The organism is Hominimerdicola intestinalis (genome assembly GCF_054655215.1).
This window is the reverse complement of the sequence record NZ_BAAHNZ010000001.1, coordinates 169864-227534: the sequence shown is the minus strand read 5'-3', so window position 1 is coordinate 227534 and position 57671 is coordinate 169864. Positions and strand designations below refer to the sequence as shown.

56 protein-coding genes (2 of these 56 only partly in view) are annotated in these 57671 nt (G+C 43.6%); 11 read left to right on the top strand and 45 right to left on the bottom strand.

The window, feature by feature from the left end; translation table 11 throughout:
• Window positions 1-291, bottom strand: the 5' portion of a protein-coding gene (locus ACYQ0H_RS01125; protein ID WP_459810988.1) for a cell division protein ZapA. The gene continues 162 nt to the left of window position 1, outside the view; 291 of the gene's 453 nt are visible here — the first part of the coding sequence; the start codon lies at window positions 289-291; the stop codon falls past the left edge of the window.
• A gap of 258 nt (window positions 292-549) precedes the next feature.
• On the opposite strand from ACYQ0H_RS01125, the gene ACYQ0H_RS01120 reads away from it, so the two are divergent.
• Window positions 550-1848, top strand: coding sequence for a D-alanyl-D-alanine carboxypeptidase family protein (locus ACYQ0H_RS01120; RefSeq protein ID WP_459810987.1), 1299 nt, complete (start codon window positions 550-552; stop codon window positions 1846-1848).
• 74 nt (window positions 1849-1922) lie between these two features.
• Here ACYQ0H_RS01120 and ACYQ0H_RS01115 read toward each other — a convergent pair whose 3' ends face one another.
• Window positions 1923-2765 (bottom strand): amino acid ABC transporter substrate-binding protein, encoded by an 843-nt coding sequence (locus ACYQ0H_RS01115; protein WP_459810986.1) that lies wholly within the window; start codon window positions 2763-2765, stop codon window positions 1923-1925.
• Between the two features lie 274 nt (window positions 2766-3039).
• Between ACYQ0H_RS01115 and ACYQ0H_RS01110 the strand changes: the two genes are divergently transcribed.
• Together ACYQ0H_RS01110 and ACYQ0H_RS01105 are read left to right on the top strand one after the other, a co-directional pair.
• A complete protein-coding gene (locus tag ACYQ0H_RS01110) occupies window positions 3040-4011 on the top strand; it encodes a cobalamin biosynthesis protein CobD/CbiB (protein WP_459810985.1) in 972 nt (323 codons plus the stop codon).
• 17 nt (window positions 4012-4028) lie between these two features.
• On the top strand, window positions 4029-4550 hold the full coding sequence (locus ACYQ0H_RS01105) for a cob(I)yrinic acid a,c-diamide adenosyltransferase (RefSeq protein ID WP_459810984.1): 522 nt from the start codon (window positions 4029-4031) through the stop codon (window positions 4548-4550).
• Between the two features lie 55 nt (window positions 4551-4605).
• On the opposite strand, the gene ACYQ0H_RS01100 is transcribed toward ACYQ0H_RS01105, so the two are convergent.
• The 19 genes from ACYQ0H_RS01100 to ACYQ0H_RS01010 form a co-directional block, all read right to left on the bottom strand.
• Window positions 4606-4887 (bottom strand): hypothetical protein, encoded by a 282-nt coding sequence (locus tag ACYQ0H_RS01100; protein ID WP_459810983.1) that lies wholly within the window; start codon window positions 4885-4887, stop codon window positions 4606-4608.
• A gap of 210 nt (window positions 4888-5097) precedes the next feature.
• Complete coding sequence (locus ACYQ0H_RS01095) at window positions 5098-6699, bottom strand: DUF4340 domain-containing protein (protein ID WP_459810982.1); 1602 nt, start codon at window positions 6697-6699, stop codon at window positions 5098-5100.
• Window positions 6621-8303, bottom strand: coding sequence for a DUF7088 domain-containing protein (locus tag ACYQ0H_RS01090; protein WP_459810981.1), 1683 nt, complete (start codon window positions 8301-8303; stop codon window positions 6621-6623). Before ACYQ0H_RS01090 ends, ACYQ0H_RS01095 begins: the two co-directional genes overlap by 79 nt.
• 13 nt (window positions 8304-8316) lie before the next feature.
• Complete coding sequence (locus tag ACYQ0H_RS01085; RefSeq protein WP_459810980.1) at window positions 8317-9195, bottom strand: ABC transporter permease; 879 nt, start codon at window positions 9193-9195, stop codon at window positions 8317-8319.
• Window positions 9195-10169, bottom strand: coding sequence for an ATP-binding cassette domain-containing protein (locus tag ACYQ0H_RS01080; RefSeq protein ID WP_459810979.1), 975 nt, complete (start codon window positions 10167-10169; stop codon window positions 9195-9197). The genes ACYQ0H_RS01085 and ACYQ0H_RS01080 overlap by 1 nt, the downstream gene beginning before the upstream one ends.
• Window positions 10170-10253: 84 nt before the next feature.
• Complete coding sequence (gltX, locus tag ACYQ0H_RS01075) at window positions 10254-11714, bottom strand: glutamate--tRNA ligase (protein WP_459811224.1); 1461 nt, start codon at window positions 11712-11714, stop codon at window positions 10254-10256.
• Window positions 11715-11815: 101 nt separating this feature from the next.
• Entirely contained in the window at window positions 11816-12745 is a 930-nt protein-coding gene (gene ribF, locus ACYQ0H_RS01070; protein ID WP_459810978.1) for a riboflavin biosynthesis protein RibF, read from the bottom strand.
• Between the two features lie 32 nt (window positions 12746-12777).
• The gene (gene nudC / locus ACYQ0H_RS01065) at window positions 12778-13599 is read right to left on the bottom strand and encodes an NAD(+) diphosphatase (RefSeq protein ID WP_459810977.1); all 822 of its coding nucleotides are present in this window, start codon (window positions 13597-13599) and stop codon (window positions 12778-12780) included.
• Between the two features lie 13 nt (window positions 13600-13612).
• A complete protein-coding gene (truB, locus tag ACYQ0H_RS01060) occupies window positions 13613-14536 on the bottom strand; it encodes a tRNA pseudouridine(55) synthase TruB (RefSeq protein ID WP_459810976.1) in 924 nt (307 codons plus the stop codon).
• Between the two features lies 1 nt (window position 14537).
• Window positions 14538-15488 (bottom strand): DHH family phosphoesterase, encoded by a 951-nt coding sequence (locus ACYQ0H_RS01055; RefSeq protein ID WP_459810975.1) that lies wholly within the window; start codon window positions 15486-15488, stop codon window positions 14538-14540.
• A 48-nt stretch (window positions 15489-15536) separates the two neighbouring features.
• Window positions 15537-16010 (bottom strand): 30S ribosome-binding factor RbfA, encoded by a 474-nt coding sequence (rbfA, locus tag ACYQ0H_RS01050; protein WP_459810974.1) that lies wholly within the window; start codon window positions 16008-16010, stop codon window positions 15537-15539.
• 132 nt (window positions 16011-16142) lie between these two features.
• Window positions 16143-18659 carry a translation initiation factor IF-2 gene (infB, locus tag ACYQ0H_RS01045; protein ID WP_459811223.1) on the bottom strand — a complete coding sequence of 839 codons (2517 nt, stop codon included), beginning with the start codon at window positions 18657-18659 and terminating at the stop codon, window positions 16143-16145.
• A gap of 24 nt (window positions 18660-18683) precedes the next feature.
• On the bottom strand, window positions 18684-19019 hold the full coding sequence (locus ACYQ0H_RS01040) for a L7Ae/L30e/S12e/Gadd45 family ribosomal protein (protein ID WP_459810973.1): 336 nt from the start codon (window positions 19017-19019) through the stop codon (window positions 18684-18686).
• Complete coding sequence (gene rnpM / locus ACYQ0H_RS01035; protein ID WP_459810972.1) at window positions 19009-19278, bottom strand: RNase P modulator RnpM; 270 nt, start codon at window positions 19276-19278, stop codon at window positions 19009-19011. The genes ACYQ0H_RS01040 and rnpM overlap by 11 nt, the downstream gene beginning before the upstream one ends.
• A 3-nt stretch (window positions 19279-19281) precedes the next feature.
• Window positions 19282-20370: a transcription termination factor NusA gene (gene nusA, locus ACYQ0H_RS01030; protein ID WP_459810971.1), complete on the bottom strand. Its 1089-nt coding sequence runs from the start codon at window positions 20368-20370 to the stop codon at window positions 19282-19284.
• Window positions 20371-20445: 75 nt separating this feature from the next.
• Window positions 20446-20934 (bottom strand): ribosome maturation factor RimP, encoded by a 489-nt coding sequence (locus ACYQ0H_RS01025; RefSeq protein ID WP_459810970.1) that lies wholly within the window; start codon window positions 20932-20934, stop codon window positions 20446-20448.
• Window positions 20935-21131: 197 nt separating this feature from the next.
• Window positions 21132-21500 carry a hypothetical protein gene (locus ACYQ0H_RS01020; RefSeq protein WP_459810969.1) on the bottom strand — a complete coding sequence of 123 codons (369 nt, stop codon included), beginning with the start codon at window positions 21498-21500 and terminating at the stop codon, window positions 21132-21134.
• Window positions 21501-21523: 23 nt separating this feature from the next.
• Window positions 21524-22462: an LCP family glycopolymer transferase gene (locus ACYQ0H_RS01015; RefSeq protein ID WP_459810968.1), complete on the bottom strand. Its 939-nt coding sequence runs from the start codon at window positions 22460-22462 to the stop codon at window positions 21524-21526.
• A gap of 90 nt (window positions 22463-22552) precedes the next feature.
• Window positions 22553-23125, bottom strand: a complete 573-nt coding sequence (locus ACYQ0H_RS01010; protein WP_459810967.1) for an SLOG family protein — start codon at window positions 23123-23125, stop codon at window positions 22553-22555.
• A 201-nt stretch (window positions 23126-23326) separates the two neighbouring features.
• Between ACYQ0H_RS01010 and alr the strand changes: the two genes are divergently transcribed.
• On the top strand, window positions 23327-24490 hold the full coding sequence (gene alr / locus ACYQ0H_RS01005; RefSeq protein WP_459810966.1) for an alanine racemase: 1164 nt from the start codon (window positions 23327-23329) through the stop codon (window positions 24488-24490).
• An 84-nt stretch (window positions 24491-24574) separates the two neighbouring features.
• On the opposite strand, the gene ACYQ0H_RS01000 is transcribed toward alr, so the two are convergent.
• The 9 genes from ACYQ0H_RS01000 to serS form a co-directional block, all read right to left on the bottom strand.
• Window positions 24575-25414: a zinc ribbon domain-containing protein gene (locus ACYQ0H_RS01000; RefSeq protein ID WP_459810965.1), complete on the bottom strand. Its 840-nt coding sequence runs from the start codon at window positions 25412-25414 to the stop codon at window positions 24575-24577.
• 16 nt (window positions 25415-25430) lie between these two features.
• Entirely contained in the window at window positions 25431-25973 is a 543-nt protein-coding gene (locus tag ACYQ0H_RS00995) for a hypothetical protein (RefSeq protein WP_459810964.1), read from the bottom strand.
• Between the two features lie 89 nt (window positions 25974-26062).
• Window positions 26063-26815, bottom strand: coding sequence for a zinc-ribbon domain-containing protein (locus ACYQ0H_RS00990; protein ID WP_459810963.1), 753 nt, complete (start codon window positions 26813-26815; stop codon window positions 26063-26065).
• 167 nt (window positions 26816-26982) lie between these two features.
• Window positions 26983-27696: a 16S rRNA (guanine(527)-N(7))-methyltransferase RsmG gene (rsmG, locus tag ACYQ0H_RS00985; RefSeq protein WP_459810962.1), complete on the bottom strand. Its 714-nt coding sequence runs from the start codon at window positions 27694-27696 to the stop codon at window positions 26983-26985.
• Window positions 27697-27822: 126 nt separating this feature from the next.
• Complete coding sequence (gene mnmG, locus ACYQ0H_RS00980) at window positions 27823-29697, bottom strand: tRNA uridine-5-carboxymethylaminomethyl(34) synthesis enzyme MnmG (protein WP_459811222.1); 1875 nt, start codon at window positions 29695-29697, stop codon at window positions 27823-27825.
• Window positions 29698-29959: 262 nt separating this feature from the next.
• The gene (mnmE, locus tag ACYQ0H_RS00975; protein ID WP_459810961.1) at window positions 29960-31336 is read right to left on the bottom strand and encodes a tRNA uridine-5-carboxymethylaminomethyl(34) synthesis GTPase MnmE; all 1377 of its coding nucleotides are present in this window, start codon (window positions 31334-31336) and stop codon (window positions 29960-29962) included.
• 35 nt (window positions 31337-31371) lie between these two features.
• Window positions 31372-31530 (bottom strand): hypothetical protein, encoded by a 159-nt coding sequence (locus ACYQ0H_RS00970; protein ID WP_459810960.1) that lies wholly within the window; start codon window positions 31528-31530, stop codon window positions 31372-31374.
• Window positions 31514-32578, bottom strand: coding sequence for an alpha/beta hydrolase (locus ACYQ0H_RS00965; protein WP_459810959.1), 1065 nt, complete (start codon window positions 32576-32578; stop codon window positions 31514-31516). The genes ACYQ0H_RS00970 and ACYQ0H_RS00965 overlap by 17 nt, the downstream gene beginning before the upstream one ends.
• A 102-nt stretch (window positions 32579-32680) precedes the next feature.
• A complete protein-coding gene (gene serS, locus ACYQ0H_RS00960; RefSeq protein WP_459810958.1) occupies window positions 32681-33967 on the bottom strand; it encodes a serine--tRNA ligase in 1287 nt (428 codons plus the stop codon).
• Window positions 33968-34149: 182 nt separating this feature from the next.
• Between serS and ACYQ0H_RS00955 the strand changes: the two genes are divergently transcribed.
• Window positions 34150-35946, top strand: a complete 1797-nt coding sequence (locus ACYQ0H_RS00955; protein WP_459810957.1) for a hypothetical protein — start codon at window positions 34150-34152, stop codon at window positions 35944-35946.
• A gap of 186 nt (window positions 35947-36132) precedes the next feature.
• Here the strand turns inward: ACYQ0H_RS00955 and ACYQ0H_RS00950 are convergent, their stop codons facing one another.
• From ACYQ0H_RS00950 to ACYQ0H_RS00920, 7 genes are all read right to left on the bottom strand, one after another.
• Window positions 36133-36267, bottom strand: coding sequence for a hypothetical protein (locus ACYQ0H_RS00950; protein WP_459810956.1), 135 nt, complete (start codon window positions 36265-36267; stop codon window positions 36133-36135).
• A gap of 55 nt (window positions 36268-36322) precedes the next feature.
• Window positions 36323-36487 (bottom strand): hypothetical protein, encoded by a 165-nt coding sequence (locus tag ACYQ0H_RS00945; protein WP_459810955.1) that lies wholly within the window; start codon window positions 36485-36487, stop codon window positions 36323-36325.
• Between the two features lie 12 nt (window positions 36488-36499).
• Window positions 36500-37162, bottom strand: a complete 663-nt coding sequence (locus tag ACYQ0H_RS00940; protein ID WP_459810954.1) for a hypothetical protein — start codon at window positions 37160-37162, stop codon at window positions 36500-36502.
• A 539-nt stretch (window positions 37163-37701) separates the two neighbouring features.
• Window positions 37702-38634 (bottom strand): ParB/RepB/Spo0J family partition protein, encoded by a 933-nt coding sequence (locus ACYQ0H_RS00935; protein ID WP_459810953.1) that lies wholly within the window; start codon window positions 38632-38634, stop codon window positions 37702-37704.
• A 605-nt stretch (window positions 38635-39239) separates the two neighbouring features.
• On the bottom strand, window positions 39240-39806 hold the full coding sequence (mnmM, locus tag ACYQ0H_RS00930) for a tRNA 5-(aminomethyl)-2-thiouridylate-methyltransferase MnmM (protein WP_459810952.1): 567 nt from the start codon (window positions 39804-39806) through the stop codon (window positions 39240-39242).
• A gap of 105 nt (window positions 39807-39911) precedes the next feature.
• Window positions 39912-40397 (bottom strand): DUF3795 domain-containing protein, encoded by a 486-nt coding sequence (locus tag ACYQ0H_RS00925; protein WP_459810951.1) that lies wholly within the window; start codon window positions 40395-40397, stop codon window positions 39912-39914.
• Between the two features lie 129 nt (window positions 40398-40526).
• On the bottom strand, window positions 40527-41291 hold the full coding sequence (locus tag ACYQ0H_RS00920) for a ParA family protein (RefSeq protein WP_459810950.1): 765 nt from the start codon (window positions 41289-41291) through the stop codon (window positions 40527-40529).
• Window positions 41292-41638: 347 nt separating this feature from the next.
• Here ACYQ0H_RS00920 and ACYQ0H_RS00915 point away from each other — a divergent pair, with 347 nt between their 5' ends.
• From ACYQ0H_RS00915 to ACYQ0H_RS00900, 4 genes are all read left to right on the top strand, one after another.
• A complete protein-coding gene (locus ACYQ0H_RS00915) occupies window positions 41639-42397 on the top strand; it encodes a C39 family peptidase (protein WP_459810949.1) in 759 nt (252 codons plus the stop codon).
• Window positions 42398-42414: 17 nt separating this feature from the next.
• Entirely contained in the window at window positions 42415-43677 is a 1263-nt protein-coding gene (locus ACYQ0H_RS00910; protein WP_459810948.1) for a hypothetical protein, read from the top strand.
• 564 nt (window positions 43678-44241) lie between these two features.
• Window positions 44242-45099, top strand: coding sequence for a ParB/RepB/Spo0J family partition protein (locus ACYQ0H_RS00905; protein ID WP_459810947.1), 858 nt, complete (start codon window positions 44242-44244; stop codon window positions 45097-45099).
• Window positions 45100-45525: 426 nt separating this feature from the next.
• Complete coding sequence (locus ACYQ0H_RS00900) at window positions 45526-46704, top strand: glycoside hydrolase family 5 protein (RefSeq protein WP_459810946.1); 1179 nt, start codon at window positions 45526-45528, stop codon at window positions 46702-46704.
• Window positions 46705-46924: 220 nt separating this feature from the next.
• Here ACYQ0H_RS00900 and gyrA read toward each other — a convergent pair whose 3' ends face one another.
• From gyrA to dnaA, 8 genes are all read right to left on the bottom strand, one after another.
• Complete coding sequence (gene gyrA / locus ACYQ0H_RS00895) at window positions 46925-49465, bottom strand: DNA gyrase subunit A (protein WP_459810945.1); 2541 nt, start codon at window positions 49463-49465, stop codon at window positions 46925-46927.
• A 41-nt stretch (window positions 49466-49506) separates the two neighbouring features.
• The gene (locus tag ACYQ0H_RS00890; RefSeq protein ID WP_459810944.1) at window positions 49507-50130 is read right to left on the bottom strand and encodes a YcxB family protein; all 624 of its coding nucleotides are present in this window, start codon (window positions 50128-50130) and stop codon (window positions 49507-49509) included.
• A 28-nt stretch (window positions 50131-50158) separates the two neighbouring features.
• Window positions 50159-52120, bottom strand: coding sequence for a DNA topoisomerase (ATP-hydrolyzing) subunit B (gyrB, locus tag ACYQ0H_RS00885; RefSeq protein ID WP_459810943.1), 1962 nt, complete (start codon window positions 52118-52120; stop codon window positions 50159-50161).
• Window positions 52121-52195: 75 nt separating this feature from the next.
• On the bottom strand, window positions 52196-52468 hold the full coding sequence (gene remB, locus ACYQ0H_RS00880; protein WP_459810942.1) for an extracellular matrix regulator RemB: 273 nt from the start codon (window positions 52466-52468) through the stop codon (window positions 52196-52198).
• 25 nt (window positions 52469-52493) lie between these two features.
• Window positions 52494-53612 carry a DNA replication/repair protein RecF gene (gene recF, locus ACYQ0H_RS00875; protein WP_459810941.1) on the bottom strand — a complete coding sequence of 373 codons (1119 nt, stop codon included), beginning with the start codon at window positions 53610-53612 and terminating at the stop codon, window positions 52494-52496.
• Window positions 53612-53836 carry an RNA-binding S4 domain-containing protein gene (locus tag ACYQ0H_RS00870; RefSeq protein WP_459810940.1) on the bottom strand — a complete coding sequence of 75 codons (225 nt, stop codon included), beginning with the start codon at window positions 53834-53836 and terminating at the stop codon, window positions 53612-53614. Before ACYQ0H_RS00870 ends, recF begins: the two co-directional genes overlap by 1 nt.
• A 15-nt stretch (window positions 53837-53851) precedes the next feature.
• Complete coding sequence (gene dnaN, locus ACYQ0H_RS00865; RefSeq protein WP_459810939.1) at window positions 53852-54958, bottom strand: DNA polymerase III subunit beta; 1107 nt, start codon at window positions 54956-54958, stop codon at window positions 53852-53854.
• A gap of 474 nt (window positions 54959-55432) precedes the next feature.
• Window positions 55433-56785 (bottom strand): chromosomal replication initiator protein DnaA, encoded by a 1353-nt coding sequence (dnaA, locus tag ACYQ0H_RS00860; protein ID WP_459810938.1) that lies wholly within the window; start codon window positions 56783-56785, stop codon window positions 55433-55435.
• Between the two features lie 534 nt (window positions 56786-57319).
• Between dnaA and rpmH the strand changes: the two genes are divergently transcribed.
• Window positions 57320-57454, top strand: a complete 135-nt coding sequence (rpmH, locus tag ACYQ0H_RS00855; protein ID WP_459810937.1) for a 50S ribosomal protein L34 — start codon at window positions 57320-57322, stop codon at window positions 57452-57454.
• 172 nt (window positions 57455-57626) lie between these two features.
• Window positions 57627-57671, top strand: partial view of a ribonuclease P protein component gene (gene rnpA, locus ACYQ0H_RS00850; protein WP_459810936.1) — the 5' portion only. Its footprint extends 318 nt past the window's final position; only the first 45 of its 363 coding nucleotides appear in the window; it begins with the start codon at window positions 57627-57629; its stop codon lies beyond the right edge, outside the window.

Sequence of the window (57671 nt, the reverse complement as noted above, 5' to 3'; positions counted from 1 at the left end):
CTCCTTCTGAGCCTCGTCCGCCGCACTGCGCGCTTCTCCTGCGTCATCTACATAGTCCTTTATTTGAGAGCGGATATTCTCGATATTCTGTCTTGCCTTTACAAGCTCGTCGCAGAGATCAAGACAAACGAGTGCAGAAGCGTCCTGAAGCGACAGCGTAGGCTTTGCTTTTAAAAGCTCAGACATTTTCTTATTAAGCTCCGCCGCAAGCCTGTCAGTATACTCCTTTGTTTCATCAGTCAGAAGATGAAATTCTCTGCTGAAAATCTTTACGGTAATTTCATTTTTCATAGTGAAACCCGTTCCTTTCCGAAAAAATCAAGTTGGTATTATTAATTTTATTATACAACATTTTTCACCGTTTGAAAAGAGCTTTTAATAAAATTAACTCTTATTTCGGCATTTTTACCTTTTATACCGCAGCTTTTTATTCAATTCACCGATCCTATACTTATATTTCTTAATATTGCGGCGGGATATTGAAAAAAACCTCTCTTATGCTATAATTAAATTAAATAAATAAGCCGTTTATTCATCCTGAAAGGACAGGTGATTGTTATTATCCTGAAGTATATAATTTCGCTTTCAGCCTCGCTTATCGCCGCTGCTTCTGTCGGAACGCAGACTGTTTTCCCTGCGGCAGCTGCTGCGAACGGAGAAAACAGTTTGTATAAGAAAAGCTGTGCGGCAGTGTATTCAATTTCCGAAGCTGCCTCGGACTGTCTTTTGTCAGCTCTGAAAACAGCTGCTCCCAACGCCCCCGAGCTTATTTCCCTTAGCTCTTCTGACAGATCAGTAACTGTGAACTGGTCAAAGGTAAAAGGAGCAACAGGCTACCGCATTTACCGCTATGACTTTAAAACAGGCAGCTTTATCAGCCAAACGTCTGTAAAAAACAATAATACCTTTTCGTGGACCGACAAAAAGGTTTCCCCGGGAACAGCCTATAAGTACAAGGTAAAAAGCTATGTCAAGGCCGACGGAGTAAATTACTGGAGCGAATATTCAAATACGATATGTACTGCTGTAAAGCCGCAGAAGTTAAATATAACAAAAGCCAACCGCACCTACGATGCAGTAAGGCTATTCTGGAAGCCGGTGACCTGTAACGGATATCAGATCTATATGTACAGTCCCGACGCAAAAAAGTGGCAGCATATTACTACGGTAAAGGATCCGTCAGCTGACCAATGCCGCATTTCGGGACTGAAACGGGGAACTCAGTACAAATTCAGAATACGCGCCTATAAATGCGACGCTGACAGAAAGAATCACTTCGGGTCGTTCGGAAACAGCTTCAGCGTTACCACTAAGCCGGAGATCATAAAGAAAAACGGCGTTACATATGTGGAGGGAATACTTATCGCAAATAAGACCTATGCCCTTCCGTCAAAATATAATCCGAATATGAACAAAGCCGTTTTAAACGCTTTTTATAAAATGCAGCAAGCGGCATGGAAAGACGGAATAAACCTTTGGATATGCTCCGGCTTCCGTTCATATTCTTATCAGAAATATTTGTATTCAAGCTATGCTGCACGGGACGGAAAAGCCGCGGCAGACAGATATTCGGCAAGACCAGGGCACAGCGAGCATCAAACGGGACTGGCTATGGACGTAAACAACGCTAGCTCGTCTTTTGAGGGAACAAAGGAAGCAAAGTGGCTTGCCGCCAACTGCTCCGATTACGGCTTCATAATACGCTATCCTAAAAATAAGGAAAGCGTGACCGGCTATAAATACGAGCCTTGGCACATCCGTTACCTTGGCGTTAAAACCGCGAAGGCAGTAGAAAAAAGCGGAAAGTGTCTTGAGGAATATCTGGGCATAACTTCAAAATACAAATAATGATTTCCGATAAAAAAATAACGGGCGGATACAGACTGTACTGTATCCGCCCGATCTTTCAATGCGGGATCAAATTATCCTATAGTTGTAACATCGCTTCCGAACCACTTTGTTGAGATCTCGGCAAGCTTTCCGTCTGCTTTCATTTCCCTGAGTATCTCGTTTACCTTATCGCACAGAGCCTTATCGCCGAGCCTGAAGCCGATAGCGTAATCTTCCTCATAAAGCCCCTCGTCAAGGACCTTGAACGCTCTTCCGGAATTGATCTCATAATCCGCAACTACCGAATCGAGAAAAGCCGCGTCGCACATTCCAAGCTCAAGCTGGTTCAAAGCCTCAACGTTAGTGGCAAGCTCGGAAACGGTTATATCCGAAGCTATATCCGCTGCTGCCAGAGTTTCCTGAGCGGTAGAGCCGTTCTGAACAGTTACCGTTTTGCCCTTTAGGTCGTCAAGTGATGAAATATCGCTGTCTGAGTTAACAACAAACACCATCTTATTTTTCATATAAGGCTCTGACATCAGCATTACCTTCTGTCTTTCCTCACTTACCGAAAGACCGTTCCAGACACAGTCTATCGTTCCTGCGTCAAGGTCTACCTCCTTAGTATCCCAGTTTACGCCGTAGGTTTCAAGAGTAACCCCAAGACGGGAGCATACCTCCGCCGCAACGTCGATATCGAAGCCTACTACCTGATCGTTCTCATCTGTATAACCCATAGGCTTGAACGTAGCGTCAAGACCAAGGACAAGCTTCCCGTTGTCAAGAACCTTCTGAAGCGACTGATCGCTGCCATCGGCCGTGCTTGAACCGCCAGCCTTTGAAGCATTATCTGCCTGCGACGAGGAATCCGACGAACCGCAGCCAGCCAGCATAAGAACCGCGGCGCATACTGCCGATAAAATATACTTTTTCATTATTATACATCCTTTCCGTACTATTGCTTTAGCATAATAGTATAATATCACACTGTCTCTGAAATGTAAAGGGCAGGGATAAAACTTTGTTGTTTTGCTGTAAAAAACCCTGCGCAAGGCTTCCTTTTATCAATAAAACAACGAAAAACTCCCGCCGGCCCTGCCGCAGAATATAAAGAAAAATAAGAAAATGTGCAGGTTTTTACTTGAATAATAGCCGTGCCTGTGTTATAATTATTCTAATACAATTATATATCGGAAAGGATTTTTGCGCATGATATTAAATACCGTTGCCGCTATGAGCGCAGGCTTTGTGATCAACCTTATGTTCGGCGCTCCCAAGGGCTTTCTTGATCCTGAAAATTTTGTTTGCGCCTTTGCGTTGAGACTTGAAAAGACCCTGAGAAAATTTTACGAGGATACCCCCGAAGCTAAGCGTATGGCAGGCGCGGTGCTTATCTTTTTTGTCCTGCTGATCTTCGCCGGAATACCCCTTGCGCTGATGATCTTAGGTTACCTGTTCTTTCCGGTTATCGGACTGATCCTGGACTGCTTTTTCTGCTGGCTCGCATTTTCCGTAAGAGATACCAGGCTTGAACTAAGCAGGATATTCAGAGCGGTACGCTCAGGAAATTCCGAGCGCGCTCAGAAAAGCCTTGAAAAGCTTACCGGCACGGACTGCTCAGACCTTGACGGAGACCAGATAATCAAAAAAGCTGTGGAATGCGCCGCGGACTGTTCTGCGGATAACGGAGCAGGCACGCTGTTTTTCATTGCGCTGGGCGGAGGCTTCGGCGGAATGTTCTACCGCTGTCTTAGCGTTCTCAACAGGAAAATAGGAGTATTTACCGATGAATACATAGATTTCGGCAGACCGTCACGCAGTCTTTGGAGCATACTTAATTATATACCTTCTAAGATCTGCGGTCTGCTGCTGAAGCTTGACGTTAAATTCCTGAAGCTCGATCACGAAAACTGCCGACGTATTTATAAGCGCGACCGCAAAAAGCTGTCAAAACCGAATCTTGGAACTGCCCGCAGCATAATGGCGGGAGCGTTGGATATTCAGCTTATAAAAGAGGAATACTACAGCGGAAAAACTTTACGGAATCGTTTTATCGGAGAACAGCTCAAGCCCTGTCAGCCCAACGATATTTACTGGGCAAATCAGCTTATGTACGGAACGGTATTCGCAAGCTTCATACTGTTTGCTCTGATAAGAACGGCTTTCCTGCTTATTATTTAAAACAAGGCGGTTTAGTTATGGGACTTATTCATTGCTGCTGCGGCGACGGAAAAGGTAAAACTACCTCGGCATTGGGTCTTGCACTACGCTTTGCGGGAGTCGGAGGAAAGGTATATATAGTCCAGTTTCTGAAAGGTGCAGAAAGCGGCGAGCTGAATATTCTTGATCAGCTTGACGGCATAACGGTGCTGAGAAACGAGAGGGATCTTGGCTTTGTTTTTCAGATGACAGAGGAGCAGAAAGAGCAATGCAGAAAAATGCACAATGAAAATCTCAACAAGGCGCTTGCTTCGGTTCGTTCCGGGCAGTGCGGAATGCTTATTCTGGACGAGCTGACCTACGCTTACGACATGGATCTGATAGACAAAAAACTCATAGAGGAGCTTATTATACATAAGCCCGAGCCTCTTGAGCTTGTTGTAACAGGCAGAGATCCCGCTCCGCTGTTTACCGATAATGCTGATTATATAAGTGAAATAAAAGCGGTAAAGCACCCGTTCGATAAAGGAATTCCGGCAAGACGGGGAATTGAATATTGAACCTGATCATAAAAAAAGCAGTCCGATTCGTATTATGAACCGAACTGCATTTTTATTACGAAATTTTAAGCCACGCACACGCCATATCCAGCGCCTCGTATAGGCTGGACTTCTCTGCTTTTTTTACTATCTGCTCGTTAGGCGGAAGCGTTATGTCGGTAGCCATTTTCCTCAGCCTTACTTTATTGGCAACATCTATTTGTCCCTGCTTTTCAGTTCCGAGAATTTCAATCATGACAACATAGTCGTCATACATATTTCCGAAATAAATTGTATTTCCCTTTCTCACCAGCGGAACGCCCTTGTAGGTGAAAAACGCTTTTTTTGTTTCTGCCATTATATCTCCTCCTTACCAATGATGATTATATTTATTCTGTCTGTTATCACTGTCATTAAGCTTTGTCATTTCTGCGGCTTTACACCTGCTTCAAAGCTATTATAACATATTTTTTCTCTTTTGTGAAGAGCTTTTAAAATATTTTTTCCTATCTGCTGAAACCGCGGCGTTTATTATTATACTCCGGTACAACCGCATAATCTGTCAGAATCAGTAGGTGTCAATTACCTTTTCACCGTTTTTTACATTATCTATATTTTCAATGAACCTGTCTGTCCATTTGGTTTGTATCCTGAACGAAGGTCTGCCGTTAAGCACTACGACCGTGCGTCTTGAACTGTCGGTATAGAATTCCATAACGTCGTTGTAGCCGTCCTTACAGGATATTTCAATCGTAAGATAGCTTTCACCCTGCGGCTCGTCAAAATAGATCTCACTTGTCGGACAGGTCAGCAGGAACTTATAAAGATCCTGGAACAAGCTTACGTCAACGTCCTCTCCGTTCATCTTAACGGATTTTACAGTGCTTTCGCCGTCACTGTCAATGGCATATTTTATATCCTTATCCTTTGACTTGACCGTTACCTCGGAAACGTCCATAATATTGTTGGTAGTCATAAGAGATGTTACAACGTCCCCGGGAAGCACTGTTGTCCACGGAAGACTGGACGCAGAGATCTTCCATATACAGTCTATTCCGTCCGAACCGGTAAGATAGCAGTAATAGGCTTCTATCTCGTCGGTATCCTCGCCCTCGTCGTTGACCTTGTAAACTGCGTTTCCTATCTTCAGCTTATAATCATAGTCGTTGCCCTTAAAGCTTACCTCCGCAGCAGGCTTGTCGATTCCGTATTCCTTAAAGTCCTCTTCCCCGGGAAATATCTTTTCACAGGCTTCAGCTGAAAGTCCCCACATTCCATGAGTAATTCCAGACGATACCGAAACATTAAGATACGAAAAGATAGGCTCGGTCATAACCTGCGACGAAACCATATCGGTCTTATCGTACGGATCGTTTTCAAAAACCATATCGTAATCAAGATCTGACCTATGGATCGTAAGCGTTCCGTAATCAGGCATGTCGCTGTCGCTCGGCTTTTCAATAAGAGAAGTGTTTACAAAATTCTCCTTCGGTTCTATAAAATACGAAACCTTTGAATTGAGGATCATGTAGACATCGCTTTTCCCTTTTTCACAGATATAGCGGTAGCGTGCCTTTGTTGAAACGTCGCCTACCGAAAAGGTCCTTGATGTTCCGTCGGAAAACTCAACGGTAAATTCCCCGGAAGGCTTCTCAAAACCGTACTTGCTCAGGTCGGAGGCGTTTTCCTCTACGGTCTTATACGCTGTAAACTGAGCGACATTTTCAGCCATGCCCGACAGAAGAGTTGACGACTGATTTATACCGTTAAGCTCTTCTATACTCCATGCTGTCTTTCCCGAAGCCGGTCTGCTCATTGTAAAGCTTCCGTATTCGTTCTCTGCCGAAATACTCTTTATCTTATCCGAAGAGGAATCTATCAGAAGCACCGATGTATCCTCAGACTCCTCCTTTACTGTCTGCGAAGAGCTGTCCGCCTTTGTTGGATCTTCTGAGCCGGTCGCATTGAGAAACGCCAGCGTTCCTCCCAGGCAGGCGATTATAACTCCGCATACAATAATTCCTTGTACTTTTCCGTTCATATACGTTTCCGCTCTCCCGTAACAGAGCGTTTCTCCTTTCGCAGTTTTGCTTATCTGTTCTTTCTTCTGACCCAGATGATCAGTCCCGTAATAAGAACTGCCGCGGGAATGACAAGTATAAACGTCCATTTAAGCACGCTCTTCTGCTTGTCGGTAATATCGAACACATTTCCCTCAATAACCTTCGGCTCTATATAGATACCGTCCGTTTTATGAGTAATTCCGTTAAGCAGACTGATAATATACTCTCTGTTCTGGAACTGGGAATAGCTTAAATAAACATCGGAAAGTGCGTCCGCCGAACCGAATACGATAACGTTGCTGTAATTTGTTCCTCCGTCAGTAAGAAACAGCGCCTTTGAAGCAACAGCTGCATAAACCTGCTGTCCCTTTTCAAGAATTTCTCCGGATTCCATATCAATGGTATAACCGTTTACTGTAGATTTTATATATGCCTCTGTCGCTATCTGCCCCTCTTCGTCAAACAGCAGCTTTACAGGGCGTGAATAGTAATTGAGAATGACCGGCTCCGATGTTGTCATATCCTGATTGAAATTATCGGATATTTCATTTGTTACTGTCATCGCAGGGATCTGATAATAATAATCGCTGCTCGTTTCACAAATGACGCCTTCTCCTATCCCTATTCCGTACTCTTTAAGAAACTCGTCCAGATTAGGAGTTTTTCCCTGAGATGCCGAAGCAAGATACAGCAGCTCCTTTCCAAGCTCTCCTCCGTTGTCAAGGAACTTGTCTACCTTTTCTATTTCAGCGTCAAGATAATCAGTCTGAGGTGCGGGAATAACCGCTACCGTCGTTTCCTGAGGAATTTCCTCCTTGGTTATATCGACCGTTTTAACAGTATAGCCGTTAGCCTCAAGCAGCTTCTGAAAATACGCAAGCTTTGAGCTTTCGTTTCTTCCGGTAAGCATTGTTACCGTTACCGGATTCGGATCTGTAACCGTCATAAACGCCGATACAAACGCCTGATCTGCAGTAGAAGCCTCTACATATCCGCCGTAATAGCTCAGTACCGTAAGGTCGCCGTACTGCTCAGCCATAGCCTCAAGCGTTGTTCCGTATGTATTGCTCATTTGCTCAACAAATTCGTCCTTGAAGTCCACAAGATCCATAAGCGTTATCTTTCTCGTTCTCTTTACGTCTTCAGTCGGATTTGTTTCAACGATAATATCGAACTGAGAAACAGAATTAGCCTGATAATCTGCCATAATATCCGGATTGGAATCAATATCAACATATCTGTAGGTTATTCTGCTGTTGTACTGGGTATATTTTTTCATAACCTCAGCAGCCTGCTTTGTATAGGTGCTTAATCCGGTAAAAGCTTCTTCATCGGAAAATACCGTGATAAGCGTATCTACGTCTATATTCTTGACATACTCCTCCGACTCCTCAGAAATAGAGTATATTTTTTCGTCAGTTAAGTCTATTGTTATAGGATATCTGTCAAAAAGAACTGTTGCAACAATATTTACAAGAACTACCACCGCAACAAATACGATCGTCAGGATAGTTGACATAAGACCGTGCTTCAGCTTTTTACCCTCTGTCTTTTTGCTCAGCTTTTTATTCTTTTCACCGCCATTATCCTTCCAATCAATATCGCCAGGCTCTCCTTCAGCCGATATAACGTATTTAAGGAGATCTCCTACGGGAGCGGATACGGTTTCCTCAGAAAAGCTGTCGTTTTCAGGTATTTTCTTTTCACTCATACTGTATCCCTCCTTATGACCAGCGGCGTTTTTCAAGCACCCTGACCGAAAGGAACAGGAATACCGCAGCCGCACTTATGAAAAACAGAACATTGGACAAATCGAATAATCCGTATGTAAAGCCATAATATCTCTCCCAGAAGGAAAGCTTTGAAAATACCTCCGGAAGCCTGTCGCCGGCGTAGGTAAACAGACCTAACACAAGCATAATAATAAAAGATATTACTATCGTATTTGCCTTTCTGCCGGCTATAAAGTATATTACCGCACCTACAGCAGCTACGGCCAGAGCTACAACAGCGGCTCTTGCCCCGTTTGAAAGGCTAGACATCATATTTTCTATAAAGTCGACCGGTATAACGTCGCCTATAGTGGTAAACATATAGAGTCCGACCATAACGATAAAGCTTATTACCGCCGAAACTACCTGATTCTCCGTAAAAGACGAGCAGAACATTCCTACCGCTATAAAGGCGGCTCCAAGCAGCGTAAGTCCCGTTACATTGCCGATGATTACAGTCCAGTCGGGAGCGGCATAGGCAGAAACTACAACTGCGTAAACAACAGTGATCGCTACGCCCAGAATATATATCAGAAACGCCGCCAGAAATTTTCCGAAAACTATGCCCCAAAGACTTACCGGAGCGGTAAGCAGGCACTGATCTGTTTTATTCTTCTTTTCCTCCGAAAGAGTCCTCATTGTAAGTATAGGGATAAGAACGATAAGTATTATCATCATCTGACCGAATACTGCGTCAAGCTGCGTCGTTCCGTAATTAAGCGCCTGGCTTGAAAAGCTTACCGCTGAACAGGCATAAAACGCCGCAAGAAAAATATAGCCTATAGGCGAGGTAAAATACGAAAGCACCTCGCGTCTGAAAATAGCTCCCATTACTCCTCACCTCCGTTTGATCGTCCGCCGAGCGGAGCAACGCTTTCTCCCATAGTTAGCTTAAGGAATATATCCTCAAGTGAAAGCTCTGAGGATCTGAGCTCAAGTATGTACCAGTTTCTTTCAGCAATTCTTCTGAAAAGCTCGCGTCTTATATCAGCGCCCTCTATTGCTTCTATTCGGTAATCCCAAGCTCCTCCGGTATGCTCGGCGCCTATATCGCATGAAACTACTCCTTCAATACCCTTTATAAGCTTTAAAACCTCGTTCTTTGGACCTTCGATACGCGCCGACAGCTTATGATCCGCCGAAAGCTTTTTTGAAAGATTGTCCTCCGTATCGTCCGCAACGATCCTTCCCTCATTAATAACTATAATTTTATCGCAGACCGCCTGAACCTCCGACAGAATATGAGAGGAAAGTATGACCGTGTGATTCTTGCCGAGTTTCTTGATAAGAGAACGTATCTCTATGATCTGCTTCGGGTCAAGGCCTACCGTAGGCTCGTCCAGTATAAGAACATTCGGATTTCCCACAAGCGCCTGAGCAAGCCCTACTCTCTGCTTGTAACCTTTTGAAAGATTCTTTATTATCCTCTTATAAACGTGTTCTATTTTCACAAGGCTGCATATGTCTTTCAAATGAGAATTTCTCGGGAGCTTGCATTTTTTAAGATCGTATATAAAATTCAGATATTCCTTTACCGTCATATCCAGATACAGCGGCGGAAGCTCCGGAAGATAGCCGATCTTTGCCTTTGCCTTTATAGGATCTTCAAGAATATCTATTCCGTCTATAAGCGCCTTTCCCTCGGTACACGAAATATATCCGGTAAGAATATTCATAGTAGTTGACTTTCCGGCTCCGTTAGGCCCAAGGAATCCCAGTATCTCGCCGTCCTCCGCCTTGAAGGATATATTGTCGACCGCCTTTTTATCTCCGTAGTGCTTAGACAGGTTCTGCACCTCAATCATTAAATTTTCCTCCCTTTTAAGGATACTTTTCCGCAATAAGCCTATAATATTGTATCAGCGCTGTGTGACAGCACAGTGATAAAATCAGGAAAGCTTTTCGATACCCTTTTTAACTCTCGCTACAGAATCCGTCTTTCCGATAAGCGCACATATCTCTATTCCTCCGCCAGGAGTAAACGCCTTTCCGGAAACCGCTACTCTTAAAGGCCAGAGAATAATACCGTTTTTAACGCCCAATTCACCGATAAGCGCAAACAGCTTATCATGAAGCGTTTCCTCGTTCCAGTCCGCTTCATCTACAGCCTCCAGCACAGGCAGCACAGCCTTCAGCGATTCCAGAGAATTTTCCTCGTTTGTTTTCATCTTCTTGTGGCAGTAAAGAGCTGTGTCATATTCAGGCAGACTGTCAAGAAAATCTACCGTTTCTGGAATGTCTGTAAAGACCTCCGTTCTGTCCTGCAAAAGCGAGCAGATCCTTGAAATATCTATATCCTCACGCGTGACCGTCTGTCTGATATACGGAGCGGCATACTCCTCAAATTTCTCAGGGGTCAGCTTCTTTATATACTTGGCGTTGATAGCCTTTAATTTCAGCGGGTCGAAAATAGCAGGCGATTTGGAAAGCCCGTGAATATCGAACTCCTTTATAAGCTCTTCAAGAGAGAATATTTCCTCCTCTCCCTTAGGAGCCCAGCCCAGCAGAGCGATATAGTTTACAACAGCCTCTGTAAGATAGCCCTTTGCGATCAGATCTTCAAAGGAAGCGTCACCGTCGCGCTTTGAAAGCTTGTGCTGCTTGTCCTTCATAATATGCTCAACGTGAATATAAGTCGGAACTTCCCAGCCGAACGCCTTGTAAAGCAAATTATACTTAGGCGCAGACGCAAGATATTCGTTTCCTCTAACAACATGAGTTATACCCATAAGATGATCGTCTACAACATTGGCAAAGTTATAGGTCGGCATTCCGTCAGTTTTTATAAGGATCTGATCATCGAGAGTAGAGCAGGGAACGGTAATATCACCGTAAAGCTCGTCGTGAAAAGTAACCTCGCCGTCAAGCGGAACCTTCTGCCTTATTACATAAGGCGTTCCGGCGTCAAGCTTTTCCTTAACCTCTTCCTTGGAAAGATTGCGGCAGTGACGGTCGTACATAGGCATTATTCCGCTTGCCTCCTGTATCGCCTTTACCTCATCAAGACGCTCCTTGTCGCAGAAGCAGTAATAAGCCTCGCCCTTTTCAACCAGCTCCTCGGCGTATTTCTTGAACATTCCCATTCTCTCAGACTGAATATAAGGTCCTACGGGACCGCCTATATCCGGGCCCTCGTCCCAGTTAAGACCGCACTTTCTAAGCGTTGAATAAATTATCTCAGTTGCGCCCTCGACGTATCTTTCCCTGTCGGTATCCTCAATACGCAGAATAAAGTCGCCGCCGTTCTGCTTGGCTATAAGGTAAGTAAACAGCGCCGTTCTCAGATTTCCTATATGCATATAACCCGTCGGCGACGGTGCAAATCTGGTTCTTACTTTCTTCATTTTTATCTGTCCTTTCATTTTTATTTCAGTTATACAGCAGTAAACGTTAGTTTCCGTATACTGCCTAAGATATTCAACTAAACTGCCGGAGAAAGCTCTGTTATCGGTCAATCGTAGCCCTTATCCGAAAAATACTTTATTGTAAATTCCGTATTTCCTGCTATCTCAGCCTTTAATTCTTCAAAGGAATCAAAAAGCCTTTCGGGACGGACAAATTCGTACAATCTCAGCTCAAGCTCCCTGCCGTACAGATCTCCCTCATAGCCTATTATATAGGTTTCTGCAAGCGGCTCGGTTTCAATATGAACGCTGGGCTTTACTCCTATGTTTGTAACGCCGTTATACCACTTTCCGTCTATAAGCACTCTTGAGCAGTAAACTCCGAATCTGGGCAGAACAAGTCCCTTCGGTATCCTCTGGTTTATAGTAGGAAAGTTCCAGGTTCTTCCCCTCTCACAGCCATGCTCTACCGTAAGAGAATAGCCGTAGCGGTAGCCTAGCATTTCGTTGGCTTCGGCTATCTCTCCGCTCCGTATAAGCCGCCGTATTTCTGTAGAGCTTATAACTCCGCCGTTCTGCCGGAGCTGCTCCATTACCCTTACCTCTATGCCGTACCTTTTGCCTATACTGACCAGATCCGCAGCTTTTCCCGACGCCCCTCTTCCGAATGTATAATCCGTTCCGCATACTGCGTATACGCAGTTAAGTCTTGCCTTCAGCACGTCCCTTACAAAAGCCTCGGGCGGCATTGACTTGTACTCCTCAAATACGGGAGAATACAGATAATCCGCCCCAAGCTTTTCAAAATGCCTCCGCTTTTCCTCGTCGGTCAGCAGCATTTCAAGCCTGCCGTCATGACCCTTTGATGTTACGCTGTCAGTCTGAAAGGTAAATACCGCAGAACCGATACCCATTTGCACCGCTGTTTTTACGGCGTTTTCTATTATCATGCGGTGACCCTTGTGAACTCCGTCAAAAAGTCCCAGAGCGCAGGCAGTATCGTTGCTGCAAACGCTGTTTTGAGTAATGCAGATCAAACTATCCCTCCGCCTTTTTATTTCTTTTATTTTCAGACCATGCCGTTTCTGAAGGCCCACATCATTTCGTTAGTAAGGCTTACGCTGTTTTCCGCAGCGCATACGTCCTCCCTGCGGACCCATTTAGCCTCTGAAAGCTCTTCTTTATCCATTATTATCCTGCGTGAGCCTCTGACCTTTGCAAAAAATCCTATAAGCATATTCTGAGAAAAGCCCCACGGCTGGCTTCCGTAATATTTCAGCTCAGTTATTTCCAGTCCCGTTTCCTCCATTACCTCCCGCCTTGCCGCCTGCTCTGCGGTTTCGCCCATTTCCGCAAAGCCTGCTACAAGAGCGTATTTCCTGTAGCTTCCCCCTGCGTATTTGGTAAGGATTATTGAATCGGTACTGTCGTCAATAACTCCGACTATTACCGCCGGCGATATTTTGGGGAATATCTCGTTTCCGCACTGTAAGCATATCATACACCTTTTCTCAGGCTTATGAACTGTTTTTCCTCCGCATTTTCCGCAGAACCTGTTTTCCTCATGAAAGCAATGGTAATGATAGCCCGTTACCGCCGCATACTGACCGATACAAGGACTTAAGGTCTTTATACTGTTTATGTCCGCATATTGAAAACCCTCTGCCTCGGGAGCTTTGCACAGTGAAAGAAAAAACCTTTTCCCTCCCGCCCTGAAAGCATGAACCGCTCTGACCCGACCCGTAAGCTCACAGAAGCGGGGCAGACGAAGCTCTCCGTTACTGACGGAACAAAGAACAGTTCCCTTTCCGTAAGCTAAGACAATATCGTTATCATCTCTATCGGAATCGTCGTATTCAATACAAAGATCCTCAGCAATATCCTGAAACATTTATTCACCAGTCCTAGTAAAAATTCTTTACGCTTCTGAATTCGTTCCTTCGGCTGTCCGCTTTTCCCAGACCGAGAAATTCTCCGGCAAATCCGAAAACGCAGAATATCCTGCTATGCGCACTTTCCGTATCCTTGATACCTACTTGTTCTAGCCTGAGCTTTACGCCGTTTTTATAAAGCGCCGTGCTTTTCTCTCCAAGCCTAAGCTTTGCATACTCGCCCAGGAAACAGCTTTCGATCGGCTTTATAATACCGCCGAGCCTGTTTTCCTCCGCAGCCTGCTGAATTTCCTCCAACGAACGGCACTGCTCAAGCGAAAAGCCCGCGGCTTCAGTTCTTGTCAGCGATGTCATAACCCCGCCGCAGCCGAGATATTCTCCAATATCGTTTATAAGCGTTCTTATGTACGTTCCCCTGCTTACCGAAACGCACATTTTCCCTTCTCGTTTTTCAGAGTCATATTCTGTTATATCTATATTATCAATATGCCTGGGCTTTGCTTCACGCTCTATTGTCTTTCCCTGTCTTGCCAGTTCGTAAAGCTTTTTTCCGCCTACCTTTACCGCCGAGTACATAGGCGGAAGCTGCATAATATCTCCGATAAACTTGCTCTTTGCTGCCTCCAGCTGTTCAAGGCTCGCTCTTGCTCTGTTCTCGGAAAGTACCGTTCCCGTAATATCCTGAGTGTCGGTAGTGATACCCAGCCTAAAGCCTGCAAGGTAGACCTTTGCCGTCTCAGGAAGTATATCACACGCTTTTGTTGCCTTTCCCACAAACACGGGAAGAACTCCCTCCGCCATAGGATCCAGAGTTCCCGCATGCCCCAGCCGCTTTATTTTCAATATTCCCCGCAGCTTTGCAACAACGTCGAAGGAAGTCCAGCCGATCGGCTTATTTACGGGAATTACTCCGCACAATTCAGCGTCTTTTTCCATATCAGCAGCCCAGAACCTCTCTTACACCGTCGAGTACTCTTGCCTTTACCTGCTCAAGAGTTCCCTGTATCTCACAGCCGGCGGCGCGGATATGTCCCCCGCCGTTGAATCTTCTGCAAAAGGCAGAAGCGTCGATCTCCTCGGTAGTTCTGACAGAAAGCTTATAAACGTCCTCGTGACGCTGCTTTATAGTAATACCTATCTGAACGCCCTCCGTTGAAAGAGGAATAGAAGCCATACCCTCAAACTCCGCCGGCTCAACTCCGCAGGAATTCATCATTTCAGTTGTAAGCACGATTATTGCGCACCTGTCCTCGAAGAAATACTCCATTCCCTCTACCGCCTTCTGTTCAGCGACAAGCCTTCCCTTGCTTTTTACGTCGAACATTCTGCGGTTGATTATCGAAAAGTCAATATTATACTGCATAAGCTCCGCCGCCGCGATATGCGCTTCGGGAATGGTATTCTCATATTTGAAGCAGCCCGTATCGGTAGCGATCCCGGTATAAAGACACTTAGCGGCCTGATCGCTTATAGGTCTGCCGATAAATTTGAAAAGCCGGTAAAGAATAAGACAGGTAGCCGAAGCGTTTCCGTCAACAAAGCTTTCCCGCGCATAATGCTTATTGGAAATATGATGATCAATACAAATATCAATAGCGCCCTCCTCGGCAAATCCGGCAAGATGACTGCCTAAAAGCTGAGTGTCGGCAATATCCACGGCAATAACGCTCTGCGGCTCAAACTCCTGAACATAATAACCGTCGTAAAGGAAGTTATATCTTACAGGGAAATTCTCGCTGTTAAGAACGTTGGCCCTTTTCCCCATGTCACGCAGATAGCCGCACAGACCGAAGCCCGCCCCGAGCGTATCGCCGTCGGGACTCTTATGGGTCAAGATCAGATAGTTGTCATGGGTCTCAAGATATTCCTTCAGTCCGCCGAAATCCATAAAACAATTCTCCCTTTCGTAAAATTAAACCTTAAAAGTATTTTTGCCTTAAGGCAGCTCATTCCCGTTATTTTCCTCCGGTTCTTCTCCTATGATGTTTTTAAGCTTATCTGATATTCTCATTGAATATTCAGCCGAATCATCGGCAATAAATTTAAGCTCGGGACACTTTCTCAGCTTCAGTACGTTCGAGATCTCTCTCTTAAGAAAACCCGAAGCGCTTTCAAAGCCTTTAACTGCGTCCTTTGCCCTTTCTATTCCCTCAAGGCTGGAAATATAGACCCTGCAAAAAGATCCGTCGCCCGAAACGTCACACCTTACTACGGTAAGCATATCGCCTCCGCCTATTCTCGGATCCTTCAGATCCCTCATCTTGCCGGAAATTATCCTGCGTATATCCTCCGACATACGACCGGCTTTAAATCCTGCCATCTCTGTTTCTATGCACGCCTGCGCAAGCCTCAGCCGCTTCAGCGGACATATCCTCCTTCCAATGTTTTCATCTGCGATCCAACCTGACAAACAGGTCTGAAACCGCAGCTTCTTTTTATAATATATTTATTGCTGACGCCGCTGCTTCAGGCAAACGGCTTTGCAGCAGACAGACTAAGGCCCGCTGCTGTCAAAATCCTGCTGTAAATATGAGTATCGCTGTTACGGCTGATATTCCTCCATAAAGAACGCTTCAAAAATATCGCCTTCCTTAATATCCGAGAACTTTTCAAGGGTTATTCCGCATTCGTAGCCCTCTGCGACCTCCTTGACGTCGTCCTTGAATCTCTTGAGGGAGGACATCTTATCCTCGGCGATAACAATACCGTCACGAACTACTCTTATCTCATTGTTTCTTCCGACCTTGCCGCTGAGAACATAAGAACCTGCAACAATACCGACATTAGTGATCTTGTAAACCTGTCTTACCTCTACTCTTGCCGTTTCGACCTCTCTGAACTTAGGCGCAAGCATTCCCTTCATAGCCGTGGATATTTCCTCTATAGCGTCGTAAATTACTCTGTAAAGACGTATATCAACTCCGTCACGCTCCGCTGAATCCTTGGCAACCGGGTCGGGACGTACGTTGAAGCCGACAATAATGGCGTTTGAAGCGTTGGCGAGCATAACGTCGCTTTCCGAAACTGCTCCTACCGCTCCGTGAATTACCTTTACTCTTACCTCTTCGTTTGAAAGCTTTTCAAGCGACTGCTTTACAGCTTCCACCGAGCCCTGAACGTCTGCCTTTACTATAAGCGGCAGTTCCTTCATTTCGCCCTCCGAGATCTGTGCAAACAGATTGTCAAGAGTAACTTTCTGATATTGCTTGAATACCTCTTCCTTAGCCTCATGCTTTCTCTGCTCTACAAGCTCTCTCGCAAGCTTTTCGTCAGCCACGGCATTGAATATATCTCCTGCGCTGGGGACATCGCCCAGACCCGTTATCTCAACAGGCGTAGACGGACCGGCTTTTTCGATCTTTCTTCCCTTGTCGTTGGTCATTGTTCTTACTCTTCCGACTGCCGTTCCTGCAATTATAACGTCGCCGGAATTGAGCGTTCCTCCCTGAACCAGAACGGTAGCTGTCGGACCCTTGCCCTTGTCAAGCCTTGCTTCTATGACTGTACCCTTTGCAAGCTTATTCGGATTGGCTTTAAGTTCCCTTACCTCGGATACCAGCAGGATATTTTCAAGCAGCTCGTCAATACCCATTCCTGTTTTTGCCGAAACGGGAACCGCAATAACGTCGCCGCCCCATTCCTCGACTACAAGACCGTGCTCGGTAAGCTCCTGCTTTACCTTATCGGCGTTAGCGCCTTCCTTATCCATCTTGTTGATAGCTACAATGATCGAAACCCCCGCCGCCTTTGCGTGATTTATAGACTCTACCGTCTGCGGCATTATTCCGTCGTCTGCGGCTACAACGAGAATTGCAATATCGGTTATATTTGCTCCTCTGGCTCTCATCGAAGTAAACGCCTCGTGTCCCGGAGTATCCAGGAAGGTTATTTTCTTATCATTATAATATACCTGATAAGCGCCTATATGCTGAGTTATTCCTCCGGCTTCGCCCTCGGCAACGTTTGCGTTTCTTATCCTGTCAAGAATAGAGGTCTTACCGTGGTCAACGTGACCCATAACTACTACTACCGGACATCTTTCCTCAAGGCTTTCCTCAGGGTCCTCCTCGTCGGCAATAAGACGCTCCTCAATAGTAACGATGACCTCCTTCTCTACCTTAGCGCCAAGCTCCTCCGCTACAAGCGAAGCGGTATCAAAGTCTATGATCTCGTTTATAGACGCCATTACTCCCAGACCCATAAGCTTCTTTATAACCTCGGTAGCGGTCACCTTAAGCCTTGAAGCAAGCTCGGAAACTGCTATCTCTTCTGGAATAAGCACCTTCAGCTGCTGCTTTCTCGCTCTCTCAAGCTCCAGACGGCGCAGCTTTTCAGCCTCAGTTTCCCTCTTATGCGAATGCTGCTGCTTTTTATACTGCTGCGATTTCTGCGTAAGCTTCTGCTTCTTTGTGAAGTTATCCTTGTTCTTATTCTGCTTTGTATTAGCCAGCTTATCATATTTTTCGTTGTATTTGTCAAGCTCTACATAGCTTCCTCTTGTATCGACCATTCTTCCCTTTGAGAAGCTGTCCGACTTTTCGGAAACCGTATAGCCCTCGTCCTTTACAGCAGTTCCGCCGATTATCTGCTTTACGCCGTGCTCCTTCTTTTTGACAGTCTTAGGCTGCTCTTTCTTTGGAGCAGGTTTCTCCTGTTTCTGCTCAGGCTTGCTGAATTTTACCGCACTCTTCGGTGCTGCCGCCTTTTCAGCATCTGACGCCGTGCGCTCCGGCTTTGCAGGCTCCGGCTTCTTTTCCGGTTTTGCTTCCGGTCTTGTTTCAGCCTTTGCTTCAGGCTTCTTCTCAGCCTTTTGCACCGCCGGCTTTTTCTCTTTCTTTTTCTCAGAAACAGGCTTTACATTAGCTGCAAAATATTCGTTGAAGCTTTCCACCTGATTATTCTGCGTAAAATACTCCAGAACATACCCTACCTCCTGTGGAGTAAGAGAAGCGACGGTTTTCTTAGCTTCCCCCGTCAGCTTTTCAAGACATTCTGCAACCTCCGCATTTGTTAGCCCCAGATCCTTTGCAAGCTCGTTCAGTTTATACTTTTTATTCATATTCATAGGCAAAAAATACCCTCCTTAATTCTGGCTCTTATAATCGTTTTCGTTTAAAGGCACGATCTCCAGTCCCTTTGCGCAGGATTTGCAGAAGCCGCTGTCGGTTACCGCCATAACTCCCGCTCTTTTTCCCAGATCAGCCCATATTTCGTCCATGCTGAGTCCCAGCTCATACAGCTTAACACCGTATTTGGAGCAGACGAACTTAACCTCCTTCAGCGATTTAGGTGAAAGGTCGTTTGCTGTAAAAACTCCGAAAGCAGAGCCGTTTCGGCAGGAATCCTTTACCATATCCATACCCAGCTGAAGCTTTCCCGCTTTTCGGCACATTGTTAATAGTCCCATCTTACTGTTCATTTTCAAGCTCCGCCTCCATGCCGTCGAACAGCTCCTCGCTTATCCTGCAACCGAATGCCCTCTCAAAACGATGAGCGTTCCTTGCCTTTCTAAAGCATTCGACGTTTCTGCATATATAAGCTCCTCTTCCGGTCTTTTTTCCGGTAAGGTCAAGCGATATATCTCCGTCCTTTGACTTTACAAGTCTTATAAGCTCTTTTTTCGGCTTCATTTCATTGCAGCCAAGACACATTCTCATAGGGATCCTCTTGCTTTTCATGGCTTATTCCTCTATTGTAATATTTTCGTTTTCAGGCATTACTTCCTCTGCCGGGATCTCGGGAAGAATATCTATCTTATAGCCCGTAAGTCCTGCGGCAAGCTTAGCGTTCTGCCCCTTGTTTCCGATAGCCAAAGAAAGCTGATTGTTGGGAACGATAACCTTGCATTCCCTTACGCCCTCCTCCTCGGAGAGAATAACCTGCTTTACCTCTGCAGGTGCAAGAGCCTTGGCGATAAAGTCCGCCTGATCCTCGCTCCAAAGAATTACGTCTATCTTCTCGCCTTTCAGCTCGTTCACTATGGACGAGATCCTCGACTTCTTAGGTCCTATGCAGGCGCCTACTGCGTCAACGTTGGGGTCCTTGCTGCATACGGCTATCTTTGACCTTGCTCCCGCAACTCTGGAAATAGCCTTTACTTCTACCGTTCCGTCGGCTATCTCCGGAATTTCTCTTTCAAACAGCCTTTTTACAAGCTCCCTGTGAGTTCTTGAGATCTTTATCGAGGACTTTTTCTCTGGATTGGCAATGCCGACAACATAAACCTTTATAATATCTCCTGCCTTGAGGACCTCTCCCGGTATCTGCTCGTTTCTTACAAGATATACCTCGTTTTTGTCGATCGTAAGTACAGCGTTGAGCGTAGCCGGCTCTACCTTCTGAACGGTAGCCGAAACGCATTCGTAAACCTTATCCTTATACTGCTCTATAAGTCTTTCACGCTCAAAATCCTTGATCTCATGCTTTATCGACTGCTTTGCGTTCTGTGCTGCAACTCTTCCGAACTTTGCAGGATTGAGCAGTATCTCCGCAGTTCCTCCGACCCTTGCGTCCTTTGAAAGCGTAAGCGCTTCGTCAAGGCTTATCTCGTTGTCAGGATCGTACGGCTCTCCGTCTACAATTTCCTTCAGTATCTTCATCTCAAATTTGCTGGTTTCCGGGTCTATCTCGACCGCAATATTTTCGCAGTAAGGGTAATCCTTCTTAATAGCCTTCATTATACCCTGTCTTACGGTTTCAATAAGCGCCTCGGCGTCAATGTTGTTTTCCTTTTCAAGCAGACTGAGCGCCTCAAAAAAATCGTTGTTCATTTTTTCTATCAATCCTTCCGATAATTATTATTTTGCTTAAATCTATTTAAATGCGCAGAAGTGCGCTCATTGTTTTTAAAACAGATCAGCGTCGTCATAAAGCTTTACCGACGCACACTCTTTTATAATAAACTCCGCAGGCTCAAGAGCGTTTCCGTCATCGTCAGTAAGATGGCAGTATAGCTTTTCTTTATCGTATCCGTCAAGTCCTGCAATAAACTCCTTCATTCCGTCCCTGGGACGGATAAGCCGTATTTTAATTATATCCCCGATACAAGCCTCATAATGTTCGGGACGTTTCAGCTCCCTGCCCAGTCCCGGACTGCCTACCTCCAGCACATAGCTCTGAGCTATGGGGTCGGCTTCGTCAAGGATCTTATTGAAGGGTCTTGTGAACGCTTCGCAGTCGTCCATATCAACTCCGCCGTCCTTGTCTATAAATACCCTCAGGTACCAGGTCGCTCCCTCCTTTTCAAATCTTACGTCCCAGAGGAAAAGTCCAAGCTCTTCGCAGAGCGGAAGCGCAAGCTCCCTTACCTTCTCGGCGGTATTTTTCTTTTCCATATATACCTCCTCATTTTAAGCGGATATATCCGCACTTCGTCCTATACAAAATCAAAAGACCGGAAATTGATTTCCAGCCTTTCATTAAACGTATTACATATATTATACCACAGAAAATCGGCATTTGCAATACCCTAAAAGACTTTTATCAGCCACAAAATGAATTTGATATTAACACTTTGTAAAGCTTTTTTACGTCAAGTCTTTTCTGCCGGTTTTACAGCCTTATTTCGGTTCTTGCTTATTCCCTCCGCAAAATCAATGGGAACCGTAAAAAGTATCCCGGTATTCGGAAGCGAAAGATCTCCTACCGTATTATATACGACCTTTCTTGCAATTTCAAGCTGATCGTTCCTGATAACCGAAAGTATCGTTCTGTTATCCTCGTCGCCGCTGAACAGCGCCCTTATAGAAGCGCTGACAAACGAACTGTCCAGTTTTGACAGAGTCATCGCCAGACCCGACGACTCGATTATCGTAGCTCCTCCTATCCCTGCGGCTGAAAGTCCCTCGAGAAGATAGTCAAGAGCGTCGATCTTATTCAGAATTATTACCATCAGCTTCATTACAGCAGTCCCTTCATTAAAATTCAGTCCTTATCCGAGCTTTTTCCTTCTCCGTTCGGCTCGGTTTTACTATATGCGTCGGAAAGCTCAGCCTTAAAACTGTCAGACACCGTAAAATGCTTTTCGTCAGTCCATGTTCCCTCAGGCACAAGCTTTACTGCCGGTTCAAGGTTTTCGCTCAGCATCTCGGATATGTAGGATTTATGCAGCTTATGATCGTTCTTAGTTATATTAGTATCCGAATTTGACGTCATTATATCATATAAATTATCAATATTGTTTTTTGTGATGTTTTTCTGCTGGAACGCTCCGTTGACGAGCTGATAAAGAACTTCTCCGAGAAACTTCATGTTGCCGCCCCTGCCCTCGGAAAATACAGGATACTGGCATATAAGCCTTATCTCCCTGCCGGTAAGCGATACCGTCTGTCCGATGCGGTAGGATACATCGTTTGAATCGTTGTCCTTAGAAAGATAATAAAGGTCTTCCTCCGGCGTATATACGATACCTCCCAGAATATCGGCTGCGCTCTCAAATGAATCGTTGTCAAGAGATAGATAGTAATCGGCTGTAATTCCGAAGGTATCCTCAACAGCCTTTACAAGCCTTCTTATTCCTCCGTCGGCATAAACCTCCCTGAGAGTAGCTCCTCCGTCCGAAGCGCTTACCGTAAACGACGAGCAGGGCGTTACGATTATCTGCTTCTTTTCCGGCGAAACTCTTACTATAGAAACGTCTACAAGAACGTTTTTGCTGTTTACCCTTGCATACATAGTATTGTATGACTGAGGCGGAGCGATCGGCTCCTCCTCCTTGGGCTTGTTCCATGACTCAACCTTTTCGAGCAGAAGAGTTGCGAAAAACGCAAATACCGCAAGAAAAAGCAGCATTGTCGCAAAATAAACCAGAGCGACCGGTGCCTGGGATCTCTTTCTGTTTTTCTTCTTTGCTGTATCGGACATATAAATTAAACGCTCCTTACTGAATACTTATCATATGTATAAAAAAATACTTGAACATTTCACAATTTAGGTGTAAACTATTATAGTACGCTAAAGCTTTCTGACTGAATCTATATAGAATACCGGATTGCTGTCAAGGTCGATTATATTAAGCTCCAGTCCGGCGGCCTTTGCCATATTTATAGTTTGCAACGTTCCCGAGCCTCTCAGCTTGCGCTTGAAAACTCCTATGATCCTCGAGGAATTGTCTACCATAAACTGGTTTCTCAGTCTGTAGCAGTCCTTTCTGTAGCTGTCGCATACATAAACGATATTGTCGCAGCTTTCGATTATCATGCTGTAGATATATCGATCAAGGGGCTCTGAAAGCTCCCTCAGTCCCTGATTCTTATAGGGTAGAGCGCATATAAGCTTTATATCAAAGCCCTTTCTGTGGATAAGATTATGAACAATCTCGGCGCAGATAAGATCCGTTCCCTCCGCCATTCCGGAAATAAAGGTCTTATACCCGTCGTCAACTGCGTTTTCAACGGCAAGCTGAATATTGCTGATAAGACATTTCATGCCCTGCTTATCCCTGTCCCCGAAAAAAGGTAGATCCCGGCTTCTGTGACCGGTAAAGCAGCAGCAGGAGGCTTTTTCTATTCCGTAATTTTCAGTCATAAAAAAGACACACTCTTTCATGAAACGGCGGAGCGTATTCTCCTGCCGTCGGCTTAATCAAAATATATTATAACACAGAACGCGGCATTTTTCAATAGCATATGCCAAAAAAAGAATATAAATTTACGCGCAGAAATTTTACGAAACGGAGGCAGACCCGCTGTTCCCTGCTGCGCGGTATTTTTCAGCGGGCAGTTATAAATGGACTATCTTAAAAGAACCTGGGCGGAAATTCATCTCGACCGTCTTAAAAAAAACCTGATGAACTATAAACAGCGGCTCTGTCCCGATAACGAGCTTATGTGCGTCGTAAAGGCGTACTGCTACGGACACAGCGATGAGGCAGTCTGTCCCTTCCTGGAAAATAAGCTGAATGTAAAATGGTTTGCCGTTTCAAACGAGGTCGAAGCTCTGCGCCTGAGAAAATTAGGCATAAAGGGCGAGATACTTATTCTCGGCTACACTCCCCCCGAAGCGGCGACCGAGCTTGCGGAAAATAATATTATTCAGGCGGTTACGGAATATTCCTATGCCCAACGCCTGTCAGAAAATTTAAAAGGCAGAACGCTGCGCTGTCACGCCGCTGTAGATACAGGTATGACAAGGATAGGACTTAGAGGTACGGTTTCCGAGATATGCGGCGAATTTGAGAAAATATCCTCTCTGCCCGGAATTTCCGCCGAAGGTATTTTTACTCACTATGCTGCCGCAGACAGTCAGACCCCAGAGGATACCGCCTATACCAAGGCTCAGACGGATAAGTTCTTTCAGGTTTACGACGAACTCTGTAAACGAGGTTTCAGACCTTCTCAGGCTCACTGCCTTAATTCTGCGGGAGGTATCTATCATAAAGAGCCGCGCAGTACTCTTGCCAGGCTGGGAATAATTCTCTACGGACTGATGCCCAGCACCTCAAATCCGCTCCCGTTCAGACTTTCCCCGGTAATGGATCTTAAAGCGGCGGTATCTCAGGTCAAAACAATAGAGCCTGGAGTATGCGTAAGCTACGGCAGAACATATATAACCGAAAAAACCACAGTCCTTGCCACTATAACCTGCGGCTATGCGGACGGCTACCCCAGAGCGCTGTCAGGAAAGGGCTATGTAATTATTCACGGAAAACGCGCTCCGATCACAGGACGGGTTTGTATGGACCAGTTTATGTGCGACGTTACCGAAATAGAAAACGTCAGACCCGGAGATACCGCAACTCTTATAGGAACAGACGGAAATGAAACCATTACCGCCGACGATATAGCCGATCTAACCGGAACTATCGGCTACGAGATCGTTTGTCAGATCTCCGCCCGTGTTCCGAGAGTTATCTACGAAAACGGAAAACAGCTGGGCGTATATACCCCGTAGCTATACGGCAAATATTCGGCTGTTTCACATAATAAAACGGACGGACGCAGGGAAAAAACTGCGTCCGTCCGTTATTCTTTATTTTCAATATTCTGCTTCGTCAATATAGAATACTGCCGCCGCTTCCTTTTCCGCCGCAGAGTCCTTTTCACCGAATATCCTGTCCGGGAACAGCACAAAAATATCTACCGCGATCACTGCAAGTATCAGTACAATAAGTATTATCGGCAAAAGTACACTGGGGTTCTTTCCCGGCGTAACGTTCTGCTGAACAGGAGCAGTATACTGCTGATCAGGCATATTTCCGTAATTTAAAGGCTGTGTGTTGCCGGAGGAAATATTGTTTGCCGCCGAATAGGTCTGAGCAGAAGCTGCGTTCTGTACCGATGAGGACTGATACGCCGACTCCTGATATGCCGTCTGATCTGCCTGAGGCTGTGTATCAGTCACCCCTGCATAATAGCTGTCGTTTATAATCGGAGTTTCAGCAACCGACGGAGTTTCAGCAACAAAGCTGTCCTCCTGAGCCGCCGCCCTTAACTCCTCCTCCGACGGCTGGACCGCAGCGGCATTTTCCGCAGGCTCTGCCCCGGGAGGAAGAATCGGATCAAAATCAGGGTCGCCCGCGTGTCTGACCGTAGTCTGCCCCTGACCGGCAAACATCTCATCGGTAATTTCAGGCGGGACAAGCTCGTCCATAGTCGGCTTCTCGGGTTTCGCCTTGGGAGCAGGAGCTTCCTGCGCCGCAAATATCTTTGCTCCGCATACACTGCAGAACTTAGCTCCTCCCTTCAGTTGACTTCCGCAGTTGGGGCATATATCAGAGGCATTTCTTTTAGCCGCCGCAATATTGTTTCCGCATGAGCCGCAGAATTTTGCATTATCAGGCAGCTCAGTTCCGCATTTCTGACAAATTACTGACATTAGACCATTTCCTTTCTTAATTTATTTTTGCCTGCTTTTCATTGAAATTAAATTCTTCGATAATATCCCCGTAGATAAGCCAGCCTCCTCCGTTATTGATAACGGTAATATCCCTTATATCGGATGCTCCCTTTCCGTTCTGGAAAGTGCTTATCTCGACGGAAAGCTTATATGCCTTGCTTATGCTTATTCTCCTGCTGTACATTTCCCTGTAATCCGCTTCAAGCTGCGATACAGCGGTGCCTTCAAGCTCTTCGGCCGACAGCGTTTTTATTTTTACCGGTGCAGCTACGGTTTCCTGCCGCGGCAGCAGTACCTCGGCAAGCCTTGAATTATAATTCTCGCTCTTTTCGTATTTCTCCCTTGCCCCCGGCGTAAAACAGTTCAGGTAAGACTTCGTATCGAGAAGCTTTACCGCTCTTATCATCGTTACCGCAGGCTGCTCGTAATTAAGCACAGATTTTGCAGTTTGACTTTTATCCCCGCAGCCGGAGATGATCAGCATTATAACAAGCGCTGAAATAAAAAAAACGCCGCGCCTTTTACTATTACTATGCATAATGACCCCCTTTGCAAAACCCGCCGATAGCCTATTCTCTAAAAAAGGACGGACTCTTCTGTCCGTCCCTGTCAGCTGATATTATATGATCAGATAAAACCGCCGTCTACAATTACCCAGTCTCCGTCTACCTTAGCGACTGTAAACGTTGTTTTATTTTCATCTTCATCGTCGTCGCCCTTGATCTTCATTTCGACCTTTACCTTATAACCCTTTGTTACCTCAACGTCGGCATCGTATTTATCCTCAAGGTCTTTTCTTATATCCTTGAGCTTGCCGTCGGAAAGCTTTGTTTTCTTTTCAACGCTGTATGAAAGCTTTATATCGTCACCGTATTCTTCCTCAAAAAACTTAAGTGTCGTGTCGATAGTATCCTCAAAATATTCCTCAACGTTGTCGTATTTGTCTGATTTATCTATGTACTCTTCCTCATAGTAATCGACCTCGCATTTGGGCAGAGCCTTTACTATCAGCGAACCGTCAGCCTTTTCCATTCCCTTCAGCATATTTGTGATCGGCTTTTTGTATGCGCCTCCGAACAGCAGATTGCAGATAAGAACGATTATAAGAATAGCAACGACCGCAATACAGCCTAACGCGATAAGCGTACCCTTATTCGGATTTGTTTTCAGTCCCTTGATATTCTCCATTGAAAGCGAATCCTTTACAGCGTCTACATTGACCTTATCCATAATACCGCTGAAAGAGTTTTTACCCGCCTCTACGGCAGCTGCCGTATTTTCAGCCTGCTTCGGCTGCTCCTGCTGTGCCGCTCCGCAGCTTGTGCAGAATGTTGCGCTGTCGTCAAGCTGAGCGCCGCAGGTAGTACAGAATTTTGACATAAAACGTTTCCTCCCGTTAATTTTTCATATTGACTAAAATACATTCTAATATTATAATAGTACCCTAATTTAATGCTTTTGTCAATAGTTTTTTCAATAAAAAGCTATATAAATATTAACAAATTCCATGATTTTTATTTAGTTATATCACATAAAAATACAGGCTCTTAAAGCGGCTTTTTTGTCATCTGACCTTTGTTCCGCGGATATTTCTCTGGAGACGCCTTGACTTTTCTGATTATGATAAGACATCTCTTATCACCGTTGGGAAGCGAATATTCCCTGCAAAGTTCGGTCTTTCCTCCAAGTATCCTTACGGCGTTTTCAGAAGCTTCAAGCTCCTTCCTTCCGTCAGCGCCCTTCAGCGCCGCAAAAACTCCTCCTGTCTTAACAAACGGCATACAGTATTCACAGAGCAAAGAAAGATCAGCTACCGCTCTGGCAGTTGCAATATCGAAATTTTCACGGTATTCAGGCTTTCTTCCAAGCTCCTCCGCTCTTCCGTGTATGCATTCGGCGGACAATTCAAGCTTATCTGAAAGTTCAGAGAGAAATTTAATTCGCTTATTCAGACTGTCAAGCAGCGTAAGCTTTATATCCTCCCTGAAGATCTTCAGCGGACAGGAGGGAAATCCTGCTCCCGTTCCTACGTCTATTACCTCCGCCCCTGACGGAACGTCAAAAAGCGTAAACGGATAAACGCTGTCGAAAAAGTGCTTTAGTGCGATCCCCTCAGGATCGGTTATAGCTGTGAGGTTGATTTTTTCATTCCACTCGGTCAGCATGGCTGAATATACCGAAAGCTTTTTATACTGCTCATCGCTTACTCCGATGTGGTATTCTCCGAAAAGCCTGTCAAGCTCCGGTTTTGATATAAGCATTTAAGTTTCTCCTCTTTAAGTTCATTGCAGAAAATCGCTCATTACAGAATAATCCTGCTTTTTTCAAGACGTCCTATAATATTCCGCAAATATAGCCGCATAAAACTCGGGCGGCTTAAATATTGATTACCTCTGTCCTCTCTGCGACAGCCAAATCAGCAGAACGTTTACGTCGGCGGGATTTACTCCCGAAATTCTGCTTGCCTGTCCTACGCTTAGGGGCTTTATCCTATTGAGCTTTTCCGCCGCCTCAAGCCTCAGCCCCCTTATCTGGGAATAATCTGCGTCGGCAGGCAACGCCTTTGATTCAAGCTTTCGCATAGCCTCGACCTGCTCGAGCTGAATTTTTATGTAGCCGTCATACTTGATCTGAAGCTCGACCTGCTCCTGTACCTGCCCGTCAAGCTGAGGACGCTCAGGATCAAACGGCGCAAGCCTTTTATAGCAAACCTGCGGACGCCTCAAAAGCTGTGAAAGCTTGATTCCTGTTGAAAGCGGCTCGGTCCCTGCGGCTTCAAGATAAGCGTTAAGCTCGGCGGAGGGCGCAAGATTAACGTGTGAAATACGCTTTATTTCTCGGTCGATCTGACGTTCCTTTTCTAGCAGAGCGTTATATCTTTCGTCAGAAATAAGTCCTGTTCTATGACCGATCGGAGTAAGCCTTATGTCTGCATTATCCTGCCGCAGAAGCAGTCTGTATTCGCTTCTGGAGGTCATCATGCGGTAAGGATCGGAACAGCCCTTTGTTACAAGATCGTCTATAAGTGTTCCGGTATAGGAGGACGCCCGGTCTAAAATAAGCGGCTCTTCCCCCTTAATCTTCAAAGCGGCGTTTATTCCTGCGATAAGTCCCTGCGCCGCCGCCTCCTCATAGCCTGATGTACCGTTGAACTGCCCCGCTCCGTAAAGTCCCGAAACGTTTTTGAATTCAAGGGTAGGGAGCAGCTGGGTAGGATCGCAGCAGTCGTATTCTATTGCATATGCGTTCCTCATTATCTCAACATTTTCAAGTCCTTTTATCGTTCTCAGGAATTTAAGCTGTACCCACTCGGGCAGGGAGGAGCTCATTCCCTGGAGATAATATTCGTCCGTATCAAGTCCCATCGGCTCAATAAAAAGCTGATGGCGGAGCTTGTCGGGGAACCTCATTATCTTGTCCTCGATAGACGGGCAGTATCTAGGGCCTACTGCGTTTATCCTGCCTGAATAAATAGGTGATAAATGAATATTCTCCCTAATTATACGGTGAGTTTCATCATTGGTATAGGCTACATAGCAGGCGACCTTGTTTTCAAGCCTGCCGCAGCTGTCAAAGGCAAACGGAACTATTTCCTCATCGCCGTCCTGCCTTTCGAGAGCGTCAAAATCAATTGATCTCTTATGTACTCTTGCAGGAGTGCCGGTTTTGAATCTTCTCAGGCTTATACCAAGCTCCTTTAAGGAACCCGAAAGAAACTGAGCCGGAAGAACCGAATCAGGCCCGCTGGGGTAGGATACCGCCCCGACGTGTATCTCTCCGTTAAGATATGTGCCGCTGGCGATAATTACCGCCTTTGCGCTGTATTCCGTGCCAAGTCTGGTTACAACGCCGGTTACCCTGCCGTTTTCAGCGGTTATTCCGCATATTTCGTCCTGCTTTATCCTCAGGTTTTCACATTGCTCCAGAGCTTGCTTCATATAGGTGTGATATTTTACCCTGTCCGCCTGAACCCTCAGACTGTGTACTGCCGGGCCTTTCCCCCTGTTGAGCATTCTGCTCTGCAAAAACGTAGCGTCGGCGGCTCTTCCCATTTCTCCTCCGAGGGCGTCGATCTCCCGAACAAGATGCCCCTTTGCAGTACCGCCGATAGACGGATTGCATGGCATATTCGCGATACCGTCAAGCGTAATGGTAAAAACCGCAGTTTTAAGACCAAGACGCGCCGCCGCCAGCGCCGCCTCACAGCCAGCATGACCTGCTCCGACTATTATAATATCAAAATTTTCAGTAATCAAATTCAGAAACCTCTTTTCATATATGCGCAATTACCTTAGGACAAGAGTTTTTGATGATCTTCGTTCACCCGATCATACACCCTTACGTGCAGAATCAACATGATTTCCTGCGGTCTTATCTTTCCCTATTAGAAAGGACTTTCAGTGCAATATCGTAACACTTACTAACTATATAATTATAATAAACCTCCCCTCACGGGGAGGAACACGAACCTTCTTGACCCGCAAAGCACAGCGGGAAGGGATATCTGTCCGTTCGGCGTCAGGACTATTTGCCTACGCAGAATTTTGAGAATACTTCGTCTACAACAGCCTCTGTAACTTTTTCTCCTGTCAGCTCCATAAGCGACTGAGCAGCGTAATCTATCATTACCGTAACAGCGTCAAGAGTTTCACCTATGTTAAGGCTGTCAAGCGCAAGCCTGAGATTTTTAAGCGCCTTCTCCGCACAGTTTTTCTGCCGCTCATTTGCAAAAACCGTTGAATCCGGGTCGTAGCCGCCGAGCGAGAAGATATCCTCACAGGCTTTTTTTATTTTTTCCGTCCCCTCGCCCTGCTTCGCGGAAATTTCAAATATATATTTGGTGTATTTTTCAAAAACCGACTTGTCAGCCGCCGTGCCTAAATCGCTTTTGTTAAGCGCGGCAACCAGACGCTTGCCGCGGCTGTGAACGTAATCGAGAAGCTCTATATCCTCTCCGTCAAGAGGCTCCGACGTGTCAAAGACCGCAATTACCAAAGCGCATTCGTCGATCCGCTTTCTTGCAAGACCTACGCCCATTTTCTCAACAGTATCGTCGGTCTCCCTTATACCGGCAGTATCCGAAAGCTTCAGCATAAATTCTCCCAGCCGTGCGGTTTCTTCAATAACATCTCTCGTCGTTCCTGCAATGTCTGTTACTATCGAGCGGTCGTACCCGAGAAGAAGATTCATAAGCGTTGACTTGCCTACATTGGGCTTTCCTGCAATGACCGTGTCAATTCCGTTTCGCAGTATCATTCCGCAGTCGTAATCTCTGAGTATCTTTTCAAGTACCCCTATAGAATTTTCAAGGTCTGCCCTAAGAGCGTTCTCTTCTATTTCCGGCAGCTCCTCCTCCGGATAATCGACCCATGCCGCAAGCTCTCCCAGTATCTTTACAAGCCTGTCTTTTACTCCTGAAATATCCCTGAAAAGCCTGCCCTCCCTTGTAAGCCTTGCCGACCGCAGAGTATATTCCCCCTGAGCCGAGATCATGTCCATAACCGATTCCGCCTGAGTAAGCGAAAGCTTTCCGTTGAGAAATGCCCTTTTGGTAAATTCGCCCCTTTCAGCAGGCTCACACCCGTTTTCAAGACATAAACGCATTACTTTTTTGGTAATATATATTCCCCCGTGACAGGAAATTTCAGCCGTATCCTCACCTGTGTAAGACTTAGGCGAACGGAATACCGTCAGCAGTGCGTCGTCAGAAGTTTCTCCCGTCGAAGGATCAATAATTCTGCCGTATGCGCAGGTATAGCCCTTCATTTCCCTTACACTGCCGAAAGCCGAAAAAGGCGCAAAGACCCTCTCTGCAACCTCAAGAGCCTTTTCGCCGCTTATTCTTATGACCGAGATCCCGCCCTCCGCCAAGGGAGTCGAAACTGCACATACCGTCGACATAAAACCACCTTATAATTTTACATTCATTTTTAATATCACAGGACAAGCTTAATTAGCTTACCCATTATAACCGTATCAGAATAGATCACCCAAAAAGCCGCCGCGGCATAATCTCCCCCTATTCGAGCGGCGTCAGGAGCGATCACGCGAATTGCGCTGTCTGCGCTAAGACCTGCGCTAAGACGCCTTTTCAAAGAAAGTGTTTATCTTCTCAAGCAGCTCAGTGTTGCATTTGTTGGCTTTTTCCTTGTCTGCACCGTCATAAAACTCCTGCTGAACCTCACCGGGGATCTTTTTTCCGTACCTTTCCTTCAGCTTCTCATAGTCCTTTTCAAGCTCATTCTTGTATTCCGCGGCCTCAGGTGACTGGAAAATTGAATTGTGTCCGTCGTTTGCTCCGCTTACCGTGTAATATTCAACGTTGGGATTGGTTATCTCCGCCTTCTTGGAAATGATCGACGACCTGCCGTAGCCTATGAGCTCATCGTCCTCTCCGTGAACGATAAGTACAGGTATCCCGCTTTTGTTTATTCCGTCAATTGCCGAAAGATTCGAGTATTCTCCGAACGCCGCCTTGCAGTCAAGCCAGATAAACGGATACAAAAGCTTTGAAGCTCCTCCTATCATACCGTCTGTAAACTCCATTATCATCTCCATCGGATAGGCATATCCCGCTATACTTGCTGAAGCTGTGACGTCGTGGTCAAAATTAAGACCTGCCGTAACCGCATATCCTCCCCAGCTGTGACCGTAAAGATATTTTTTCATACCCGAAAGGCTATTATCCTGCTCAATATACGTCAGCGCAGCGTCAAGATCAAGCGCCGACTGCGGCAGTCCCTTAGTTCCCTCTCCCTCGCTCTCACAGCTTCCGGTGCAGTCGTAAGCAAATACCCTCCAGCCATGCTCTGTAAACCAGACTATTTCGTTTATATACCCCTCGTGACCTCCGCCGATACCGTGAGAAACAACAATAAGTCCCTTGTCGTTGTCCCCTCCGTATATATAGCCTCTGAGAGTGTTTTTCCCCGACCTGAAGCTTACCGGAGTTCTCGGATATCCGTCCTCATAATGACTGTAACGGTAGGAAACTGAATATTCCGAATATTCGCCTCTGGAAAAATTCTGTTTAAGCAGAACGTGAACCGTTATCATTACCGCAAGGCACAGGACAAGCAAACCTGCCGCAGCCGAAATAATAACCGTTTTCTTAATGCTTCTCTTTCTTTCACTTCTGCCCATAAAAGCTCCTTATCTTTACATTTATATTTACGAACAAAGCGTATAGTTACCGCCGTCAGCTTTTGCCGCCGTACTTTCCGCCGCCCCAAATCTAAACCCGTCTTAATCGACAGCTATCAGGTCTTTTCCGCCCATGTACATTCTGAGAGCTTCCGGTATCCTTACCGAGCCGTCCTCATTGAGATTGTTCTCAAGAAATGCGATAAGCATTCTCGGCGGCGCAACAACGGTATTGTTAAGCGTGTGAGCAAAATACTTTGAACCATCCTCTGCCTTTATCCTTATGCCGAGCCGTCTTGCCTGAGCGTCGCCCAGATTGGAGCATGAGCCGACCTCAAAATACTTCTTCTGACGAGGACTCCAGGCTTCAACGTCGCAGCTCTTTACCTTAAGATCCGCAAGATCTCCGGAGCAGCACTCAAGCGTCCTTACTGGAATATCCAGCGAACGGAAGAAATCAACACTGTTTTTCCAAAGCCTGTCGTACCATTCCTTGCTTTCCTCAGGCTTGCATACTACTATCATTTCCTGCTTTTCAAACTGATGTATCCTGTAAACGCCTCTCTCCTCAATACCGTGAGCGCCTACTTCTTTTCTGAAACAGGGGCTGTAGCTTGTAAGCGTTTTGGGCAGCTCGCTTTCAGGTGTAATAGTGTCAATGAACTTGCCTATCATTGAATGCTCGGAAGTACCAATAAGATAAAGGTCCTCCCCCTCTATCTTGTACATCATATTTTCCATCTCCGCAAAGCTCATTACGCCCGTAACAACGTCGGAGCGGATCATAAACGGAGGAATGTAATAGGTAAATCCCCTGTCGATCATGAAATCTCTGGCGTAGGACAGAATTGCAGAGTGAAGTCTTGCAATATCGCCGCAGAGATAATAAAAGCCGTTTCCGCTGGTCTTTCTTGCGGAATCAAGATCAATTCCGCTGAGCTTCTCCATAATGTCTACATGATACGGCACCTCAAAGTTCGGAACAAACGGCTCTCCGAATCTTTCCAGCTCAACGTTTTCGCTGTCGTCCTTTCCGATAGGAACAGACGGGTCTATAATATTCGGAATGACCAGCATTCTCTTTCTGATTTCGCCCTCAAGCTCAGCTTCCTTTACCTCAAGCGCCGCAAGCTCGTCGCCGATAGCCTTTACCTCAGCCTTGACCTTTTCAGCCTCGTCCCTCTGACCCTTCGCCATCAGACCTCCGATCTGCTTGCTCATGGTATTTCTTTTTGATCTCAATTCATCACAGCGGGTCTTTGTTGAACGATATTCCTTATCCATTTCAACAACCTCGTCAACCAGCACAAGCTTATCGTCCTGAAATTTCTTCTTGATATTCTCCTTAACCAATTCGGGATCGGTTCTTAAAAGTTTCATATCCAGCATATTGATCTACTCCTTAAATATTTAAATATCTTTTTAATTATATTACATTTCCCTGCAATAGTCAAGTATTGCCGACTATGTGAAGCCTGACGATTGAAATTTGAATTTTATATAAATAATTTGTTGACAACAAGACAACTTTATGATAAACTTAGATAAAACTTAGTTAAAGGAGAATTAATATGTTAAATATCAAAAAACGCTTGCTTTCTGTTCTTTCAGCTGCGGCTCTGGCTGTAACTCCGGCTTGCCTGATGAACGCTTCCGCCGCTGAGGGTGCGGACGTTACCGTTAAGCTGGGATCGGCAGAAGACCTCGTGCAATTTAAAACCGCTTGGGATAACGGCGATTACGCTGCCGACAGCCTGACGGTAGAGCTGACCGACAATATTGATATGACCGGCATTGAATGGACAGGCATGTACAAATTCAAAGGCATCTTTGACGGCAATGGCTATACTATCTCAAATATGTCCATCACAAGCTCCGACATTCAAGATCCGGACTACAGTAAAACCGCAAACCTGGGATTTTTCAATACCATAGCCGGCGGAACAGTCAGAAACATTACCTTTGACCACTGCACCGTAAGTGAATCTGAAAACACCAGCAACGGCTTTGTCGGAATTATCGCCGGACGGGACGAAACCGAAAGCGTTACCCTTGAAAACTGTCATGTCACCAACTGCGAGGTTTCAGTAAACTCTTGGTTTGTAGGCGGCCTGATCGGTGAGATCGGAGATATTCCGTATGCCGGTTCTGCTACTCCCACACATACTATTAAAAACTGCTCTGTAACGGATACGACAGTAAAAGGCAGCATTGACACAAACGATTATGTCGGACAAATCGGCGGTCTTGTCGGAGGAGCGTATTCCACCGAGTTTATTGACTGCTACAGCAATGCCAACGTTCAGGGCAGCTGTGCGGTCGGAGGCTTAACAGGCTACCTCAGAGCCTGCCGGCTTATAAACTGCGGCTCCGAAGCAAATATCACTTCTACTCACCACAGCGGAGGAATAGCGGGAGGCGCTTTGGTAAGCGAAATAATAAACTGTTATTCTGGTGCTACTGTCAATGGAACCTTTAATCTGGGCGGTATCGTCGGAAGTATGTCCGGCAAGGAAGGCGAAGGCAGCGGCTTTGCAAACGGCTCCAATGTGTTCAGAATTTCAAACTGTATTTCTACGGCGGCTATAGAATCAGCTGAAAACAGCGGCGGTTCAAGCTGCTCAGGCCTGCTTGCGGGAACGATAAACACCGACATCGGTACTTATCTGATCGAAAACGCTTTCTGCGACAGCAATTCATCATTCAAAACCGTAAACAATGAAGCCCTGACTGCGGTAACCGGAACAGAGATTGACTGTATATCTGATTTTACCGATTACGAAAAGCTTAGATCTATTTTGGATACTCTTAACAGCTATAAATATGAAATAAATGAAGCTGAGCTTTCCAAATGGGCGATAAAATCAGACGGAAGCCTGTCCTTCGCTTCTTATGCCGTAACCTTTGTTGATGAAAATGACAATGTTCTCGGCGTAGTTTATGTAGCCGAAGGTGACAGCTTCAACTCGGAAGCCGCTCCTGAAATTCCCGAAAAGGAAGGCTTTACAGGAGCATGGGACACTGATCTCAGCGCTGTTTCCGAAAGCTGTACAGTAAAAGCGGTTTATACTGAGATTCCTGACGAAAGCTCCGATGAAAGCTCAGACATATCATCAGACGAAAGTTCTGATACGACCTCAGACCTATCATCTTACGAAAGCTCAGAAGCAGATCAGAACAGCAATTCCGATACCAGCCTGTCCGATGAAGACAGCGTTTCCTCAGTATCGGACAGCAATACCGAAGCAAAGGATTCATCAAAGGCTGACTCTTCCGACAGTAACCCCTCCACAGGAGCGGCTGCGGCAGGAGCGGCGGCTGTTCTCCTTGTCGGCGCAGTAGCGGCTGTACTGAAAAGAAAGGCATAAATTTAAACTTAACCGAATATAAAAACAAGGGCGGATCGATTTAGGTCGAAGTAGTCAATAGTAGTAAACACAAAAAACTGCCAGTTCAATTCAGAATTGAACTGGCGGTTTTTTGTTTATGTTATTTTACTATGTTCCGCCTTTAACTACCTAATTATCCTTGCCGCTTTCCATACTTTCCTAAACCTAATCGGAAATACTGCTTTGTGTGCTTCGGCTTTTATCATTATCGGACGATAGTGTGTTTTCAGAATTTTTGCAGGCTGTTAAATTAGAAGCCAAAAAGGCAGCCGCCATAAATAATACAAGTTTTCTTTTCATAATACCTCCATCTAATATATTATATCATTTAGATTTATAAATTAACTTGATTTATTTAAATCCATAGACTTAAATTATCAATTTTACCATCAACACAATTATATATCTTTTCTGGATCAGCAGTTGTTATATCGCTAAATGGTTCATCTTGATTATATAAATCAGATCCTTTAATAATAGTTTTGTACAAATCTTTCATGAATTGTTGTTCATCAGCCATTTTTACCACCTATTATCCTTTCATATTCTCAAAATCAATACTTATAGTAAGAAGCTCATTAGAAATATTATCGTACCATAGATATATCTTTTGACCTTCTTCATTTCCATAATAAATTGCAGTATCATAATTACTTTCACTATGCTTTTGTTCAATCTCATCAGGTTTTCCCCAAATCAAATATACTTTATCCATTGAAATTCCTTCGGTTATTCCCTGGATATTTGGTTCTGTTAATGATGTAACAGCACTTACTATACAATCATTATTATATGTTTTAACATTAACCTTTTTAACTTTTGCTGAAAACAGCCATAAATCCTGGCTTTGAGTATGATCCACCTTAAATTCAAGGTAATCTCCGGCTGTATTATAAAATGGATTCTCCTCAAAAATAAAATCATTACCTAATGTACGTTCAGAAAAAGGATACTCTATCTTAATTCCGTTAATATAGAAGTTATCCATTGCCGTATCCCAATCAAACTCGCCCTTTGCCTCTGCAATCGAAACAATATCACTTTCCGTACTTTCCGAAACCGATTCAGAAATACTGCTTTGTGTGCTTCGGCTTTTATCATTATCGGACGATAATGTGTTTTCAGAATTTTTGCAGGCTGTTAAATTAGAAGCCAAAAAGGCAGCCGCCATAAATAATACAAGTTTTCTTTTCATAATACCTCCACCTAATATAGTTATAAAAATTATTATTAATACACCTATTGAGATTTAATAACATTCTGAAAACATACCTTAAACATGATCACTGAAACTTGTTTGCTTTGCCTGACACTCTTTTTTGCCGCGGCACAAAATTTCCCCTCCGCACAAACGAGCGACGCCAAGAGCGATTATGCGAATTGCGCCGTCTGCGCTAAGACCTTTTTATGCTTAGTTTTTTGCAATCTATTGCCGCAGCATATAAGTACCCACCAGCACAAACGAGCGACGTCAGGAGCGATTATGCGAATTGCACCGTCTGCGCTAAGACTAGGACTTTTTATTTTAATTTTTTACAAACCATTGCCGCAGCATATAAGTACCCACCAGCACAAACGAGCGACGTCAGGAGCGATTATGCGAATTGCGCCGTCTGCGCTAAAACCTTTTTATTTTTAGTATTTTACAAACCATTGCCGCGGCACAAAATTTCCCTCCACACAAACGAGCGACCCCAGGAGCAATCACGCGAATTGCGCCGTCTGCGCTAAGACCTAGGACTTGTGAGATATTCTTTTTAAAAAGTCTGCAAACATTTCGTCGCTGCCGAATTCCATATCCATTATAATTACTCCCGTCTTTGTGCGCTTGAAATCGGGAGCTATACCGTATTCGCTGTAAATTGCCGTCCTTGCCTCTAAAAGCATTTTTTCGTCAGGGTCGCCGAATACTACCTTCTTTATCCTGCCGCCTGAAGCCTTGCGTGAATTTCTTTCCTCAGCCTCACGCTTGTAGCCGCCGCCCAGTACCTTTTCAACGTGCTGCGTAAAATCCCTTACTGACATATTGTCGTTCTGCGCCTGAAGCATTAATATCCTCTGCTGCTCAGGATTCTCAACTCCGCACAGAACCTTTGCGTGACCTGCGGAGATCTGCTTGCTTGAAACCGCCTCCTGAACCTCAGGAATAAGATTAAGAAGCCTCATTGAGTTAGAAACCGCCGCCCTCGATTTCCCCACTATACGGGCAATATCCTCCTGCTTCATTCCAAATTCATCAGAAAGCCGCCTGTAAGCCTTGGCCTCCTCAATAGGATTCAGATCCTCCCTCTGGATATTCTCGATCAAAGCTATCTGAGCCGCCTCCAGCTCCGTAAGCTCCCTTATAAGCGCGGGTATCTCGCTCAGTCCGGCTATTCTAGCCGCCCTCCAACGCCGCTCTCCGGCAACTATCATGTACCTGTCCTCGCCAAAAGGACGCACCAGTATCGGCTGTAAAACTCCGTGCTGTCTGATATTTTCCGCCAGCTCGTTAAGCCTCTCCTCGTCAAAATCCGATCTCGGCTGATTCCTGTCAGGCTCTATAAGCGAAATTCGTATTTCCCTTACGCCGGAATTTTTTCCTTCCCCGGAAGCTTCTCCGCTTTCGCTGAAATTGTCCTCAAATAACGAATCCAAGCCGTTTTTCAACCTTTCCTTTTTTGCCATTTTTATTAACCTCCGTATTCTTTCATGTCTGCTAATTTTTACATTAAATAATATTTACTGCGCCGCTTAGGAAAAACCCGAACTCTGCACATATAATCACAAGGACGAACTGCGCTCATTCGACATCCCTGAATAAACCCGTCTAACATTCTTTTCCCCATTATTTATATCTTCCCGCCTCTGCGCCATAAAATCGACCTTCCGCACCTTCGAGCGACACCAAGAGAGATCACGCGACTTGCCTCGTCTGCGCCAGAACATTCTTTGAAAGTATCTTTGACTTGCCATAGCCGCGGCTCAAAATTTCCCGCCCGCAGAAACGAGCGACACCAATAGCGATTACGCGACTTGCCCCGTCTGCGCCAGAACATTCTTTGAAAGTATCTTTGACTTGCCATAACCGCGGCACAAAATTTCCCGCCCGCAGAAACGAGCGACGCCAGAAGCGATCACGCAACTTGCCCCGTCCGCGCTAAGACCTAGGACTTTTTATTTTTAATTTTTTACAAACCATTGCCGCGGCACAAAATTTTCCTCCACACAAACGAGCGACACCAGGAGCGATTACGCGACTTGCGCCGTCCGCGCTAGGACCGCCGTCTGCGCTAGGACTTGTATATCCTTACGCTTATTGGAGGGCAGTTGGGGCGGTTTGTAAACTCACTGACTATTACCGTAAATTCTCCTACAGGAAGCTTTGAAATATAGTTGAGCACTGCGTCCTTTTCTTCAAAACCTGTGTCCCTGCCGTAATATATTGAAAGGCTAATAACCCCTCCCGATTTCAGAAGCTTCAGGCATTTTTCTATTGCCGTTATCGTCGAAGCCGTCTGAGTGTGAACTGAGTGATCTCCGCCGGGAAGCCAGCCGAGATTAAATACCGCAGCAGCTGCTTCTCCCTCGCCTATATATCGGTCTGCAAATTCATGACTGCCGTGAATTACACAGGCAATGTCCGTGAATCCCCTTTCTTCAAGAAGCATTCTTGTGCTTTCAACAGCTTCCTGCTGAATATCAAAGCTGTAAACCTTCCCGCTTTCTCCTACAAGCGAGCAGAGAAATGCCGTGTCGTTTCCCCGCCCCGCTGTGCAGTCTATACAAATATCTCCGGGTTTGACCTGTGCTGCTAAAAATTCGTGAGCAAGCTGAACCGCTCCGAATGTGCTTGCCATTTTCATTTCCCCTTTTTCTGAAATGTTCCACGTGGAACATTTTAATTCATGCTTGATTTCCATGCACATAAGCGTATTTTCTGCAATACTAACTCTTTTGTGTAACTATTGTCTTTCCGAGCCGTTATTTTTACGCTTTTTATACACTATAATTTCCGCTTCACAGCCGCCGTCGCCGTATTCGCATACCAAAAGATAATTTTCATCTGCGGTCAGTCCGTAGCACCTGCTGCTGTTTTTCTTGCAGATCTGATTACCTAGATAAACTCTGCTGTCGTCCCAGAATTTGACTGTCTGTCCTCCCGGAAGCGTGTATTCAAGATTTATATATGAGCCTTTCAGCGCATTAAGATCTGTAACCTCTTCCATATCCTCTATCCCAAGCGAGTTAAATTCCTCGATCAGCTGCTTTTTAAGCCTGCATTTACCATCAAAGCATTTTCCGCGGCAATGCTCACTTTCTCCGTTTTTACAGCATTGGGCAATAATACACTTGCCGCCGAACGGCCTTCCGTTCGTTTCAGAACAGCCTTTGCAGGAATCCTTCAGTTCGCAATTTCCGCAGTCTAAGCCGCATATTGAAATGTTCATTATGTATTTCTCCTTTTCCATGCCTTATCCGGCATTTTCTCTTGCTTTTTTCAGTTGTTTGCTAAGACGAAACACTTTCCTTATTAAAATGTTCCACGTGGAACATTTACCGTACCGTTATGTATTGCTCTAAATATTATTTTTTATTATTTCTTTTGCAAGCGACTCATACGCCTTTGAGCCTTTGGACTTTTTGTCGTAATAAAGTGCAGGCTGTCCGAAGCTTGGAGCTTCCGAAAGCGCTATATTCCGTGGGATAACCGTTTTGAAAACGTGGTTTGAAAAATATTTTTTAACCTCCGCAACAATCTGTCCTGTTACCTTGTAACGCTCAACGAACATTGTAAATAGTATCCCCTCTATTTTTAAGTCTGGATTCCAGGTTTTCTTAACACGTTCTATAGTCTGGTTAAGCTCAACTAATCCCTCAAGTGAAAGAAATTCACACTGGAGCGGAATAAGCACTGTATCCGCCGCCACAAGTGCATTTATGGTCAGCATATCCAGTGTAGGAGGGCAGTCTATAAGTATAAAATCATAGAAATCCTTTGCTTCAAGCAGCTTTGAGCGCAAACGTCTTGCCCTGTCCTTTACAGAAACCAGCTCTACGGAAGCTCCGGAAAGCTTCTGAGTCGTGGGGACAACGGAGACCCCTCGAAATTCGGTGGCTACTGCCGCTTCAAAAACCGAGCAATCGTCCATTAGCACTTCATATACGGTATTCCGTATACTTTTCTTTTTTATTCCGTAGCTGGTAGTAGTATTGCCCTGTGGATCGAAATCAACTATAAGCACCTTTTTTCCTCTATTTCCGAAAACTGCGGCCAGATTTACTACCGTAGTTGATTTTCCTACTCCGCCTTTCTGATTCGATACGGCTATTATTTTTCCCATAGCTATTCTCCTTAAGTTTTACTTTTACTTTTATTATACTATATTTTTTGCGTTTTGAAAAGGGCTTTTTTTAGAATTAAAAAAAGTTCTGCGTAGAACATTTAATAAGCTATTGAGTCCGTAAATACTCAAACTTTTATTTTAAATAGTTTTTTATCAATTAAATTTGTAAGAGTAAAATGTTCCACGTGGAACATATAGATAATTTATGAATAATTAAATTATTGAACCATTATAATTGACACAACCACTATGCATTATGATTTGAAAACAATAAACAATTTATATTTTATTAAAATATGTATTGACAAACAAGTATAATTATGGTATATTTTAAAAGGAGGATATTGGTTAAATTAAACAAAATGAAAGGACTGATCTATATGAGGAAAATAGTAAGAGCTATGGTTTTATTTACGGCTGCTGCGGCTGCTTTTATGACTGTCTGCACACAGGTATATGCGGTAGGTGAGCCTTCGGTAATACCCGGAGATAATGCTCAGGTCAACGAAGCGGAATACTATGAATATTACAACAGTTTAAGCGATCAACAGAAAAAAATTGCAGAAGAAAAGGAATATCTTCTTTCCCACATGACTGAAGAAAATCCTAAAACCAGAGAACTTATCGGGTACTCTCTTCCCGGTTCTTTTACTATGTATCAGCAGGAAACGGATACATACTGCGGTCCTGCTTGTGTTAAAAGCGCCCTTATGTATATAAACGGTTCTTCTCCCTCTCAGACTATAATTAACCTCAGTATACATCAGGATTTTACAAAGGTACCCAATTATATGAACGGAAAGCAGAATCGATGTCTTTATATTTATAAAAGCTCGCCTACTGAAACTGATCTGGTCAACTGCATAAAAATGGACGTAGTCAATGATTCTGTTCCTGCGTTTTTAAGAATCGTATCAAATGAAAGTAACTGGAAATATGCAACCCCGGGGCATTGTATTCTGGCAAAAGGCGTAATTACATCAAATGCAGGCAGTTATATAGAAATTGCGGACCCTTGGGGCGGAAAAGATGCAAATGTGGACTGCTTTTATACAATCGCTTCATCGGTTGTTGACAGAGTTTGCAGAAGTATAGTTTATTAAGAACAGGGGTGAGCAATATGAAGAACCGAATTATGGCTCTATTTGCTTTAGCCGCATTAGCGCTTTCGGGCTGCTCTTTTGGAAATGCAAAGCCGGGCGACCCTGGTTACATTGGTGATAGCGGCTTAAAAGTAACAGAACCGGATCCGATATACACCGTTGACCCTATATACAATGCTGATAATGAGAAGATAGGGGAGATAGAATATTCATCACTGCTTTATCTTATAGACAGCAATATTATTTACTATAAAACAGTAAGAGTAAAAGACCGTAAAAACATTGATATTTATTCATATAATATAGAAAGCGGAGAATCTGAAAAGCTTGGAACTATCGAGAACTGGTCATTTTTAAACACAAACAATTCCGAGTATACGGACGGTCATTTATATATTCTTGCTACAACGGGCGAATACCTTTCTGAAGATAAAAGCGAACAGAGTATTTTCGATATTGATATAAACGGAAAGTCTATAGAAAAGATCTACTCGGTTTCAAATTCTTCTATTTACAATATTATGACGGTCAGCGGAGGAAAAGCCTATATAGGAGTATGCGACGATATAGGTACCTCGGTTATAGAAGCTTTTGATTTAAAAACCAAGGAACAGCAGATCCTACCGCCGTCTTTTAAATATGATCCGAACTTAAAAACAGGCGAAACAATAAGGTATATTACCTCTGACGAGGAAAATATTTATCTTTTGCGGGTCAAACGTGCGTCAGACATGACGGTCGATATTTACATTGATACTTATGATAAGACCTTTAATTTTATCGGTTCAAAAGAATTTTTCCCTGATCTCGGCTACGAATTTGAGCTGCCGCAGGATTTTAACCTCCTTATGCAGGAGCGTTTCGCTGTTGTTTACTACTTCAGAATTATCGGCGGCTACGCCTATTACGAAAACAGGGGAATGCTTCAATGCTTACAGAAGCTTAAGGACGGGGAATATATTTCTGTTCTTAAATCTCCACGTTTTAAATGGATAACCAATTGCTCCGAAGGAAGGTTTAATTTTATCTCCGACGTAAATAGGGACAAAGCCAAAAAGGAAAGTGAAAATATTATTTACTCAATTGAAGCAGACGGAAGTATAAAAAAAGCAAGCTTATGTACTGACGATAAAAGGTACGGCTTTACATATGCAATGTGCAATTCAACGGGAGATGTGCTTGCGGATCTTGCTAACGAATATACCGAAAGCGGCGAGGAAACTGATCACAGGCTTTATTATTTTAAAAATTCCGAGCTTGAGTTTTCCGAAATAAGCTGAATAGAAGAATCTAAAATACGGACGCTGCTGAGCTGCTGCAAATACAACGGCATTATGCTGGTATTGCAGGAGCGGCGGCGTCTGTTTTTATTCTCAGCGTTTTAAAAAAATGTTCCACGTGGAACATATAAATAATTTGTGAATAATTAAATTATTGAATTAATGAAGTCAGCTTATGGATAAATCAAGAGCGGCGAATTATTTATTATTGTTTAAAAATGCATTGACAAATTGATTATTGACACCTATAATTTAAGCTGACTCTTAAAAAAACATAAAAACGGCAGATGTTTCTCATTTTTATGCGATTTATATACAGAGAGCGGAGGAAACGGTTTTTTATATGAAATTCTTAATGCGGCGGGGCTTTTCCTTATTCGACAAAAGACGGAGCGAAATACAGCGGTTAAGGGAAAATTCTACGGAAAAAAGTGATTTTTAAGCGTAATTTTTGGTATTTTTCTTTGAATATTTTATAGAATCCTGTCTTTGAAAGTGCTATAATCTGCTTATACCGATAACTTTTATTAAAAAAGGAGGAAGTTCATACGGAACTTTATCCGCATGAGCGAAATTATGAGCATTATGACAAGAACCCGTGAAAAGACTGCCGCTCCTGCCGCAAAGGAGCTTGGAAAGGTAATTGAAGTTCCTATAGGCTCGATCGTTCCCAATCCCGACCAGCCAAGAAAATATTTCAGCACCGAGGAGCTTACAAAGCTTGCAAAGAGCATTTCTCAGGACGGGATAATTCAGCCTCTTACTATACGGAAGAGAGAGGGAGGCTTTGAGCTTATTTCAGGCGAAAGACGGCTCAGGGCGGCAAAGATGGCAGGCTTTAAAAGCGTTCCCTGCGTACTTGTTGACATTTCTGACACCAGATCTGCAGTCATTGCTTTGATCGAGAACATACAGAGAGCAGACCTGAATTTTTTTGAGGAAGCGGAGGCTATTGCGGCTCTTATAAATAAGCACGGAATGACCCAGGAAGAAGCGGCTATACGGCTTGGAACAGCGCAGTCGACTATTGCAAACAAGCTGAGGATATTAAAGCTTTCACCATCCCTTCGGAAGATCATCATTTCAAACGGACTGTCCGAGCGTCACGCAAGAGCATTGCTTAAAGCGGACGAAAGCATAAGGGAGGACGTACTGCTTAAAATCATTAAGGACGGACTTACTGTTGACGCTGCTGAAAAATACATAAAAACGCTTGAAAAAAGCGAACGGATAAGGCAGAGCTATCGAAAAAGATCTGCTGTACTGGGAGATCTGCGGCTTTTTTTCAACACTGTAGACAGAGCAGTTCAGGTAATAAAGCTTGCAGGAGTAGACGCAAAGGTAAAAAAATCAAAAAAAGACGGGTTTATAGAGTATACGATAAGAGTTCCCGAAGAAGCTGAAAATAAGAAATTAGGATAAAATACACAAATAAGCCGTGCGTAATTTGTTTAAAAGGTAAAAGTTTTTTTGCCTTACTTTCGGCAGACGACGCATGGCAAACTGTTACCTGTTTCATATCTTTATATTCATATTTTTATAGCCGCTGAAAGATCGCTTATCTACAGATATTTGTTTTACTAAGGCATCTCAAAGGTTTTCGTTAACGTAAACACGCTGTTTTTCCGATAAAATCAAAATATTTTATTAATAGCTGTTATATTGGAGCGGTTATACCGTAAATATAATATTCTTATAAATATTCAAATTTTATTTTAATATCTTAGGTAAATATATTCCTGAACAGGTTTCAGATATTTATAATAATACAAAAAAATTATATTGACATAAGCCTTGAATAGTATCATAATTAAATTGTAAAAACACTGATAAAAAGGAGCTTTAATTATGATAAGAAGATCAAAAGCGGCGGCTTTTCTACTTTGCGCAGCGGTATTCTGCACTTCACTAAGCGGCTGCGGCAAAGACGGCTCATCATCAAGCGGAACAGACAGCGGTTCTGCTGCTGAAAAAATGAGGGACATATCCTCAATGGAGCTTGTTAAGGAAATGACCTTAGGCTGGAACCTGGGAAACAGTTTAGACGTATGCAATGCAGACCGTGACGGTGACGGGCAGGTCAACGAAAGCGCTGAAAAAGTCGACGAAACTCTTTGGGGAAATATAAAGACTACCAAGGAGATGTTTGAAGCGCTTAAAGAGGACGGTTTCAACTCAGTCCGTATTCCTATTACCTGGAGAGATCATCTCAGCGACGATTACACTATTGACGCTGACTGGATGGACAGGGTACAGGAGGTCGTAGACTACGCTTACGATCTGGATATGTATGTAATTATAAACCTACATCACGACGGAGGCGGCGATCCTCAATTCGGAGCCTGGATAAGAAACGCTTCCACCGACTACGACGGTGTGCTTTCAAAATACAAGACTATTTGGAATCAAATATGCGACAGATTTGAAAATTACGACGAAAAACTCATATTTGAATCCATGAACGAGGTTGGCTTTGACGACATGGACAAGGACGGCGCTTATGAAACGCTTAACAAGCTTAATCAGGAGTTTGTTGATCTGGTAAGGGCGAGCGGTGGAAACAATCCGCAGAGGCATCTGCTTATTGCAGGCTACTGGACTGACGTTGAGATGACCTGTGACCAAAGGTACAAGATGCCTGAGGATCCGGCAGGAAAATGCATAGTTTCGGTTCACTACTACACGCCCTGGGAATTCTGCACCACCAATATCAACAACGAATGGGGAAGCTCTCAGGAAGTCAGAGTAATGGAAAGCAAGATCAAAAACATGACTGACAACTTTGTAAACAAGGGTATTCCTGTAATTATCGGAGAATTCGGCACAGGCATTTGGAACGACAAGGCAAGCGGAGTATATTTCAGCGAAATGTTTACAAAGCTCTGCCATGAAAATTCAATTGCGCCGTTTATGTGGGACGATGGAGCGCAGTTCAACAGGGAGACCTGCGAATGGAACTACCCGGAGCTTATTAAAGCTATGAACAGGGCAGTAAGCGGTGAAAACTACGAAGTAACAAAGTCTTAGGTCCTGGCGCGGACGGCGCAATTCGCGTTATCGCTCCTGATGTTGGTTTTTTCTGCCTAGGGGTAGGAACTCATTTTATTTGAACATAATAGTCATTGATATTATATTGAAAGCTACAGCAAAAATCTACGGTCTTACTTATCAACACCGTTTTCTGCTGCCGCTCATTAAAAAACAGCGCTGAAATTACAGCGCTGTTTTTTTAGCTTATTTACTTATATTAATCCTCGGGGTCGGGGGTTTCTTCAATAACTTCTACGCTTTCTTCAATTTCAGCTGCTTTCTGCTCGGCTTCAAGCTCTTCCTCGCTTGGCTGTTCGACCTCTGCTATTTCTGCGCTGTCGTCATGCTCAGCTCTGGTAAAGGTAACTACTCTGTCCTCCTCGGAAAGCTTCATAAGCCTTACTCCGGTAGCATATCGTCCCATTATTCTTACATCTGCTGCCCTAAATCTTATAACTATTCCGTCGCTTGAGATCATTATTATATCGTCGGCTTCGTCTACGACCTTTATTCCGCAGACATAGCCTTTTTCCTCTGAGGTCTTATAATTAAGCATTCCGTAGCCGCCGCGGTTCTGTATTCTGTAGGAATCAAGAGCGGAGCGCCTGCCGAGACCCTTATCGGAAACAGTAAGAACAGCTGCATTTTCTCTTACTCTAGCCATTGAAACTACATAGTCGCTCTCTCGAAGCTTTATAGCCTTTACGCCGTGTGCGGAACGGGACATTTTTCTTATGCAGTTTTCGTCTATGCGTATAGCCATACCGTTATGAGTAGCTATAATAAGCTGATTTTCACCCATTGTCATTCTTACTCCGGCTATTTCGTCGCCCTCGTCAAGACCTATTGCAATAAGACCGTTTTTGCGGACGTTTTTATATGAGGAAAGGGGAGTACGCTTTATTCTGCCGTTCTTGGTAACCATAACGATATTTTTTCCCTCGTCGAAATCGGAGGTCTTTATCATTGCGGCTATCTTTTCATTTTCTCCCAACGGCAGAATATTTACTATATTAAGTCCTCTTGACGCCTTAGAGCCTTCAGGAAGCTCATAGCATTTAAGCCTGTACATTATTCCCTTATTGGAAATAAAGAGAATATGGTCGTGAGTTGAGCAGAGGTACATTTCCTCAATAAAATCGTCCTCACGCTGCTTCATTCCGTTAACGCCCCTGCCGCCGCGGTTCTGTGCTTTATATGCGGAAACAGGCATTCTTTTGATATAGCCGTTGTTTGTATAGGTTACAACGCTGTCCTCTATGGGAATAAGATCCTCTATATCGACCTCTCCGCTTACGTTTTCGATCTGAGTTCTTCTGTCATCGCCGAACTTCTGCTGAATAGCCTCCAGCTCCTCAATAATTATACTCAGAACTCTTTCATTATTTGCGAGAATATCCTCATAATCGGCTATCTTCAATTCAATTTCTTTTAATTCGTCAATAATCTTCTGACGCTCCATACCTGTAAGACGTCCCAAAGTCATATTGGCAATATGGTCAGCCTGAATCTCAGTAAGACCGAAGCGCTGACTCAGTCTTTGCTTACCCTCAGGGATATTCTTTGAGGTCTTCATTATTTCGACTACCTCGTCGATATTATCAAGAGCAATAACAAGTCCTCTCAGTATATGATCTCTTTCCTTAGCCTTTTTAAGATCATATTCCGTTCTTCTTCTTATAACCTCAACCTGAAAATCAAGATACTTCTCTAGACATTCTTTAAGGGTAAGTATTTTAGGAATACCGTTTACAAGAGCCAGCATTATTACTCCTACGGTATCCTGAAGCTGAGTATATGAAAACAGCTTATTCAGCACTACCTGAGGGATAGCGTCCTTTTTCAGCTCTATTACTATTCTCATTCCCCGGCGGTCGGACTCATCTCGGAGATCGTGAATACCGTCTACACGCTTATCCTTTACAAGACCGGCTATCGCTTCTACAAGCCTTGCCTTATTTACCATATAGGGTATTTCATTAACAATAATACAGTTTCTGCCCTTTATTTCTTCAATTGAGGTATTTGCTCTGAGGGTTATTTTACCTCTTCCCGTACCGTATGCAGCTCTTATACCTGCTCTTCCCATTATAATTCCGCCTGTCGGGAAATCAGGACCTTTTATAAACTCCATAAGCTCGTCCAGCGTACAGTCGGGATTTTTTACAAGCAGCTTCAGACCGTCTATTACCTCGTTCAGATTATGAGGAGGTATATTTGTTGCCATTCCGACAGCTATTCCTGTAGATCCGTTGCACAGCAGATTCGGAAAACGGGAGGGAAGCACCTGAGGCTCTTTAAGCCTGTCATCATAGTTGGACTGAAAATCAACGGTTTCCTTATTGATATCAGTAAGCATATGAAGCGACATTTTTGCCATCTTAGCTTCGGTATAACGGTATGCAGCCGGAGGATCTCCGTCCACAGAACCGAAGTTTCCGTGACCGTCAACCATAGGATAACGCAGTGAAAAGCTTTGCGCCATTCTTACCAGAGCGTCGTAAACGGAAGCGTCGCCGTGCGGATGATAGCGTCCGAGTACCGATCCTACGGTATCGGCGCACTTACGGTATGCCTTATCGGGATACAGTCCGTTTTCATACATAGTATAAAGTATTCTTCTGTGAACGGGCTTTAATCCGTCCCTAACGTCAGGCAGGGCTCTTGATACTATTACTGCCATTGAATACTGCAAAAACGATTCTTTCATTATATTTTCAACGTCGCTGCTGATAACGTTTGAATTATCGCTAAACAAATTATCACTCTCTTTCTTACTGATATGACCGAAAACGAATTTTATTTCTCGGGAAAATACGGCTCAAAGCTCTGTTTTATAATTTCAATCTGTTTATCGGTCATGCATCTTTTAGGAAGCACATATATAGTATCTTTTTTCAGAATAATAACGAACATATTATCCTTTTCAAGCACATCTATACCGCCCTCAGCAAATTCAACTGTCCTAGGCGGGATCGGCTGAAAATCCTCCGAGTTTTTTTCCTCCTCGGAGATTATTGTTTCGATAGTAAACTTATCTTTGTACAATGAAAAAATATATCTGTCATCCTCCAGCATTTTCAGTGCTTCAAGCAGGGAAGACCGTATCTTTTTAGTATTGAACCAGATAGCCGCTACCGCCGCCGCACATACTCCAAGCAAAATAAAATTCATTATTATATCCGGATCACGCCATGCGGAAACTGCAAGGCCTATGCCCAGCAAAGAAAAGCCTATTGTTTTTATCCAATTTTTCTTATAGACATATTTTTTCTGATAAGCCAGAAACGCTTCGCCCTCTTCATCATTTTTTACATTAAATTCAAATGATAGGTCAGGTTCATTCGCTGATATTTCATATTCCGTTTGGTTTGAAGCATCATTATCTTCTGAACCTGCCGGAAGGATATTTTCGCTGTCCATTCATCTTCCTCCTGTTATCAAGGTCTTATTAAACGTCAAGCTCCTTTACATACTGAGCGTTCTTCTCAATAAAATCTCTTCTCGGAGAAACCTTATCGCCCATAAGTATAGTAAATATCTCGTCCGCCTTTACAGCGTCCTCCATTGTTACCTTTATCATTGTTCTGGAGTCAGGGTTCATTGTAGTTTCCCACAGCTGCTCGGGATCCATTTCACCAAGACCCTTATAGCGCTGAACGTCTACCTTTAGTCCGCTTTCACCTGAAAGCTCTGAAATATACTGATCTCTTTCCTCATCGGAAAAGGCATAGCGCACCTGTTTTCCCCTGTAAACCTTAAACAGTGGAGGCTGAGCGATATAAACGTGCTCCTCTTCTATAAGAGGCCGCATATAACGGAAAAAGAAGGTAAGCAGGAGCGTTCTAATATGAGAACCGTCAACATCGGCATCTGCCATTATAATTACTTTTCCGTAGCGCAGTCTTGAAATATCAAAATCTCCGCCTATAGATGTTCCCAGAGCGGTAACTACAGGCATAAGCTTTTCGTTGCCATAAACCTTATCAATTCTGGCTTTTTCAACGTTGAGCATTTTTCCCCAGAGAGGAAGAATAGCCTGAAACTTTCTGTCTCTTCCTTCCTTTGCCGAACCTCCCGCCGAATCTCCCTCGACGATATATATTTCAGTATTAGCAGGATCTTTTTCTGAGCAGTCGGCAAGCTTTCCGGGCAGCGACGAGGATTCAAGCGCTGATTTTCTTCTTGTAAGCTCTCTTGCTTTTTTAGCGGCTTCCCTTGCCCTCTGCGCCTGAATCGATTTATCGAATATAGACCTTGCTACTGTAGGATTTTCCTCAAGATAATCCATAAGCTTATCGCTCACTATCTTATCAACGAGCGGACGTACCTCAGGATTTCCGAGCCGTCCCTTAGTCTGACCCTCAAATTCGCAGTTAGTAAGTTTTACCGACACTACAGCGGTTATTCCCTCACGGACGTCCTCGCCCATAAGCTTATCTCCGTCCTTGAGAAGATTGAATTTTTTTCCGTATTCGTTGAGGATTTTCGTAAGAGCGTTCTTAAAGCCTATTTCATGAGTTCCTCCGTCGGGAGTATGAACGTTATTAGCAAAAGAAAGCACAAGTTCGTTATATGAATCGTTGTACTGAAATGCGATCTCAGCGGTTATATCGTCTTTTATTCCTGAAATATATATTACCTGAGGCGTTATTGCTTCAAGCCCGCGGGTCTTATGTATATGCTCGACGAACTGTCTTATTCCGCCCTCGTAATGAAGCACCTCGCCCTTATATTCATCGGTTCTCTTATCCTCGAAAACTATTTTAACTCCGGCATTTAAAAACGCCTGTTCCCTTAGCATTTTAAGCAGAGTATCATAATCATATTCCACTGTCTGCTCAAATATCTCTCTGTCTGCCTTAAAGGTAACCTTTGTTCCCGTTTCTGAGGTTTCGCCTGTTATCTTCATTTCTTCGCTGTAATGACCTCTTTCAAAGCGCTGAAAATGAACATTGCTTCCGTCTTTTATCTCAAGCTCAAGCCATTCGGAAAGGGCGTTTACAACAGAAGCTCCGACGCCGTGAAGTCCGCCTGCGACCTTATAGCCGCCGCCGCCGAATTTTCCTCCTGCATGAAGTATAGTATAAACTACGGTAGCAGCGGAAATACCCTCCTTAGCATGTATTCCCGTCGGTATTCCTCTTCCGTTATCAGTTACTCTTATAATATTATCAGGAAGTATTTCAACATTGATCTGGGTACAATATCCTGCAAGAGCTTCGTCGATAGAGTTTGTAACTATCTCATAAACAAGGTGATGAAGTCCTTTAGGACCGGTAGAGCCTATATACATACCCGGCCTTTTTCTAACCGCTTCAAGACCCTCAAGTACCTGTATCTGACTTTCGTCATAGTTTACGTTTTTATCTACCTGAGAAACGCTTTCGTTTTCAATTTCGATGTTATCCAAAAAATAACCTCCTTTTATTAGTCAACAGTATATTTAAACTGTTATTCAGGCTTTATCAGAAATTTATTGCTTTTATCATCCTACTCCGTCAGTAAGCTGCTTCAGGTTTCTTTTCAGAAGCGTCGCACAGGAAAGCTGACTTATATAGACAGTTTCGGTAAGGTCATTATCAAGACATACCGCAAAGCTTTTAGGCATTTCATAGGAGCAGTTCACTACCCTTTTCTTTTTTGAAGCGGTACTGAGAAAATCCTTGGTTATTTTTGAAACCGAAGTATTTTCAATATCAAAGATACCTATAAGTTCTTTTGTATTAATAATATGATCGCCGCCAAGATGGAGAAACATTATTATTTCCTTTCATTCAGCTTTCTCAGCTAATTATTCTTCCGTTTTTTATCCTGTAAAGCTTTCCGCGTTTTCCCTCAAAGGGAACGGAATCGTCGCAGCAGGTTATAAATACCTGCATATCGTTTATTTTAGAAACTACAAAATCCTGTCTTGAAGGATCAAGCTCGCTTAAAACGTCATCAAGAAGAATACAGGGCGCTTCCCCTGTTTCCTCCATAAGGATATATGCCTGAGCAAGCTTCATTACAAGAGCCGCTGAACGATGCTGACCCTGAGAAGCAAAATCTCTTACGGAAAGACCGTTTATAAATCCGCAAAGATCGTCACGGTGTATCCCCTTTTGGGTAAAACCGGCTCTTATATCCTCCTGTCTGTTTTTTTCAAGACATTTGAGATATTCTTCTGAAAGATCGTTTTTATAATCCTGTCTTCCTTCCAGACTTTCAAATACTGTAGAGGAATATTCCAGCTCAAGCTTTTCTTTTCCTCCCGATATTTCATTATAAAGAACAGACGCCAAAGCGCTGAGCTTTTTTGAATAATTATATCTTAAAAGCGATATATATGCTCCCATTCTGGCAAGCTGAATATCCCATACCTCAAGCTCGTCCTTTTCAGATCTGCCTGACGCTATATTTTTCAGCAGCATATTGCGCTGATCTATAATCTGATCATATTTTGATATTACAGAGCTGTATGAAATTTTTATCTGTGATACCGAAAGATCGAGAAACTGCCTGCGATTTTCGGGAGAACCCTTAGAAAGCTCAAGATCCTCCGGTGTAAATACTACACATTCAAGATTTCCGAAAAGCTTTGAGGGAGCTTTAAGCTTTACTCCGTTTAAAAGACAGTTCTTTTCCTTAACGTTAGGTCTTGCCATATTATAAGCTATCGTCTGCTCCCTTATTTTATTTTTGAAGCTAAGTTCTATTCTCATAGAATCGCCGTTTATATCTATCATTCCCTTATCCTTTGTTCCGCGAAAGCTTTTTACTCCGCTGCAGAGCCAGACTGCCTCTATAAGATTGGTCTTTCCCTGAGCGTTATTACCGCAAAAAATATTAAGGGAGCTGTGAGGATATATTTCAATATTCTTTAAATTCTTGAAGCCGTTGACGCAAAGCCTTGTAATATGCATTATTCTACCACGATCTCAGTTGAAATTTCGTCGATTTGTATCCTGTCGCCTTTTCTAACCTTTTTTCCTCTCATTGTACAAAGCTCACCGTTGAATTTTATTCTTTCCTCCGCTATAATTTCCTTTGCAGTTCCTCCGGTTTCGGTAAGTCCCGCAAATTTCAGCAGGGAATCAAGCTTTATATATTCGGTATTTATCTTTACTTTAACTTCTTTATAATTCATATATTATCCTCTTTATCAGTCCTTGGAAAGACGAACAGGCAGAACAAGGAAGGTATACTCCTCTCCGTTTACCGGAACTATCTTCATAGGCAGCAGGCTTCCGCTCATCTGAAGCTTTACCTTATCGTCGCTTACAGCTTTAAGCGGATCAAGAAGATACTTGCACTTAAAGCCTATCTCAATTACCGGACCTGACATATCGACTTTTATTTCGTCTGATATTCTTCCGATCGAGGTTGAGCATTTTATTTTAAGCAGTCCGTTTTCGAAATAGCATCTTACCGGACTCGGCGCTCTTTCATTTATAAGAAGCACTGCTCTTTCGAGAGTCTGGATAAGCTCTCTTCTGTCGGCTATTACTTCAGTAGTGCTTGTCTGAGGTATAGCGCTCTTATATGGGTGAAACTCTCCTTCAAGAAGTCTGGAATAAACAAGATAGCCGTTTATCTCAAAAATAATATGCTTAGGAGAAACAAAGATATTGCAGGTATCCTCATCATTATCACTGAGAAGCTTTGAAACCTCGGAAAGAGTTTTTGACGGAACTACGAATTTCTTTTCACCGCTGAATTTTATATTTTCAGTTCTAACCGCAAGCCTATAGCCGTCAATAGCCGCAAGGTTAAATACACCTCCGTTTATCTCAAAAAGCTCGCCTTTAAGTATAGGTTTTATATCAGACTGTGAAACCGCAAATATAGTCTGATTTATCATACTTTTAAGAGCGGTTTGAGAAACAGGTATTTCCTCAGAGGCTTCCTTTCCGGGCAGCTCAGGGTAATCGTCCGCTGAAAGAGCTGATAGGTTATAGGTAGTAACTCCGCTTGAAAGAGTTACCTGCATATTTTCGTTTACATCCATAAGAATTTCGTCTTCAGGCATTTTCTTTATCATTTCGCTAAAAAGTCTTGCGTTTAAAATAAATTCACCTTTATCGTCAGAGCTTACTGAAATAGCAGTTCTTATTCCGATTTCAAGGTCGTAGCCGGTAAGCTCAAGAAGCGAATTTTCAAGTTTAAGCTTTATGCCCTCAAGAGACGGCATTGCGCAGCGTTCGCTGACGGCTTTTGAAACGTTGGTCACAGCTTCATATATTGACTGCTTATTGCATAATAGCTTCATAATAATGTCCTTTCATACTTGTTTTTATATTTTTCGGCTTAGGTTTTTATTTTTCAACTCTGCTTCGGCAGATATTAAAAGCTGAGTGAGAGTTAAAGCATAACATAACTATTTATTTTTTAGTAGTAGTAGTAGTGTTTGTTGAATATGTTGGAAAGCCGTTAAATGCTTTAAAAACTGAGATCTGGGAGGAGATCTTTTTCAGTTCAAAGTGTTGGGATAAAAGTTGATAATGTTGATAAAAAATTTGCTGTTGAAAGTGTTTGGACAATGTGAGTTGAAAGTTGAATTTATTTAGAAAAAATGTTGAAAACAATAGACATTTGATTTTTAACGGCTTTTTATAATTGAAAACGACAGTGTGAAAAATGTTGGAAAGACTCAAGGAATATCTTTCAGATCCTTTTAAATCTTAAATGTAACTGTTTTCAGAAAATGTTGAAAAGTATGTTGAAATTGTTGAAAAGCCGGAATCTAAACGTCTTTGAGATTTTTAATTATATCGTCGACTGTTTCTTTGAGGTCTGAATTTTTTTTCAGAAGTTCTGCTACATCCTGATAATGGATAGTCATAGTAGAGTGGTTTTTATTCAGCTCATTTCCTATCTGGATATAGGTCATTCCCTTTACTTCCTTAAGCAGATAAATAGTTATTTTTCTGGCAAGGGAAATATTTGCTCTGCGATTGGTCGAACGTATATCGTCGGGAGTTACTTTAAAAGCAGAAGCTACGTCGCTTATAATTCTGTCTACGGTAATTTCAGCAGGATGATTTTCAATCATTATTTCCTTTATTACCCTCTGAGCCATGGAAATAGACGGCTGCTCATTTGTATAGGTAGTAAGCGCTTTCATCTTATTTACCGTTCCCTCAAGCTGACGGATATTTGCTTTTATTTTTTCAGCTATTATCCTTGCAATATTATCTGTAAGCTGAAGATCGAGGACTTCGGCTTTTCGCTTTACTATAGCCATTCTGGTTTCAAAATCAGGCGGCTGTATATCGACCTGAACTCCCAGTGAAAAACGAGAGCGTATCCGGTTTTCAAGCTTGGAAATTTTTGAAGGAGCGATATCAGAGGTAAGGACGATCTGTTTTCCGGCATTGTAGAGATCATTAAAGGTATGGAAAAATTCCTCCTGAATACGTTCTTTTCCCGCAATAGACTGAACGTCGTCCACAAGAAGAAAGTCGGCGTTGCGGTATTTGTCATGAAAGCTTATAGTCTGCTTATATTCAATAGCCTTTACAAGCTCGTTCATAAAATTTTCACCTGTAGTATAAATAAGGTTTATATCAGGCTTTTTCTTTTTGACTTCGTTTTCAATCGCTTTCATCAGGTGAGTTTTTCCAAGACCCGAATCGCCGTAAATAAAAAGCGGATTAAAGGCCTGATTCGTGGTAAGCTCTCCCGAAGCGTCGTTTTTTCCTGCAACGGCTATTGAAAAGGCATAGGCAAGTTCGTTTGACTTTCCTTTTACGAAGTTGTCAAATGTAAGGCTGCTGCTGTACTGGGTAGGAGCAGAAACGGTAGGAGCAGGCTCTTCCAGCAGTTCTTCGCTTTTTTCTTCTTTTGCCTTTACAAGTATTCTTATATCAACGCTGAAGCCTAAAATTTCAAGGAAAGCTTTTTTGAGAACGTCCTCATAGACCTCCATAGTTGTCTTTTTAGTAAATTCGCTGTCTGTAAGCAGAAAAGCAGTATTGTTTTCAAGCTTAAACGGCTCAAGTATTCTTATCCATTTATTAAAGCCGATCTCGCTTACCGAGGGGTCGGCTTCGCAGTATTTTAACACGCCTTGAAACGCCTCGTTAAAAGACTCCATTTTATTTAACCATTCCTTTCATACGATCAAGCGGCAGCTCAGAAAATTCAGGCAGATATCAGCTACCGATAAGAATTTTAAAGCTGAGTAATTTTGTAGATCCTACCGCCTATTTTTATTTTATTCTGAAAAATGGGCACAGAAATCAATTCTATTTAATTATAGCATAACAGCTTAAAAATTTCAAGTCTTATATAATTATTAATAGTGTGAATTTTTTAGAAATCAAAGCTTTTTTCAACGGACACTTAATATATGAAAAAGACAGATGTTATCTACAAGATATAGTACATACATATAAGAGAGTACATAAAAAGTTTAAATATAAAAAAGACTGAGTCACAATAAGGCGGTATCACTGTAAAAAATAAATATAAAATAATTATGAACAGGCTTGACAAAGCATATGCATTTGAGTTATAATGTTTAATTGCAAGGGCTAATTGTCTTTATCCGAGGATTTAGGCATATTTGTCCGTTATTACTTGACGGCGGGAAATCAGTTGCCCGTTAGATCGAAGGGAGGATATTTTAATGAAAAGAACTTATCAGCCTAAGAAGCTTAAAAGAAAAAAGGTTCACGGCTTTATGAAAAGAATGTCTACCAGAAACGGCAAGAAGGTTTTGGCTCGCAGAAGAGCTAAGGGAAGAGCAAGACTCAGCTATTAATATGACGTTACGGCCATATACCATTCAGAGTTTTGATTGGTATAGGGTCTTTCTCTTTTTATTGAAAGAATAATTAATCTTTTATTTTAATTCATAGTAAATTTGATAAAAATTATTTTAATTTTATCAAACAGACAAAGCGCGGCAGAATTCTGCGATCAGGGGACGTTTTATGCTTTTTACTGAAATTCTTAAGGACAACAATTTATTCGTAAGA

Bases quoted from the DNA above. Each gene is read 5' to 3' on its own strand.
- ACYQ0H_RS01115 (WP_459810986.1), bottom strand. From the start codon at position 2,765: ATGAAAAAGTATATTTTATCGGCAGTATGCGCCGCGGTTCTTATGCTG.
- ACYQ0H_RS01110 (WP_459810985.1), top strand. From the start codon at position 3,040: ATGATATTAAATACCGTTGCCGCTATGAGCGCAGGCTTTGTGATCAAC.
- ACYQ0H_RS01105 (WP_459810984.1), top strand. From the start codon at position 4,029: ATGGGACTTATTCATTGCTGCTGCGGCGACGGAAAAGGTAAAACTACC.
- ACYQ0H_RS01100 (WP_459810983.1), bottom strand. From the start codon at position 4,887: ATGGCAGAAACAAAAAAAGCGTTTTTCACCTACAAGGGCGTTCCGCTG.
- ACYQ0H_RS01095 (WP_459810982.1), bottom strand. From the start codon at position 6,699: ATGGACGTTTATACTTGTCATTCCCGCGGCAGTTCTTATTACGGGACT.
- ACYQ0H_RS01090 (WP_459810981.1), bottom strand. From the start codon at position 8,303: ATGAGTGAAAAGAAAATACCTGAAAACGACAGCTTTTCTGAGGAAACC.
- ACYQ0H_RS01085 (WP_459810980.1), bottom strand. From the start codon at position 9,195: ATGGGAGCTATTTTCAGACGCGAGGTGCTTTCGTATTTTACCTCGCCT.
- ACYQ0H_RS01080 (WP_459810979.1), bottom strand. From the start codon at position 10,169: ATGATTGAGGTGCAGAACCTGTCTAAGCACTACGGAGATAAAAAGGCG.
- nudC (WP_459810977.1), bottom strand. From the start codon at position 13,599: ATGTTTCAGGATATTGCTGAGGATCTTTGTATTGAATACGACGATTCC.
- truB (WP_459810976.1), bottom strand. From the start codon at position 14,536: ATGGAAAAAGACGCTGAATTGTGCGGAGTAATTCCCGTAAATAAGCCG.
- ACYQ0H_RS01055 (WP_459810975.1), bottom strand. From the start codon at position 15,488: ATGGATTTCGGCGGACTGAAGGAATATCTTGAGACCCATGACAACTAT.
- infB (WP_459811223.1), bottom strand. From the start codon at position 18,659: ATGAATAAAAAGTATAAACTGAACGAGCTTGCAAAGGATCTGGGGCTA.
- ACYQ0H_RS01040 (WP_459810973.1), bottom strand. From the start codon at position 19,019: ATGAACAGTAAGATGGGACTATTAACAATGTGCCGAAAAGCGGGAAAG.
- rnpM (WP_459810972.1), bottom strand. From the start codon at position 19,278: ATGAAAAGCAAGAGGATCCCTATGAGAATGTGTCTTGGCTGCAATGAA.
- nusA (WP_459810971.1), bottom strand. From the start codon at position 20,370: ATGAACAACGATTTTTTTGAGGCGCTCAGTCTGCTTGAAAAGGAAAAC.
- ACYQ0H_RS01025 (WP_459810970.1), bottom strand. From the start codon at position 20,934: ATGGAAAAGAAAAATACCGCCGAGAAGGTAAGGGAGCTTGCGCTTCCG.
- ACYQ0H_RS01020 (WP_459810969.1), bottom strand. From the start codon at position 21,500: ATGAAGCTGATGGTAATAATTCTGAATAAGATCGACGCTCTTGACTAT.
- ACYQ0H_RS01015 (WP_459810968.1), bottom strand. From the start codon at position 22,462: ATGTCCGATACAGCAAAGAAGAAAAACAGAAAGAGATCCCAGGCACCG.
- ACYQ0H_RS01010 (WP_459810967.1), bottom strand. From the start codon at position 23,125: ATGACTGAAAATTACGGAATAGAAAAAGCCTCCTGCTGCTGCTTTACC.
- alr (WP_459810966.1), top strand. From the start codon at position 23,327: ATGGACTATCTTAAAAGAACCTGGGCGGAAATTCATCTCGACCGTCTT.
- ACYQ0H_RS01000 (WP_459810965.1), bottom strand. From the start codon at position 25,414: ATGTCAGTAATTTGTCAGAAATGCGGAACTGAGCTGCCTGATAATGCA.
- ACYQ0H_RS00995 (WP_459810964.1), bottom strand. From the start codon at position 25,973: ATGCATAGTAATAGTAAAAGGCGCGGCGTTTTTTTTATTTCAGCGCTT.
- ACYQ0H_RS00990 (WP_459810963.1), bottom strand. From the start codon at position 26,815: ATGTCAAAATTCTGTACTACCTGCGGCGCTCAGCTTGACGACAGCGCA.
- rsmG (WP_459810962.1), bottom strand. From the start codon at position 27,696: ATGCTTATATCAAAACCGGAGCTTGACAGGCTTTTCGGAGAATACCAC.
- mnmE (WP_459810961.1), bottom strand. From the start codon at position 31,336: ATGTCGACGGTATGTGCAGTTTCGACTCCCTTGGCGGAGGGCGGGATC.
- ACYQ0H_RS00965 (WP_459810959.1), bottom strand. From the start codon at position 32,578: ATGGGCAGAAGTGAAAGAAAGAGAAGCATTAAGAAAACGGTTATTATT.
- serS (WP_459810958.1), bottom strand. From the start codon at position 33,967: ATGCTGGATATGAAACTTTTAAGAACCGATCCCGAATTGGTTAAGGAG.
- ACYQ0H_RS00955 (WP_459810957.1), top strand. From the start codon at position 34,150: ATGTTAAATATCAAAAAACGCTTGCTTTCTGTTCTTTCAGCTGCGGCT.
- ACYQ0H_RS00950 (WP_459810956.1), bottom strand. From the start codon at position 36,267: ATGAAAAGAAAACTTGTATTATTTATGGCGGCTGCCTTTTTGGCTTCT.
- ACYQ0H_RS00945 (WP_459810955.1), bottom strand. From the start codon at position 36,487: ATGGCTGATGAACAACAATTCATGAAAGATTTGTACAAAACTATTATT.
- ACYQ0H_RS00940 (WP_459810954.1), bottom strand. From the start codon at position 37,162: ATGAAAAGAAAACTTGTATTATTTATGGCGGCTGCCTTTTTGGCTTCT.
- ACYQ0H_RS00935 (WP_459810953.1), bottom strand. From the start codon at position 38,634: ATGGCAAAAAAGGAAAGGTTGAAAAACGGCTTGGATTCGTTATTTGAG.
- mnmM (WP_459810952.1), bottom strand. From the start codon at position 39,806: ATGGCAAGCACATTCGGAGCGGTTCAGCTTGCTCACGAATTTTTAGCA.
- ACYQ0H_RS00925 (WP_459810951.1), bottom strand. From the start codon at position 40,397: ATGAACATTTCAATATGCGGCTTAGACTGCGGAAATTGCGAACTGAAG.
- ACYQ0H_RS00920 (WP_459810950.1), bottom strand. From the start codon at position 41,291: ATGGGAAAAATAATAGCCGTATCGAATCAGAAAGGCGGAGTAGGAAAA.
- ACYQ0H_RS00910 (WP_459810948.1), top strand. From the start codon at position 42,415: ATGAAGAACCGAATTATGGCTCTATTTGCTTTAGCCGCATTAGCGCTT.
- ACYQ0H_RS00905 (WP_459810947.1), top strand. From the start codon at position 44,242: ATGAGCGAAATTATGAGCATTATGACAAGAACCCGTGAAAAGACTGCC.
- ACYQ0H_RS00900 (WP_459810946.1), top strand. From the start codon at position 45,526: ATGATAAGAAGATCAAAAGCGGCGGCTTTTCTACTTTGCGCAGCGGTA.
- ACYQ0H_RS00890 (WP_459810944.1), bottom strand. From the start codon at position 50,130: ATGGACAGCGAAAATATCCTTCCGGCAGGTTCAGAAGATAATGATGCT.
- remB (WP_459810942.1), bottom strand. From the start codon at position 52,468: ATGTTTCTCCATCTTGGCGGCGATCATATTATTAATACAAAAGAACTT.
- recF (WP_459810941.1), bottom strand. From the start codon at position 53,612: ATGCATATTACAAGGCTTTGCGTCAACGGCTTCAAGAATTTAAAGAAT.
- ACYQ0H_RS00870 (WP_459810940.1), bottom strand. From the start codon at position 53,836: ATGAATTATAAAGAAGTTAAAGTAAAGATAAATACCGAATATATAAAG.
- dnaN (WP_459810939.1), bottom strand. From the start codon at position 54,958: ATGAAGCTATTATGCAATAAGCAGTCAATATATGAAGCTGTGACCAAC.
- dnaA (WP_459810938.1), bottom strand. From the start codon at position 56,785: ATGGAGTCTTTTAACGAGGCGTTTCAAGGCGTGTTAAAATACTGCGAA.
- rpmH (WP_459810937.1), top strand. From the start codon at position 57,320: ATGAAAAGAACTTATCAGCCTAAGAAGCTTAAAAGAAAAAAGGTTCAC.